General features: G+C 38.2%; 53 protein-coding genes and 1 tRNA gene (1 of these 54 running past the window's edge). 25 read left to right on the forward strand and 29 right to left on the reverse strand.

Annotated features, from left to right (window positions below):
- Window positions 1-240 (forward strand): hypothetical protein (locus EZ456_RS25425; RefSeq protein WP_205945117.1); only part of this gene is annotated, 240 nt, incomplete at its 5' end.
- A 445-nt stretch (window positions 241-685) separates the two neighbouring features.
- Here EZ456_RS25425 and EZ456_RS21455 read toward each other — a convergent pair.
- The gene (locus tag EZ456_RS21455) at window positions 686-3,937 is read right to left on the reverse strand and encodes a TonB-dependent receptor (RefSeq protein ID WP_131533716.1); all 3,252 of its coding nucleotides are present in this window, start codon (window positions 3,935-3,937) and stop codon (window positions 686-688) included.
- Window positions 3,938-4,350: 413 nt separating this feature from the next.
- On the opposite strand from EZ456_RS21455, the gene EZ456_RS21460 reads away from it, so the two are divergent.
- Complete coding sequence (locus tag EZ456_RS21460; RefSeq protein ID WP_131533717.1) at window positions 4,351-4,851, forward strand: GNAT family N-acetyltransferase; 501 nt, start codon at window positions 4,351-4,353, stop codon at window positions 4,849-4,851.
- Between the two features lie 8 nt (window positions 4,852-4,859).
- Here EZ456_RS21460 and EZ456_RS21465 read toward each other — a convergent pair whose 3' ends face one another.
- From EZ456_RS21465 to EZ456_RS21485, 5 genes are all read right to left on the reverse strand, one after another.
- Window positions 4,860-5,435, reverse strand: coding sequence for a DUF4256 domain-containing protein (locus EZ456_RS21465; RefSeq protein WP_131533718.1), 576 nt, complete (start codon window positions 5,433-5,435; stop codon window positions 4,860-4,862).
- A 694-nt stretch (window positions 5,436-6,129) separates the two neighbouring features.
- Window positions 6,130-6,714 (reverse strand): YdeI/OmpD-associated family protein, encoded by a 585-nt coding sequence (locus tag EZ456_RS21470; protein ID WP_131533719.1) that lies wholly within the window; start codon window positions 6,712-6,714, stop codon window positions 6,130-6,132.
- Window positions 6,711-7,154, reverse strand: coding sequence for a DoxX family protein (locus EZ456_RS21475; RefSeq protein ID WP_131533721.1), 444 nt, complete (start codon window positions 7,152-7,154; stop codon window positions 6,711-6,713). The genes EZ456_RS21470 and EZ456_RS21475 overlap by 4 nt, the downstream gene beginning before the upstream one ends.
- Window positions 7,155-7,160: 6 nt before the next feature.
- Entirely contained in the window at window positions 7,161-7,628 is a 468-nt protein-coding gene (locus EZ456_RS21480; protein ID WP_131533723.1) for an SRPBCC domain-containing protein, read from the reverse strand.
- 6 nt (window positions 7,629-7,634) lie between these two features.
- The gene (locus EZ456_RS21485) at window positions 7,635-7,958 is read right to left on the reverse strand and encodes an ArsR/SmtB family transcription factor (protein ID WP_057931288.1); all 324 of its coding nucleotides are present in this window, start codon (window positions 7,956-7,958) and stop codon (window positions 7,635-7,637) included.
- Between the two features lie 222 nt (window positions 7,959-8,180).
- Here EZ456_RS21485 and EZ456_RS21490 point away from each other — a divergent pair, with 222 nt between their 5' ends.
- Window positions 8,181-8,972: a PhzF family phenazine biosynthesis isomerase gene (locus tag EZ456_RS21490; protein WP_131533725.1), complete on the forward strand. Its 792-nt coding sequence runs from the start codon at window positions 8,181-8,183 to the stop codon at window positions 8,970-8,972.
- A gap of 412 nt (window positions 8,973-9,384) precedes the next feature.
- Here the strand turns inward: EZ456_RS21490 and EZ456_RS21495 are convergent, their stop codons facing one another.
- Window positions 9,385-9,567, reverse strand: coding sequence for a winged helix-turn-helix transcriptional regulator (locus tag EZ456_RS21495; RefSeq protein ID WP_317130011.1), 183 nt, complete (start codon window positions 9,565-9,567; stop codon window positions 9,385-9,387).
- 400 nt (window positions 9,568-9,967) lie between these two features.
- Here EZ456_RS21495 and EZ456_RS21500 point away from each other — a divergent pair, with 400 nt between their 5' ends.
- Together EZ456_RS21500 and EZ456_RS21505 are read left to right on the forward strand one after the other, a co-directional pair.
- Window positions 9,968-11,260, forward strand: a complete 1,293-nt coding sequence (locus EZ456_RS21500; RefSeq protein WP_131533727.1) for a hypothetical protein — start codon at window positions 9,968-9,970, stop codon at window positions 11,258-11,260.
- A gap of 2 nt (window positions 11,261-11,262) precedes the next feature.
- Window positions 11,263-11,751 carry a hypothetical protein gene (locus tag EZ456_RS21505; RefSeq protein WP_131533729.1) on the forward strand — a complete coding sequence of 163 codons (489 nt, stop codon included), beginning with the start codon at window positions 11,263-11,265 and terminating at the stop codon, window positions 11,749-11,751.
- A 288-nt stretch (window positions 11,752-12,039) separates the two neighbouring features.
- Here EZ456_RS21505 and EZ456_RS21510 read toward each other — a convergent pair.
- A tRNA-Asn gene (locus tag EZ456_RS21510) sits at window positions 12,040-12,116 on the reverse strand.
- A 144-nt stretch (window positions 12,117-12,260) separates the two neighbouring features.
- On the opposite strand from EZ456_RS21510, the gene EZ456_RS21515 reads away from it, so the two are divergent.
- The gene (locus EZ456_RS21515) at window positions 12,261-13,181 is read left to right on the forward strand and encodes a PfkB family carbohydrate kinase (RefSeq protein ID WP_131533731.1); all 921 of its coding nucleotides are present in this window, start codon (window positions 12,261-12,263) and stop codon (window positions 13,179-13,181) included.
- Window positions 13,182-13,321: 140 nt separating this feature from the next.
- Here EZ456_RS21515 and EZ456_RS21520 read toward each other — a convergent pair whose 3' ends face one another.
- From EZ456_RS21520 to EZ456_RS21530, 3 genes are all read right to left on the reverse strand, one after another.
- Entirely contained in the window at window positions 13,322-13,564 is a 243-nt protein-coding gene (locus EZ456_RS21520; protein ID WP_108197542.1) for a cytochrome b5 domain-containing protein, read from the reverse strand.
- Window positions 13,565-13,955: 391 nt separating this feature from the next.
- Window positions 13,956-14,645 (reverse strand): lycopene cyclase domain-containing protein, encoded by a 690-nt coding sequence (locus EZ456_RS21525; RefSeq protein ID WP_131533733.1) that lies wholly within the window; start codon window positions 14,643-14,645, stop codon window positions 13,956-13,958.
- A gap of 1 nt (window position 14,646) precedes the next feature.
- Entirely contained in the window at window positions 14,647-15,177 is a 531-nt protein-coding gene (locus tag EZ456_RS21530) for a hypothetical protein (protein ID WP_131533735.1), read from the reverse strand.
- Between the two features lie 240 nt (window positions 15,178-15,417).
- On the opposite strand from EZ456_RS21530, the gene EZ456_RS21535 reads away from it, so the two are divergent.
- Entirely contained in the window at window positions 15,418-16,899 is a 1,482-nt protein-coding gene (locus tag EZ456_RS21535) for a phytoene desaturase family protein (RefSeq protein ID WP_131533737.1), read from the forward strand.
- A 473-nt stretch (window positions 16,900-17,372) separates the two neighbouring features.
- Here EZ456_RS21535 and EZ456_RS21540 read toward each other — a convergent pair whose 3' ends face one another.
- From EZ456_RS21540 to EZ456_RS21555, 4 genes are all read right to left on the reverse strand, one after another.
- A complete protein-coding gene (locus tag EZ456_RS21540) occupies window positions 17,373-17,903 on the reverse strand; it encodes an RNA polymerase sigma factor (protein ID WP_131533739.1) in 531 nt (176 codons plus the stop codon).
- 129 nt (window positions 17,904-18,032) lie between these two features.
- On the reverse strand, window positions 18,033-19,049 hold the full coding sequence (gene murB / locus EZ456_RS21545) for a UDP-N-acetylmuramate dehydrogenase (RefSeq protein ID WP_131533741.1): 1,017 nt from the start codon (window positions 19,047-19,049) through the stop codon (window positions 18,033-18,035).
- 40 nt (window positions 19,050-19,089) lie between these two features.
- Window positions 19,090-19,536: a hypothetical protein gene (locus EZ456_RS21550; RefSeq protein ID WP_131533743.1), complete on the reverse strand. Its 447-nt coding sequence runs from the start codon at window positions 19,534-19,536 to the stop codon at window positions 19,090-19,092.
- 20 nt (window positions 19,537-19,556) lie between these two features.
- Window positions 19,557-20,000, reverse strand: a complete 444-nt coding sequence (locus EZ456_RS21555; protein ID WP_225876593.1) for a sterol desaturase family protein — start codon at window positions 19,998-20,000, stop codon at window positions 19,557-19,559.
- Window positions 20,001-20,166: 166 nt separating this feature from the next.
- Between EZ456_RS21555 and EZ456_RS21560 the strand changes: the two genes are divergently transcribed.
- The 5 genes from EZ456_RS21560 (at window position 20,167) to EZ456_RS21580 (ending at window position 27,595) form a co-directional block, all read left to right on the forward strand.
- Entirely contained in the window at window positions 20,167-20,778 is a 612-nt protein-coding gene (locus EZ456_RS21560; protein ID WP_131533744.1) for a TetR/AcrR family transcriptional regulator, read from the forward strand.
- 91 nt (window positions 20,779-20,869) lie between these two features.
- Entirely contained in the window at window positions 20,870-22,210 is a 1,341-nt protein-coding gene (locus tag EZ456_RS21565) for a TolC family protein (protein ID WP_131533746.1), read from the forward strand.
- Between the two features lie 2 nt (window positions 22,211-22,212).
- Window positions 22,213-23,280: an efflux RND transporter periplasmic adaptor subunit gene (locus EZ456_RS21570; RefSeq protein WP_131533748.1), complete on the forward strand. Its 1,068-nt coding sequence runs from the start codon at window positions 22,213-22,215 to the stop codon at window positions 23,278-23,280.
- 65 nt (window positions 23,281-23,345) lie between these two features.
- On the forward strand, window positions 23,346-26,540 hold the full coding sequence (locus EZ456_RS21575) for an efflux RND transporter permease subunit (protein WP_131533750.1): 3,195 nt from the start codon (window positions 23,346-23,348) through the stop codon (window positions 26,538-26,540).
- A 251-nt stretch (window positions 26,541-26,791) separates the two neighbouring features.
- Window positions 26,792-27,595: a hypothetical protein gene (locus tag EZ456_RS21580; protein WP_131533752.1), complete on the forward strand. Its 804-nt coding sequence runs from the start codon at window positions 26,792-26,794 to the stop codon at window positions 27,593-27,595.
- A 550-nt stretch (window positions 27,596-28,145) separates the two neighbouring features.
- Here the strand turns inward: EZ456_RS21580 and EZ456_RS21585 are convergent.
- The 7 genes from EZ456_RS21585 to EZ456_RS21615 form a co-directional block, all read right to left on the reverse strand.
- The gene (locus EZ456_RS21585) at window positions 28,146-29,351 is read right to left on the reverse strand and encodes an MFS transporter (protein ID WP_225876594.1); all 1,206 of its coding nucleotides are present in this window, start codon (window positions 29,349-29,351) and stop codon (window positions 28,146-28,148) included.
- A 110-nt stretch (window positions 29,352-29,461) separates the two neighbouring features.
- Complete coding sequence (locus EZ456_RS21590) at window positions 29,462-30,115, reverse strand: TenA family protein (RefSeq protein WP_131533753.1); 654 nt, start codon at window positions 30,113-30,115, stop codon at window positions 29,462-29,464.
- Window positions 30,112-30,945: a bifunctional hydroxymethylpyrimidine kinase/phosphomethylpyrimidine kinase gene (gene thiD, locus EZ456_RS21595; protein WP_225876595.1), complete on the reverse strand. Its 834-nt coding sequence runs from the start codon at window positions 30,943-30,945 to the stop codon at window positions 30,112-30,114. Before thiD ends, EZ456_RS21590 begins: the two co-directional genes overlap by 4 nt.
- Before the next feature lie 199 nt (window positions 30,946-31,144).
- Window positions 31,145-31,411 (reverse strand): hypothetical protein, encoded by a 267-nt coding sequence (locus EZ456_RS25430; RefSeq protein ID WP_131533755.1) that lies wholly within the window; start codon window positions 31,409-31,411, stop codon window positions 31,145-31,147.
- A 25-nt stretch (window positions 31,412-31,436) separates the two neighbouring features.
- Window positions 31,437-32,984 carry a choice-of-anchor I family protein gene (locus tag EZ456_RS21605; protein ID WP_131533757.1) on the reverse strand — a complete coding sequence of 516 codons (1,548 nt, stop codon included), beginning with the start codon at window positions 32,982-32,984 and terminating at the stop codon, window positions 31,437-31,439.
- A 291-nt stretch (window positions 32,985-33,275) separates the two neighbouring features.
- Window positions 33,276-34,682, reverse strand: coding sequence for a dihydrolipoyl dehydrogenase (gene lpdA / locus EZ456_RS21610; protein WP_131533759.1), 1,407 nt, complete (start codon window positions 34,680-34,682; stop codon window positions 33,276-33,278).
- Between the two features lie 344 nt (window positions 34,683-35,026).
- Window positions 35,027-35,425, reverse strand: a complete 399-nt coding sequence (locus EZ456_RS21615) for a hypothetical protein (RefSeq protein ID WP_131533761.1) — start codon at window positions 35,423-35,425, stop codon at window positions 35,027-35,029.
- Window positions 35,426-35,572: 147 nt separating this feature from the next.
- Here EZ456_RS21615 and EZ456_RS21620 point away from each other — a divergent pair, with 147 nt between their 5' ends.
- Both EZ456_RS21620 and EZ456_RS21625 read left to right on the forward strand, forming a co-directional pair.
- Window positions 35,573-37,588 (forward strand): ATP-binding protein, encoded by a 2,016-nt coding sequence (locus EZ456_RS21620; protein ID WP_131533763.1) that lies wholly within the window; start codon window positions 35,573-35,575, stop codon window positions 37,586-37,588.
- Window positions 37,581-38,213 carry a response regulator gene (locus EZ456_RS21625; protein WP_131533765.1) on the forward strand — a complete coding sequence of 211 codons (633 nt, stop codon included), beginning with the start codon at window positions 37,581-37,583 and terminating at the stop codon, window positions 38,211-38,213. The genes EZ456_RS21620 and EZ456_RS21625 overlap by 8 nt, the downstream gene beginning before the upstream one ends.
- A gap of 24 nt (window positions 38,214-38,237) precedes the next feature.
- On the opposite strand, the gene EZ456_RS21630 is transcribed toward EZ456_RS21625, so the two are convergent.
- From EZ456_RS21630 to EZ456_RS21650, 5 genes are all read right to left on the reverse strand, one after another.
- Window positions 38,238-38,594 carry a bleomycin resistance protein gene (locus tag EZ456_RS21630; protein ID WP_131533767.1) on the reverse strand — a complete coding sequence of 119 codons (357 nt, stop codon included), beginning with the start codon at window positions 38,592-38,594 and terminating at the stop codon, window positions 38,238-38,240.
- Between the two features lie 63 nt (window positions 38,595-38,657).
- Window positions 38,658-39,206, reverse strand: a complete 549-nt coding sequence (locus EZ456_RS21635) for a Crp/Fnr family transcriptional regulator (protein ID WP_131533769.1) — start codon at window positions 39,204-39,206, stop codon at window positions 38,658-38,660.
- A gap of 7 nt (window positions 39,207-39,213) precedes the next feature.
- Window positions 39,214-39,879, reverse strand: a complete 666-nt coding sequence (locus EZ456_RS21640) for an HAD family hydrolase (protein ID WP_131533771.1) — start codon at window positions 39,877-39,879, stop codon at window positions 39,214-39,216.
- A 25-nt stretch (window positions 39,880-39,904) separates the two neighbouring features.
- The gene (locus tag EZ456_RS21645) at window positions 39,905-41,065 is read right to left on the reverse strand and encodes an esterase-like activity of phytase family protein (protein ID WP_131533773.1); all 1,161 of its coding nucleotides are present in this window, start codon (window positions 41,063-41,065) and stop codon (window positions 39,905-39,907) included.
- An 855-nt stretch (window positions 41,066-41,920) separates the two neighbouring features.
- The gene (locus EZ456_RS21650) at window positions 41,921-42,757 is read right to left on the reverse strand and encodes a DUF6515 family protein (RefSeq protein ID WP_131533775.1); all 837 of its coding nucleotides are present in this window, start codon (window positions 42,755-42,757) and stop codon (window positions 41,921-41,923) included.
- A gap of 228 nt (window positions 42,758-42,985) precedes the next feature.
- On the opposite strand from EZ456_RS21650, the gene EZ456_RS21655 reads away from it, so the two are divergent.
- The 6 genes from EZ456_RS21655 to EZ456_RS21680 all read left to right on the forward strand — a co-directional run bounded on the left by EZ456_RS21655 (window position 42,986) and on the right by EZ456_RS21680 (window position 51,126).
- Window positions 42,986-44,857 carry a CocE/NonD family hydrolase gene (locus EZ456_RS21655; protein ID WP_131533777.1) on the forward strand — a complete coding sequence of 624 codons (1,872 nt, stop codon included), beginning with the start codon at window positions 42,986-42,988 and terminating at the stop codon, window positions 44,855-44,857.
- Between the two features lie 197 nt (window positions 44,858-45,054).
- Window positions 45,055-46,920: a CocE/NonD family hydrolase gene (locus tag EZ456_RS21660; RefSeq protein ID WP_131533779.1), complete on the forward strand. Its 1,866-nt coding sequence runs from the start codon at window positions 45,055-45,057 to the stop codon at window positions 46,918-46,920.
- A gap of 146 nt (window positions 46,921-47,066) precedes the next feature.
- A complete protein-coding gene (locus tag EZ456_RS21665; RefSeq protein ID WP_131533781.1) occupies window positions 47,067-48,719 on the forward strand; it encodes a M1 family metallopeptidase in 1,653 nt (550 codons plus the stop codon).
- Window positions 48,720-48,936: 217 nt separating this feature from the next.
- Window positions 48,937-49,668, forward strand: coding sequence for a head GIN domain-containing protein (locus EZ456_RS21670; RefSeq protein ID WP_131533783.1), 732 nt, complete (start codon window positions 48,937-48,939; stop codon window positions 49,666-49,668).
- Between the two features lie 132 nt (window positions 49,669-49,800).
- On the forward strand, window positions 49,801-50,247 hold the full coding sequence (locus EZ456_RS21675) for a DUF1572 family protein (protein ID WP_131533785.1): 447 nt from the start codon (window positions 49,801-49,803) through the stop codon (window positions 50,245-50,247).
- A 75-nt stretch (window positions 50,248-50,322) separates the two neighbouring features.
- Complete coding sequence (locus tag EZ456_RS21680; protein ID WP_205945151.1) at window positions 50,323-51,126, forward strand: aminoglycoside 6-adenylyltransferase; 804 nt, start codon at window positions 50,323-50,325, stop codon at window positions 51,124-51,126.
- A gap of 93 nt (window positions 51,127-51,219) precedes the next feature.
- Here EZ456_RS21680 and EZ456_RS21685 read toward each other — a convergent pair whose 3' ends face one another.
- Window positions 51,220-52,110, reverse strand: a complete 891-nt coding sequence (locus EZ456_RS21685; RefSeq protein ID WP_225876596.1) for a hypothetical protein — start codon at window positions 52,108-52,110, stop codon at window positions 51,220-51,222.
- 85 nt (window positions 52,111-52,195) lie between these two features.
- Window positions 52,196-52,903, reverse strand: a complete 708-nt coding sequence (locus EZ456_RS21690; protein WP_131533787.1) for a DUF2490 domain-containing protein — start codon at window positions 52,901-52,903, stop codon at window positions 52,196-52,198.
- 134 nt (window positions 52,904-53,037) lie between these two features.
- Here EZ456_RS21690 and EZ456_RS21695 point away from each other — a divergent pair, with 134 nt between their 5' ends.
- The 5 genes from EZ456_RS21695 to EZ456_RS21715 all read left to right on the forward strand — a co-directional run.
- A complete protein-coding gene (locus tag EZ456_RS21695) occupies window positions 53,038-54,363 on the forward strand; it encodes a hypothetical protein (RefSeq protein ID WP_131533789.1) in 1,326 nt (441 codons plus the stop codon).
- A 146-nt stretch (window positions 54,364-54,509) separates the two neighbouring features.
- The gene (fabV, locus tag EZ456_RS21700) at window positions 54,510-55,703 is read left to right on the forward strand and encodes an enoyl-ACP reductase FabV (RefSeq protein WP_131533791.1); all 1,194 of its coding nucleotides are present in this window, start codon (window positions 54,510-54,512) and stop codon (window positions 55,701-55,703) included.
- 115 nt (window positions 55,704-55,818) lie between these two features.
- Complete coding sequence (locus tag EZ456_RS21705; RefSeq protein ID WP_131533792.1) at window positions 55,819-56,352, forward strand: GNAT family N-acetyltransferase; 534 nt, start codon at window positions 55,819-55,821, stop codon at window positions 56,350-56,352.
- Window positions 56,353-56,523: 171 nt separating this feature from the next.
- Window positions 56,524-56,976 carry a cold-shock protein gene (locus tag EZ456_RS21710; RefSeq protein WP_131533794.1) on the forward strand — a complete coding sequence of 151 codons (453 nt, stop codon included), beginning with the start codon at window positions 56,524-56,526 and terminating at the stop codon, window positions 56,974-56,976.
- A 589-nt stretch (window positions 56,977-57,565) separates the two neighbouring features.
- On the forward strand, window positions 57,566-57,671 hold the start of the coding sequence (locus EZ456_RS21715; protein ID WP_108197503.1) for an SIMPL domain-containing protein. Its footprint extends 581 nt past the window's final position; only the first 106 of its 687 coding nucleotides appear in the window; the start codon lies at window positions 57,566-57,568; the stop codon falls past the right edge of the window.

Raw genomic sequence — 57,671 nt, forward strand, 5'->3', positions numbered from 1 at the left:
ATCGTGTGGACACATCTTTTACTATTGATTTTTTTAGGCATTTTGCTGACCAACTTTAATAAAGTACAGGCTTTACCGAAGAACGCCGTCAATCTCAAGTGGCAGCAGAATCAAAAAAACAGATGCAGAAAAGAACAAATAGCACTACCAAGCCTGAAACGCAGTGGTTTTGTGTTCGAAGTTTGTAAAAACTTTCACTTAGCAATACCAACACAAAACAAAGTGCCGCTGTTTTTTTGATGAGCGCGGGGCGGTGACAAGCCACATTGCTAGATTGACAAAGCGCTTTGGGTACTTTGACGCTCCAAAGTACCATGCCCTAGCGGCAAAGAGCGAAAAAAAATCAACATTTATCTTCAAAATATAGTTTTTAAGGAATCAGTGCTTGTTAATAGCAGGAAAGATGCTGACCACGAAGTAGCTATTAAGCCTTTAAAACGCTAATAAAGATGTGTCCACACGATAGGTGTAGGCGGGAACCACGAAGCTCAGCGAAGCTAATCTTAAAGCTTATGGCATTACGATTCCCAATCAAGTTGGGAATGACGATTCCTCACACCTTGTCATCATCGCTCCAATGCTTTTCTAAAAAGCTGAAACCCTCGAAATGACGAGCGAGCTAGCAGATAAACAAAAAACGGTCCAACCTTATTTTAGGTCAGACCGTTATATTATTTAAAAAAGATTAGAAACTATATCTCAATCCCAATTGCATTTGGTAACGCGAGGCAAAGAAATCTTTCGAATAAGAGGTTACATCTTTTTGTGCAAAGGTGTACACCGGATATGTTGTTGGTGTGCCTGCCGTTGCAACCTTTATACCTACGCTTGCCATTGAGTTATAGGTATTAGGAGAGAAATATTGAATTCCCCAATCTTTATTTACCAAATTGGTCAGGTTAATAATATCGTAAGTTAAAGTAAGTACATGTGGGTGTTTTCCTTTTGCCACTTGAATATCCTGAGAGAAACGGAAATCGGCCTGAACATTCCAAGGGGTACGTGCACCGTTACGTTCGGTAAAATCGCCACGACGTTTGCTTAGGTATTTGTCGCTATTGATATAGTCATCAAATGCTGCAGCCTGTGCAATTCCTGTTGCATTGTTCGCAAAGAATTTCTGTGTTTCGCCTACAGCCGGGATATACAATAAACTTACGGTTTGGCCGGTTCCGTTAATACGGGTATTAACTAAACCCAAAGAATATAGCGAACCTGATTGTCCGCTAAAGAATAACGAAAAGTTCGATACGTATTTACCGTTTTTAGCCCAATCTAATCTATAATTAATGGTCGAAATAATCCTGTTACGGATATCGAAGTTAGAATATGCCAATGCTGGGGTATTTGGATTAAGGGCTTGGTTTAACTGCCAGTTAGATTCCATTGAGTTACGGATACCATTGGCAATATCTTTCGATCTTCCGTAGGTATATGCCACCATCATATCTAAACCAATAGGAAGTGATTTACTTACCTGAGCGGTTAAGCTATATTTATATCCTTTATCAGTGTTCGATAATAGGTAAGCATTGGTATACAATGGGTTGATTTTGGTACCTGAATAAATAGGCTGTTGTTTTTGGGTATCATAAGCCATGTACGTAGGGTTATCAACATAGTTGATCTGCTGAAACTGCACGTCTTTGATCACCTGGCTAAAAATACCCTCGATGGTAAATTTCCACTGATCGTCTGTTTTATAATCGAAGGCCAAATTACTCCTCCATGCTTTTGGCATTTTAAAGTTGTTATCAACTAAATCTACCTGAGTAGCGCCGTTTGCATCTTTAACATTAATTCCTTGTTTAGTTACATAACCTGCTTCGCCACTACCTGTTAAGGCATCTTTGATTGGATCTGAACCTGCTGCAGGTGTTACTATTTTCGTAGGGTCTGCATTTGTATAAACATACGACTTATCAAAAGCACCGTAGTTTACACCATTATTGTAATATGCATAACCAATCCATGCAAAAGGAACACGACTGGTAAATAAGCCTGTACCACCACGCATAATTAAACTTTGGTTGCCCAATACATCGAAATTAAAGCCAACTCGTGGTGAGATCTGAATTTTATTCAGGAATTTCCCTGTAATAGATGATGGCTGGGTATAGGTATAAGTTGTTCCGTAATTTTTATCAACCGGAGAATTTGTTGTTTTTGTACTCAATGAAGGCATATCAGGCAGATTTGCCATATCGAAACGTAAACCTGGTGTTAATTTTAACCGGTCGCCTATACGAATTTCATCCTGACCGTAAACGCTATACATATTCACATTAAACTGTGCTGTTGGGTTAGCAATAATATTATCACGGCTATTATCAGCATAGTTATAACTGGTACGCACCCTGTTTGGCTGGTTGGCCAGGAAGTCTGCTACACTGCTATAGGCCACGCGGCCGTTCCATGAGTTAACGAAACCATAATTGATGTTGTAAAATTCATTGTGCGTACCAAAGGTGAAGGTATGGTTGCCTTTGCTAAAGGTATAGTTATCGGTAAACTCAAAAGTATTTTGTTTCATGTTAAAGATACTGGCCTCACGGTCGGTACCTAAAAACAATGTTCCACCGTTCGAAGCAATTTCAATCTGCGGTAAAGCTGGATTCGATAGCGGATCACGATAATCATGAACGGTAGAATAACCTACAATTAAGTTATTGGTAGCCGAATTTCCAAAACGTGTTTTCAGGTCAGCCACTGTAGAACTCTGATTATTGTTCTGTCTGAAGTCAATGCCGCCAAACCTGAAGTTAGACTGATCTCTTTCTAAGTTTGTGGCTTTCGAAATGATGGTATTGTTCCTGATCGTTAACTGGTTATTTTCGTTGATATTCCAGTCTAAACGGTTAAAAAACTTATTCGATTGCGAATAAATATTGTAATTTCCGAATGAACCGGCATCTATACCGTAAGCATTTTTCATGCGGTCTGAGATCTGCTGTGCCTCCGATAAGGTAAGCAATTTCATGTCTGACGATCCTGCACCTAAAATTACCGGATCCTGACGGCGTGTAATTTCCTCATTGGTAAAGAAGAACAATTTGTTTTTTATAATCGGAAAACCAACACGGAAACCAGTTTGGTAATCGTGAAAAGCGGAAGGCTCTTTGCTGTTATCGCCGATTTTATTTCTACCGATTAAAGAGGCATTACGGCCATAGCCATAAACCGAACCCACTACCTCATTGGTACCACCACGGGTAACGGCGTTAATGCTACCACCTAAAAAGTTACCCACTTTAACATCATACGGAGAAAGTAAAACGGTAACATCCTGAATGGCATCAAGCGAAACCGGATTGGTCCGTGTACTGCTGCCAGGCATACCCGAGCTTCCACTCTGGCCACCTAATGAAGGACTAAAACCAATGGCATCATTATTAATGGCTCCATCAATAGTCACGTTGTTGTATCTGAAGTTCGTTCCACCAAAGGTATTGTCTTTACTGCCTTGAGGAGTAACTCTGGTTACATCCTGCAAACTGCGGTTCATGGTTGGCAGGGTTTTAATCTGACCTTCGCCAATACTGGTACCTGCACCCGATTTTGCCCCCCCTTTTTGGCCTTTAACACTTACATCGGCCAATTGGTTACCTTGCTCCTGAAGATCAAGATCGAGTCTTACATCCGAACCTAAGGTTAAATAAATATGCTCTTTTACTACCGGGCTATAACCTACAAAAGTTACAGTAATTTTGTATGGCCCGCCTGGATTTAAGTTGCCAATGCGATAAAGCCCGTTCTCGTTTGATAAACCCTTAGATACAGTACCCGTTGGAACATGCACCATAACGATGGTTGCACCCGGGATTGTTCCCTTAGCATCTTTTATCTTTCCATTAATACTAGAAGTTGTAACCTGTGCCTGAGCAAATGCGACCAGGAGCATTAAGGCACTCGCTAGGAATAGTATGCGTGATTTCATTTTCTGTTGTTTTATTTTGATGCAAAACAACAGCCTTAATGTTAATTAAATATTAACAATAAATTAAGTTTAACACTATGTTAACAATTTGAAAATCAGAACAATACAATAGGAAAACAATTCCTTAACAACCAATATTTCAGGCCGGAATATAACGAAGAATAGAAAACTCAAAGGTGAAAATGAAAGATGAAGATTGGATGAAGTTTGGATTAGCCGAAGTCCTTAGTCAGGAGTCTGAATCTCGGTAACTAGCCATGCGTTTGGAACTGGGCGTTTGGAGTCGATTGACCGATTTAAACAATTAACAACTGAACAAGTTTGCGTGCCATGCTAACCAATACACCAATGACAACTATTGAACTAACGAACCGATGACTGAACCCATGAACACATCTATTATCTTTGCAGCCATGACAATTAGATTAGCCTTAACAGCAGATATTCCCAAAATAATGCACTTGATAAGCAAGGTTGTACCATTAATGCGTGCTGTAGGAAATTTCCAGTGGGGAGATGACTACCCGAACCCTGAGGTATTTGCCAACGATATTGCTATCGGCCAGTTGTGGGTGGCTGAGCTGGATGACAAACTCGTTGGTGTTTCTGCCATTACTACCGATCAAGATCCCGAGTATGCCGATGCAGGTTGGGATATTAACGAGAAAGCAATTGTTACACACCGTTTAGCAGTAGACCCCGACTGCCAGGGCATGGGTGTTGCCAAGGCTTTAATGAACCAGGCGGAAGCGGTAGCAAAAGCTTCGGGTATTTCTATTTTAAGAGTGGATACCAATAGCGAAAACATGGCCACCCAAGCACTTTTCCCGAAAATTGGTTATCAGTTTAGTGGTGAAATTAGCCTGGCTAAACGACCTGGGCTACGTTTCTTCTGCTACCAAAAGTTATTGTAATTACTTGCCTACACCCTTAACAAACCACGAAATGCTCTTGCAGCGTAATACGATTGTGCACCATTGTGGTAAACAAATACATGATCGTAACGGCGATCACCAAAAAGGGCGCCACCCAATCTTCTAATTTCCGGAGGGGTAACAATCCAGCTCGATGTTTTGGTATCGAACTTTCCGAGTTGCTGCAAAAAGCGGTACTGTTCTTCTTTTAAGAGTTCTACACCCATCAAAGCAGCCATATCAATAGCATTATTTTCTGGTTGATGCTCTTTTCTTGATTCTAGTCCTTCCAAATCATAACAAGTACTTCTTCGGCCTTTAGGGCTTTCTGCCGAACAATCGTAAAAAATGTATTCGCCTGTTTCTTTATCGTAATCAACAACATCAGGTTCTCCACCGGTTACTTCCATTTCATCAAGTACCCATAGTTTTTCGGCATTAGCTTCTAACTTCGCCTGCACCTTGGTCCATTCCAGTCCCTTATGGCGGTTCATATTCTTCTCGAAACGGACTTTTAAAGTATGGAGGAGTTCTTTGGCCTGTTCAGGCGATAACTCTTTTTTATTGTTATTTATTTTACTCATCAGTTTTATTTTTGGTTAAAAATCTTGCCGTCTATAATTCTATCCTAATCAAATATAAGGCTTACCCTGTCCATCAGTACCACTTTTTTTACTAAATAGGTTTGGAGCGCAGGGCCTGTACAAAATTATTAAGTTTCTTCCCGTTTTCTGCTTTTACGCTTCGCTTCCTCGTACCTCGTTGCTGCAGGGTAACGCTTCAACTGGGGCTAGGTGGCCAAAAACAGCATTTCATTTTTCGGGCTACAAGGTGCACAAACCCTTGTTCCTAAACCAGACAGCAGCGGTTCCGATTCTTCATCTGATTAGCGAATGGCGGGGCTAAAGATGCCAAGAACCACAAGCCGCTCATTTCCTAATTTGAAAAACACTAATTTCTACCTGGAGCACAGCGCCTTTACACTACATTAAAAGATCCTTCGACTACGATACTATTGACAGATTCCTATAGAAAGGTCGTCATTGCGAGGAACGAAGCAATCTTAATGCGCACGCTAGTAGCGATCGTTGTAAGATTGCTTCGTCGGCTGAAAAAGCCTTCTCGCAATGACGATTCTTCGCAGCCTATCACCGCAAAAAACACCTCTGTCATCTATTTTGATTTTTATACATAAATTATCCCTAAGGATGACAAACCAATGGTTAATTTACACACATCTCAAATGATAACATCTGACACCACGAAATAGGGAAACGACTAGTCATTCAATCCTTTTCCATTAAGAATTTGCGGCATAAATTTTTCAACTCTTGCCTCACGGGTCTTAGCTTGTTTGGGTGCAGTAAAATGAAGCAGATACCCTCTTTGCCGGCCAGGCGTTAATGCTTCGAATGCAGTTTTTAAAGCGGGAATATGATCTAACTTACTTTGAAACTCTACCGGGATGGCATATTCTGCGGTTTTCTTCAAATCTACTTTTAAACCAGCTTTTTCTACCTCAATGGCTTCATAAATATAAGTCTTCAGAATAGGTTTTAATTCCACTATTTCGAGGGCATTGATAAAGCGCACCTGTTTTGCCGATTGTACATTCTTCGTTTGTTGGATCAAGATCCCAGCGGCATCATTCAATAAAACGCCCTTAAAAAACAAAAATGCACAGTATTCTTTAAAATCATGTATTAAAACAATGTTGCTATCGTACAAGGTATAACAGGGCACTCCCCATTTTAATTCTTCATCTAGCCCACAATCCTGAGCAATTGTTCTCAACAACTCCAGCTCCTCCTGCCATTTTTTGGCTTTGTTAAAATAAAAATCAACTTTTGGATTCGTTTTCATATCAGTCGAATTTGTTTGTTCCTTTGCCCTGTTCCTTCCTTATGGTTTAAATTATTTAAATTAACTGAAATAATTTTCCTATCCGCAGGCCTAAAATACCACGACAGTACAGTTAGCACGAGTAATAACATTGGTCCAAAATATGCCGAAAAACTATTGTCCCTAACAGCCAAATGTGAGAAAACAGCACCAGACATGGCAAAGAAAAAACCTGCATAAGCCCATTCTTTCAGTAACGTAAATTTAGGAATTAGCAAAGCAATAACACCCAAAATTTTCCAAATCCCCAATATCGTCAGGAAATAGGTTGGATAACCCAGGTGGGTAAATAAGGCCACTTCCTCTTTCATTTTTAAAATCTGCACAATTCCAGTTGATAACATGCCAAGCGACAGCCAAACGGTGGCAATCCAATAGATAATTTTATTTCTCTTTGTCATGATGTATTATTTTATTTGTTTTAAAATGTCTTCTAAACGGTTGTGCGCCATGTTAATGCCTTGAGCAAAAGGTAAGACGAGTATTTGATCCCTTACCGCTACCGATCTGTAAACCACATGCATGGTGAGTTTACTCCTATCATCGGTTAGTTTTTCGAAGGTTAAAAACTCGAGCTGAACCCCAAAAGGTGTATGCTCCATTTCGAATGTCCGCGTAATTTTTTCTTCAGGAACAAACTCGTGTATCACTCCGGTGGCCACAAAAGCTACATTTCCTTTCGCATCAGCAGTTTCGAACTGGTAACTGCCATACTTTTTGTTTTCAAGTTTCAGCACTTTTGTCCCCATCCATTGTACTATAATTTCAGGCTCAACATAAGCCTTAAAAAGCAATGCTACAGGTAGATCAAATTCTCTGGTAATGATCATTTCCTGTTTGCCATTTTCGGCATCAATTTTTGTTTTCTGCTCCATGTTAGTCTATTTGCTTGGTTTATAGTTTTTCATGATATCTTCCAGTTTATTAAATCTGTCGTCCCACATTTTGCGGAATGGCTCAATAAAATCTGCAATTTCTTTCATTTTTTTTGCGTTCGTGTGGTAGTGGATTTCTCTGCCGTTTTGCTTTTGTTCTAATAATTCGCACTCGGTGAGGATTTGCAGGTGTTTTGAAACAGTTGGCCTAGCCGTGTCGAAATTGGTGGCTATTGCACCAGCCGTCATTGATTGTGAAGCAACTAAAAGCAATATAGCCCTTCTTGTAGGGTCGGCAATGGCCTGAAATACATCTCTTCTTAAATTCATTATGTAGCTATTTGACTACAAATATAACGTAGCCATTTAACTACGCAAATTTTTAGCAAAGTTTTTTTTAGCAAGGCTTTCTTCAACAGATCGTCATAAAGCTTGATTTCATCAGTCATGTCCATTAAAGCATCAAGATTTTGCTTGTAAAATTGAATATATTTGATCGGTGCGGTGCACGCAAAAAGAAAATTAATTAGCGGAGAAAAGCTCCTAACAATTATGAAAACATATAAAGTATATCAAATAGATGCTTTCACAAAAGAGAGATTTAGTGGAAATCCAGCGGGCGTAGTTGTAAATGCCGATGGGTTGACCGATGCTCAAATGCAACAGATTGCCAAAGAATTAAACAATTCTGAAACGGCTTTTCTCTTTTCTCCTGACGATAATGACTCTGATGGCTTAATCAGGTATTTTACACCAACATCGGAAGTTCCGATTTGTGGTCACGCTACAATTGCCGCCATGTACGCTAAAGCTATTGAACACAATTTAGACGCTTGTATTTTGAGATATAAAACTAAGATTGGCACTTTACCTTTTGAGATCGTTAAGAAAAATGAGGATTACCAAATTATAATGCCCCAAGGTAAATTTGAACTTAGCCCTAAATTTGATAACATAACAACCAAACAAATATTATCAGCACTTGGACTTGATTATGCTGATACTGACGAAAGATGCCCGGTTCAGATTGCTTCTACAGGTCATTCGAAAGTTATGATTGGTATAAAAAGTAGAGAAAAGCTAAACAATCTGAACCCAAATTACAATAGTTTGATTGACCTAAGTAAACAGATTAATTGCAATGGCTATTTTGTGTTCACATTTGACTCGGATGATAATGACGTATTAACATACGGGAGAATGTTTGCCCCAGCAATCGGAATAAATGAAGATCCGGTTACAGGTAATGCAAATAGACCATTAGGTGGATATCTAATACAACATAAAATCGTTGATTTTAAGGATAGCCTCTTCGAATTCAATGGTAAATGTGTATTTCAGTGAAAGTGACCCCTCTGTTCCGGGCCAAACTGGCCACCAATTTGGTTACCGGATGATGCGAATCTAGTTCCTTTCCCTCTGAACAAATATACACTTCGGATCCAAATCCATTTTCCTCAACACTTTTCGGTTTAATCCGTCTCCCTGCCCGATTTATCCTCAATTTAGACCTTTCTAAAGACCCAAAACCATTCCGGAGGCACTGTAACGCTTAAAAAACGCTGTAATCCCTTCAAAATAGCGAAGCGACCGTAGTCCACCCTGAATTGCTGATATGCTCCCAGGAGCGATTATTTTATGCAGAAACTAAAAGATTATTCCCAAAAGCAAGTCGTAAAAAAAGCTGATCGAAAGATCAGAACGGCCAGTTTGCCCCGGAACAGGTGGTCACTTTAAAGCGGAATGGGGTGACAGTTTAAACCCGGAACGGGCGGCCATTTTTGCCGAAATGCCCACAAATGCTCAATTGTGACCAAATATGGATTAATTCTTTTGCTACAACAGTCAATTCATAATCAACTCTTGGCGGAACTTCGGCATAAACGATGCGGTTCACTAACACATCCTTTTCAAACTCTCGCAAGTGTAACATCAACATCCGCTCTGTAACTCCTGTTATCAATTTCTTTATTTCACCAATAGTAGCCTGCCCTCTTTGAGTTTACATAGAATGTGCAACTTCGTTTTACCGCCGATTTTGGAGAAGGCGTATGTTAGATCGCAGCCTTCAGTTATGCATTTTTCATTCTGCATGCGCGTAGATTTTTTCTTTTTATCGCCATTAATTACAAATTTGTGAGCACTAAAAGCAACGATATTAGTGCCTTAATTTTAGGCTTCTGTAACGAAAAACCACCTACATACAACGTATTTTAGACTATTTATGTAAACAAAAGTGATGCTAGCTATTTTGACAACCGAAATGCATACATTTATAAATCAATACATTATTATGAAAATTGATATTATAATGTATTGGTTTATAAAACTAAATTCACATGATACATAAATTAACGCCTAAGCTCTTTCTTATTAGTCTGTGCCTTTTTCTTGGGTTCTTTACTATTTTTAATTCTTGCAAAAAAACTCAAAAAACAGAGGACCCCATTTCGAATGCTAGGGACTGGTATTCTAAGAGCAATTTAAACGGTACGCAACTTCTATCGAGCAAAGGCACGAGCCAACAAATCAAACAAGAGCTGGACTGGAGTAGCGCAAGTACATTCCAGCTTGAAAGTGGAAGCGACGTAGTAAGCGTTCCTGTAAAAATGGTTTTAGGCAAAGGGGCTCTTGGTGGGAGTTATATGCTATTAATTGACAAACTAAAAAATAACTATAGAGTACAGGTAGCTTACAGCCCCGAAAAAGAGTATTTTAAAGGGCTTACTACTGATGTTGGTATGAGAGATGTTTATAAACAGACGACCAGTAGTAATTTTATAAACGCACCACGTCTAAGCAACAAAGATAAACTGATGGCCATTACTTGCACAAGCTGGTATATGGTTACAACTTATTATACTTATGATGGAAACTTAGCAGGTACCTCATCAAGATATCTTTTTCAGAGTTGTAGTGGAGATTTGGGTGACTATCCGGAACCTGACTATGGTGGGCCGGTAGATTGTCAAGGAGTCGTTGCTGGAGGAGCTTATGCGACTGATTGTGGTTGCATTGGAGGAACTACTGGGATAACATCATGTCCGCTGAGAGAAATTGTAGACAGTGTCTCAAACACATGTTTAAAAGCCCAGCTAAATACAGCTAGAAATGCTCAGACAACTATTAGAAATATGCTGAACGAAACTTTCGGTGGACCTAGTGAATTTGAAAGCTTACATTTAAAGTTTAAGGATGTTACAACTTTAGCCGATAATGTTTCTGGAGATGCAGGAAGAGAAACTGCGACGTCAGTTTATTTCAATATTCGATTAAACCAGAATAAATTACCTGGCTATTCAAAAGAGTATATTTTGAGTACAATTTACCACGAGATTTTGCACGCATATCTGTTCAGCAAAATGGAAAAAGGTCCTGATGGAAGATTTCACATTTCAACCCAACACGATGATATGGCCAATAAATATCTTACACTAATGACCGGGGCTTTAAAAATTGCCTTTCCAAATATTAGTGATCAGGAAGCTTGGGCACTCAGCTGGGGAGGATTAGAAGAAACAGATCTATATACAAAAAAACTAACTCAGGCACAAAGGGATGCAATAACAGTTACGAACAGAAGGCATACAAATAAATTAGCAACTGACAAACAGGGAACATATTGTGATTAATTATGAGATATATATTATTTATTTTTGTTGCGTTATTAAGTAATGTAGCATTTGGTCAGAAAACGCCTCAGTTACCTGTGTTTATAAGCCAGTGTGTTGTAAAAGGTACTAAAGGAAATGCCTATGTAAATACAAAAAAGAATTTTGCACACTTTTTTGCAATAGCACTTTCTTTTGATTCAAAGGGAAAAATTGATACGCTGTACTACTCAAGTAAACTGAATCCAGAAACAAAAAAAATATTTGCTTTAGACACTTCTTTTTTGAAAAAAATTAAAACATACAATTTTAACTTTAAAGAATATGCCTCTAAGACTGTGCTTTTTTCTTATTATTGTTATAATGCAACAGATGATTCCGTTGAGTATAAAAACGGGTTTTTAAACAGCATTGGGGATTTTATTCCTGAGGCGATTCATGAAAAACCTGTAATCGTATTAAAACCCATAATTGACGCAGGTCTTCCGTCTGCTCATGGAAATATTAAGTAGCAATTTTTAGTCTTTACTATTGCTAGCTTTTGGCTTTCTATTATCTTAATTTATTGTGTATTTCAGCGAGCAATTGCCGGAATCCCCAACATTCATTAGGGGCGTTAATAGCATTAGAGAAAAACGTTGTTCTCTATATAATGCAAGCGATATTGTTGTGAACCCCAACAGGATCACAACAATATCAAAATAAGTGGTACTTCTTGTTTCAGATTACATACCTGATTAACAGCCAATTAGGGACGGAAAAAGAAAGGGCAAACGAGAATTTCTTCTGTTTGCCCTCTATGGCTCCCTCTGCTGGGCTCGAACCAGCGACCCTCTGATTAACAGTCAGATGCTCTAACCAGCTGAGCTAAGAAGGAGTACTGGTCGTTTCCTAAAACGAGGTTCGCTGTACTTTGCAGCACGCATAGCCTTGTTCGTTTTGGGAATGCAATATTAGGGCTTTTAAATTATTTATGCAATATTTGCAGTGAAAAATTTTAAAAAAAAATTAACACATAGATATGAGCCTGATAATCATAGGTACTGTAGCTTTTGATGCTATTGAAACTCCTTTCGGAAAAACGGATAAAATTGTTGGTGGAGCAGCAACTTACGCAAGTTTAGCGGCTTCTTACTTTTATAATAAAGCAAAAATTGTAGCAGTAGTAGGTGATGATTTTCATCAATCAGACATCGACACCTTCACCACACACGGTATTGATACCGAAGGATTACAGATTAAAGCAGGTGAAAAATCATTTTTCTGGTCAGGAAAATACCATAACGACATGAATAGCCGCGATACTTTAATTACAGAATTGAATGTATTGGAAAATTTCGACCCGATTATCCCAGAGCGCTATCAAGACTGCGAATTCCTAATGTTAGGCAACCTAACCCCGCAGGTGCAGCAAACGGTAATCAAACGCCTTAAAAACCGCCCGAAATTAATCGTAATGGACACCATGAACTTCTGGATGGATATTATGATGGATGATTTATTGGAAACCATTAAAATGGTAGATGTATTAACGATTAATGATGCAGAAGCGCGTCAGTTATCGGGTGAATACTCACTGGTTAAAGCAGCAAAGAAAATCCTTGCCATGGGCCCAAAATATTTGATCATTAAAAAAGGTGAACATGGTGCATTGTTATTCCACGAAGATCAGATTTTCTCAGCTCCGGCTTTGCCTTTGGCAGAAGTATTTGATCCAACGGGTGCTGGCGATACTTTTGCAGGAGGTTTTATCGGTTATTTGGCTAAAGTAGGCACAATCAACTTCAATAACATGAAAAACGCGATCATTTATGGCTCTGCACTGGCTTCTTTCTGTGTAGAGAAATTTGGAACGGAAAGGTTATTAAATTTAACCGATGAAGAAGTTGCGGCAAGAATTCAAGAATTTGTAAGCTTAAGTGCTTTTACGATAGAAGCTTAGTCAGTTAGCAATGGGCGATTTTCAGTTGCCAGTCTAATAGCATATAACTTTAGCCTCAGATTTTAAGATTAGTTTCTTATAAATCTGGGGCTTTATTATTGAGTAAAATCTTTGCACCGAACAATCTACCCTAACAAAAATCAATTTGGTGTAGCCAGTATAGCTATAGGTACAAATTTTTCAAAAACAGCTTCGGTGTGGGGTGCATCGGGCAGTTCGTCTGTCAAATCCTGTCCGGCCCAGTGCTCATAATGTTTACCGTTTCGCCACAGTCTGCTATCGGTCATATCGTAAATCAAACCTTTATAAGCCACCCATATTTGAGGTTTGTCCTGCCCATTGCGTAAGGCGAGTTGCTGTTTGGTGTAGCTGGGTAAATCCATTTAATTAATTTCGGGTTGAAGATAAACAAAAAGGTATTTAACCATGTAAGAAATGTAAGTGCCATATAGGCTTATATTTTCTTCAATGCCTTATATGGTTTAATTAGCTGTTCTTTTGAAGCACAAGGTCGCTACAAAACACCAAGTTCCTTCCCGTTTTCCGCTTTTACGCTTCGCTGCCTCGTACCTCGTTGCTGCAGGGTAACGCTTCAACCGCGGCTAGTTGGCCACGACAGCATTTCATTTTTGAGGATGCAGGGTGCAAAAGCCATTGTTTCTAAACCCGATTGTAATGAATCCCGACGTTAAGTCGGGAGTAATGGAAAGCGGGACTGAACCCGCCAAGAGCTACTGAACATTCGTTTTCCAAAAAAAAATAAACAATTTTATTTTACGTTTGGCTTTCACCACCCTTGCTTTTAAAAACTTCGTACAGGTAAATATTCATTAGCAAAAGCCCCATTAAATAAAAATGATCTTCGAAAGGAATAGTACCCACTCTAAAACCAAGGTTTTGCTTATCGTTATACATCACCACGGGGATAGAGGTTAAAAACCCATTTACAATATAAAAAGGAATAAGCGAAACCAGGTAGGCCCTATAGAATTTGTACATAAACCTGAACTCCACATTTAGATATTCTACATAAGCCAGCACCATAAATAAAAAGCCAAAATTGATCAGCGTATACCACCTGTTATAACCAAAAAATAAAATGGCCACACAAAGTCCGAGGAACAGATTACTCAAGGCCAAACTATACTTCTGCAGATCGTTTTTGGGGAAATAGGCGTTTAAACATTCGTAAATAAACACACAGGCATAAGGAACGGTTAAAAAGAAGAGGATCTCTTCTAAAGGTAGCCCCAAAAGATTCACGCCAATAATGTAATCGGGATTAAAAGACCATACATTGAGTTTGGTAAACAGGATATCCCAAATTAAAAACACCAGGCCTGTAATTAATATTGAAGGCAATACAAACTTCCATTTGCTAAAAAAATGAACCTTTTTATCGAATGATAAAACAAAGGGAAAGAAAATTACAGCAAAATTGATAATTAGGTAGGTATAATTCATTCTACAGGTGTTTTGTCAAAATTTTAACTTCAGCTGGGGTGCATTTTTTACTGTCGATCATAAATTTAGCTACGTTTTTAACCAGTTCGCGATCGGCAAGACCAAAATTTTCATTTTGATAATGTTTAACAATCTCTTTTTTATCCTGAGCTAAATCTTTACTGAAACCGAGAAAGGAAGGTGTATAAAATTCAATCGAAAACCGCATAAAGCGGATCTCCATATTTTCCTTATCCATATTAATTGCTTTTTGCATGGTTTTGAGCGATCGGCTCACATACTTGATCTTGTTGTAGGGATTCCACGAGTGCTTGGCTTTAAGCGCCTCCAACGTTCCCATGTAACCGGTTATTAGGGCGGTTTTATTGGGCAGTTTGTTTAGCTTGGCAAATAACGAGTCAGTTAGCTTTGAGTTTTCTACCGCCTTAACCATATTAGTTTTTAATATCGCAATTTCTTGGGTAGATAACTGGGCGTAAGTAATATGGCTTGCTGCAAATAGCAGAAAAAATATAATGCGTAGTTTAATCATGAGATGTGACAAAGGTAAGAAATCTATCAAGAGTTCTCTTGGCAGATATTCACTCTTCAACATTAAGAAATTAAGGACATTAAGACAATCCATCTTAACTTTCTTAACTCCTTAATGGTAAAACATATACTTTATTAAGCACCTATACTCTACAGGCTTTAAAAATTCTTCGCCATGCTCAGAATAATAGAATATTAGAATAACAAAAACAAAACGCAATAAAATTCCTTTATTTACACCATGGAGAAAAAACCCACAGTTACCATTATTGGTGCCGGCTTTGCAGGTTTGGCTGCTGCAGCTTTATTGGCTAAAGATGGTTGTGATGTTACAGTTATCGAAAAAAACGAAATGGCCGGTGGCAGGGCACGGAGCTGGCAAAAAGACGGCTTTCTTTTCGATATGGGTCCGAGTTGGTACTGGATGCCAGATGTTTTCGAAAACTATTACAACTTATTCGGCAAAACTGCTTCTGATTTTTACACGCTAGAAAGATTAAATCCTTCTTATCGTATTTATTTTGGCAAACAGGATACGATTGATGTTCCAGCAACATTGGAAGATTTATATGCTTTATTTGAGAAGCTAGAACCAGGAAGCAGCAAAAACTTAAAACATTTTCTCGATCAGGCCAAATACAAATATGATGTGGGCATGAACGAGTATGTTTTTAAACCTTCGCATAGCGTAATGGAATATTTCGATCCGAGATTAGCCATTAGCGGCATTAAGCTACAACTTTTGGGGAATATGCGGAAACATGTGCACCATTTGTTCAAAAACGATTGGTTGAGGAAACTTTTAGAATTCCCGGTCTTATTTTTAGGAGCCACGCCACAAAACACCCCTGCCTTATACAGTTTGATGAACTATGCTGACCTTGTTTTAGGCACATGGTATCCTATGGGCGGTATGCACAAAATTGTGACGGCCATGCAGCACATAGCTGAAAGCGAGGGCGTGAAATTTATTTTCAATACGGAGGTAACCAAAATTGAAGTAAAAAACAACCTGGCAGAGTATGTAGTTACGAATAGGGGCAGCTTTAAAAGCGACTTTGTGGTGGGCAATGCCGATTATCACCATATAGATCAACACCTTTTTGATAAACCTTACCGTAATTACAGTGAAAAGTATTGGAATGAAAGGACCATGGCTCCATCCTGCCTTTTATTCTATGTTGGATTAAATAAAAAGCTAAACAACATATTACACCATAACTTATTCTTTGATGAAGATTTTGATCAACATGCCGAAGAAATCTATACCAATCCACAATGGCCATCAAAACCACTCTTTTATGCCTGTTGCCCATCGGTTACCGATCCAGGTGTTGCACCAGAAGGCTGCGAGAACCTTTTCTTTTTAATTCCAGTTGCTCCCGATTTAGCAGATAACGAAAGCAAAAGAGAAGAATACTTTAATTTACTGATCGAGCGCTTTAAAGATTTAACCGGAAACGATATTGCCGATAACATTTTGTTTAAACGCAGTTATGCCATGAACGATTTTGTAGCAGATTACCATGCTTTTAAAGGAAATGCGTATGGATTAGCAAACACTTTGAAACAGACGGCTTTTTTAAAACCGAAGATGAAAAGTAAGGTAACAAATTTTTTATATACCGGACAATTAACCGTTCCGGGGCCTGGTGTACCACCTGCAATCATCTCAGGGCAAGTGGTAGCAAAAGAAATAAAAAAAAAGTTAAAAAAAGCTTGACAAATTTAAAATTTCCCTTATCTTTATAACCACAAAACAAAAACACTGCATTAAAGCTTTAAAACACACAATCGTTCGGGCTTTGCATTTGTTTCGAAATAAGAGAGAAGGCGAATTGTTGAAAGAAAAAATAAGAATCAACTAACCAAATATATGATAAGCAAAAAGGCCTGAATTTTTCAGGCCTTTTGCTTTTTACGGTACTTTGTAAATAACTAGTTTCAAATCTGGCCTTCATTTCAGAATCCTTATCGAAAAGATGCTGAAATAAATCCGATAGCTATCGGATCAGTATGACGATCAATTTGAAAAATCAGCATGATCGGAATGGGGACTTGGTGGTTCGTCATCCCGGATTAATTCGGGATCGTAATAGAATATGCTTTAAGATTCCCACCTGCGTGGGAATGAAGTAGCTATAAACAAAAAAGGCCCAGATAAATCTGAGCCTCTAGTTTTTCGATGGATGTATCTTAAGCCACTTCTGATGTGGCAATTTCTTTCGAGTAAGTTTTCAAATATTTCTTAAGGATTCCTCTTGCTACGTGGATACGCGTTTTTACTGTCCCAATCGGAATAGCTAACATATCTGCAATTTCATGGTACTTATACCCCTCAAAATAACGGATAAAAGGAACATAATACTCCTCTGGTAATTGTGAAAGGGCTTTATCAATATCGCCCAGTACAAATTTACTCTCAGCCTGATTTTTAGTTGCGCTAAATGAAAGATTTGCAGAAGAAATATCCTCACTCTGCGTAATTAATGTATTAGTTTTCACCAATCGGCGATAGTTATTAATGAAAGTATTTTTCATGATGGTAAACAACCAACCTTTTAAATTCGTACCCTCTTTAAACTTATTGTAATAAGTGATCGCTTTCAGCATGGTATCCTGAACTAAATCATTTGCGTCTTCTGCGTCTTTAGTAAAATTTAAAGCATAAGATCTAAGCGATACCGAGTGATGATTAACCAGATGATTGAATTCAAATTTTGTCATGATATTTAGCTTTAGGTAGTAAAAAAAACAAATGAATTATTATCAATTCACTTAAACCTAAACAAACTTAGTACCAAAATTTTCTGGCACGGTGCCAAAAGCGTACAACCATGCAAGAGCAAGCTTTCGTCACAGAATATTTACTTCTCTTTCTAAAGTGACTCCAAAAGTAGACTTTACACTGTCTATAATCTGTTCAGAAAAATTATACACTTCTGTGCCAGTTGCATGTCCGTGGTTAACTAAAACCAAAGCCTGGTTTTTCCAGGTACCTGTTTGGCCGAGCACTTTACCCTTCCAGCCACATTGCTCAATTAACCAGCCTGCTGCCAATTTAATTTTATCATCAGCTGTAGGATAGTGTACCACATCAGGGTGTTTTGCCACAATATTGGCAAATTCATATTTTTCGATCACTGGATTTTTAAAGAAACTACCTGCGTTACCAATAGTAGACGGATCGGGCAATTTGCTTACACGGATATGCGATACAGCGGCAGAAACATCGGCAATATTCGGCTTTTCGATTCCCCTGTTCAACAACTCGGTTTCAATAGCACCATAGGAAGTATTAATTTTTGCTTCTGCCGACAAACGAAAAGTAACAGCCGTAATAATATACTGACCTTTCAGCTCACCTTTAAAAATACTTTCGCGGTAACCGAAGTGGCAATCATCATAACTAAAGGTTTTAATTTTTCCTCTTTTGATTTCAAATGCGGTACAACTTTCGAAAACGTCTTTAAGCTCTACACCATAAGCACCGATATTCTGTATGGGCGATGCACCAACCGTACCGGGGATCAGGCTTAAGTTTTCTACACCTGCAAAATGATGCCCAACACAGTAGTTTACAAAATCGTTCCATACTTCGCCAGCACCGGCAGTTACCAAAACTTTACCATCAATAATTTCGGATTGAATGCCTTTGATGCTGATTTTAACGACTAATCCGTTATAATCCTGAGTAAACAACACATTACTTCCCCCACCAATAACCAGGAGCTTTTGAGATTTTACGATCTCGTTTTTAAACAGCCTGGCCAAATCTGCTTCAGAAAATACCTCAGCAAAGTAGCTTGCCTTAACATCGATACCAAACGAATTATATGGTTTTAACGAAATATTTTCCTGGATTTGAAGCATGTTGATTTTGTGTTATGCTGCAAATTAAAATAAAAAATAGTTAAGGAACGATTTTGGTAATCCCCTTATCAAAATTAAAACTTAAAACTTCAGGTTTCTCTCCCTCAACAGCTACACCAGAAAGTTTCCAGCCAATAAAAGCGGGTTTCATTTTTGCAAGGTCTAAAAGGCGATATCTTTCTTCAGTGAGTTTAGCACTAATTAACCCTACGCTATCCGATTCTGCCTGACTCAAGTGCTCGATTTGACTTTCCAGTGCAGCTAAGGTAACATCCAACTCATTTCCTTTTTTTAGGCTATCGGCATAAGCCCGAGGAGAAATATTGTAAAGGCTATCTAATCTTGAACCGTTAAAATTCAGTTCCTGATTACTGTTTTCGTATTTAGACTCTACAAGTGCAATAGCGCGGTCTTTATCCGTCTTTTTGCCGCATGATGTGATTACAACTAGTGATAAAAGCACAAAAGCATAGTAAATTTTTCTCATGGCAGAGGTTAAAAAATATTTTAATCAATTTGTATTAAGTTTTTCCGCACAAACAACAGCCCAAAGGCCTTTCCTTTTTCCTTCCCTCTATTTTTATGGTGAATTTTATGCGCTTTCCGTACAGCCTGCAAATAGGTGTTATTACTTTTGAAAGTTTTAAAACGCCTATGCACAAACCAATCATGCACTACAAAATAAATCATGCCATATAAGCTAATGCCTAAACCAACAAAAAATCGATAATTTAAACTATCTCGATCTACATACATTAAAAATAAGGATACCGTAGCAAAAAGAACAGCGAACAAATCGTTCCATTCGAAAAATGATTTTGCCTTTTGGTGGTGACTTTTATGCATAAACCATAGTGGCCCATGGAATAAATACTTGTGTATAAACCAAGACAAACACTCCATTGAAATAATGGTAAAGAGTACAATAATGATGTTGATTAATACTGACAAGTTTCTAAATGATTGGTTTGTAAAGATATATAAACAGACCGAGAATCAAAATTGTGTCATAAAACTGTAAGCTTAACGCGCTTTTTAATAAACCTTTCATGACAAATCATTTTTTAGCACTATTTTTGACTAAAATATTAAAAAAGTCAGAAAGTAGAAAAGTAAAATGATTGTAGCCGATAAAAAGAGAGAGCAAATTATTGATGGTGCTATAAAACGCTTTATCCATTTTGGTATTGGTAAAACCACAATGAATGATATAGCAGAAGACCTTTCTGTTTCCAAACCATCGCTTTATTATTATTTCCCAGATAAGAAGCATTTAATTATTGGAGTGATAGAAAGGGTATTTAACGACTTCTTTGAGTTGATCAAAAAGAAATACAATCCCGATCAGCCTTTAGAAGACATCCTTTTCAGTACGATAGAAGTGAGGAACACTTTCTTCCAAAAATATTACATGTTAAGGATTACCGAAGGTATTCCTGATCTGTTAAACGATGATATAATAAAAGGCAAGTTACAAGCCCTTAAAGGCTCTGAGAAAGAATTCTTTGCAGAAATTTTTACTCAGGCCAAAACAAAAGGAGAAATAGAGCACGATGATACTGCCCACGTTGCAGAACTTTATCTGGAAAGTTTGATGGGCCTTTGCACGATGTGCATTATGGAAACAGGCAAAGATCTTTTCCCGGATAAAAAAGCATTTAACAGAATGACGCTGAAACAAAAAAACCTCACTACCATATTTGTAAGAGGTTTAAGATGTTCAGAATGAAATACTACGGCCGAAACATTGATAAAACCAATTGTAAACGGGCCACAAATTTTAAATAGATAAGAACCCAAAAACAAAAAAACAATACATTATGCTTAGAGTAAAAATGGTAAAATTAATGCTCATACTTATTATCGGCTCGGCTTTACCGCAGTTGGTAGTTGCTCAGCAGCAAGTTACCTTAAAAGATGCGCTAACCTATGCGCTCCAAAACAACACCAAGATTCGAAACTCGAAACTGGATATTGAAGGCGGAAGATACAAGGTAGAGGAAGTTAGGGCGCAGGCCTTACCTCAATTAACAGGAAATGTTGGTTTAACATACAACCCTATTATTGGCCAATTGGTTGCTAATTTCGGCGGACAGACACAGGCGATCAAATTAGGCCAGAACTGGAATTCGACAGCAGGTGTTCAGCTTTCGCAACAATTGTTTAACCAACAGGTTTTTACAGGCTTGCAAGCGGCAAGATCCAGTGAGGAATATTACAACCTTACTTCGAAATTAACAGAAGAGCAGATTATCGAACTGGTTGCCAACAACTATTACCAAGTATTGGTAAATAGGCAGCAGTTAAATGTAATCGATACCAACATCAAAAATGTGAATATTGTAGAAAAAATTGTCTCAAACCAGTTTAAAAATGGTTTGGCCAGGAAAATCGATGTTGACCGTATTACTGTAAATTTAACTAACCTGAATACACAACGCGAGCAGGTGATCAATGCCATTACCCAATTGGAGAATCAGTTAAAATTCTCGATGGGTATGCCGGTTTCTACGCCGATCAGCTTACCTTTTACCGAATTAACAGAGGTAACTACCTTACCTGTATTTACAGATTCTATCGATCTGGCAAACAGAACAGAGGTTAAACTTTTGGATAATCAGGATAAACTTCTATCACTGCAAAGAAAGGCATACGTTGCTGAATATTATCCATCTCTGGCTTTAACAGGTAATTATACCTACTCGAGCCAAAGTGATGGCTTCGATTTCTTAAAATCTAATGCTGCTGCAATTGGATATGGTGCATCGGCGGTTGGTTTAACTTTAAAAGTGCCAATTTTTAATGGCTTTTTAACACGTTCAAAAATTCGCCAGGCAGATGTGGATATTAAAAAAGCAAGAGAGAGCAGAAAAGAATCTGTAAACTCGTTAAACCTGGCTTATGAGAACGCGAAAATCCAATTGCGGAACAACATCAACACTATTAAATCGCAACGTAAAAATGCGGATTTAGCCCAGGAAATTTACAAAAGCACACAAAACAATTATAACAATGGCTTAGCTTCTTTAACCGATCTTCTGGATACAGAAAATGCACTTACTGAGGCACAGAACAGCTATACACAGGCTTTATTGAATTACAAAATAGCCGAAATACAATTAATAAAATCAAACGGAAATATTAAATCGCTAGTACAATAGAAATGAAAAGAGTAATTACCATAATTATCGTAATTGTTATTGCCCTTGGTGCAATAGCTTATGTTTTAAGCAACAATAAAAAGAAGAACGAAGAAAAAACTGCTTTCATTGCTAAAGGTGGTGGTGCTGTTGCCGTTCGTGTTGCAGAAGTAGAAAGAAAAGCTGTGAATTTAGATTTCAGTGCAAACGGAAACTTTATTCCTAAACAAGAACTTAACTTCTTATCAGAAAATGCAGGTCGTGTTACTGCTATTTATGTTGATGAAGGTGACCGCGTAAGTAAAGGGCAGGTTTTAGCCCGTGTTGATGCCGAAATTATCAATACAGATAGAGAAACTGCTGAGGCTACCTACCAAAATGCGGTAAGGGATGAGGCCAGATACCAAAGCTCATTCTCAACTGGCGGGGTTACCCAACAGCAGTTAGATCAGGCTAAGTTGGCGACAAGAAATGCAAAGTTTCGCTTACAGGCTTCACAAAGGAGATTAAGTGATGCCAACATTAAATCGCCTATTAGCGGTATCGTAAACAAAAGATACATCGAAGTTGGTGCTTTTGTTAATACTCAGGGTACGCAATTGTTCGAGTTGGTTGATGTTTCTAAATTAAAACTAAAAGTAAACGTTAACGAATCGCAGGTTGCTAATCTTAAAATCGGCGATCAGATCGAGATTAAATCTTCGGTTTTCCCAACTGATAATTTCTCCGGAAAAGTAACTTTCATCGCTGCTAAAGCCGATGCAACCTTAAACTTCCCGATTGAAATTGAAGTAGAGAACAGTCACAAAAACACTTTAAAAGCGGGTATGTACGGTACTGCGGTATTTAAGTTCCCTAAACAGGCGCCAAGCATCCTTATTCCACGTACATCGTTTGTGGGTAGTGTGAGCAGCAACCAGGTTTTTGTATTGGATAAAGCTAACAATACCTCTAAAACACGTAATGTGGTAGCTGGTCGTATTTTAGGAGACAATGTGGAGATTCTTGATGGCTTAAAAGAAGGTGAGACTGTAATTATCAGTGGTCAGATTAATTTAGCTGAAGGTACTGCAGTAAGTATCGTAAAATAAGTTAGAAAGATTTATTCGGCTTTAAAAACGCGATACGCCAATCGCAAAACGCAATACTAATTAAAATGAAGATAACAGATATATCTATAAAAAGGCCTTCGCTGGTGATTGTGGTGTTTACCGCATTAACCTTGCTTGGGCTACTAAGTTACTTTTCGTTGGGTTATGAATTACTTCCAAAATTCTCTAACAACGTAGTATCTATTTCGACCATCTACCCTGGTGCTTCACCAAATGAGGTTGAAAATACCGTAACCAAAAAGATTGAGGATGCGGTATCATCGATGGAAAACATTAAAAAGATCAACTCTGTATCGTTCGAGAGTTTATCAACGGTTACCATTACCTTAACAGATAAGGCCAACATCGATATTTCATTGAATGATGCGCAACGTAAAGTAAATGCCATTCTTTCTAATTTACCTGAAGATGTAAAAACACCATCTTTAAGTAAATTCTCTTTAGATGATTTACCGGTTATTACGATGACTGCATCTGCAAACATGGATGATATAACCTTTTACGATTTAATTGATAAACGTATTGCTCCGGTTATTTCAAGGGTTACGGGTGTTGCTCAGGTTAACTTAATTGGTGGTTCAGAACGTGAAATCCAGGTTTCGCTAGATGCTGACAAGTTACAAGGTTACAATCTTTCTGTACCTCAGGTGCAGCAACTAATTTTAAGTTCTAACTTAGATTTCCCTACCGGAAGTGTTAAAACACAAAATCAGGATGTTTTAATTCGTTTATCGGGTAAATACAGAAGTATTGAAGAATTAAGAAATCTGGTTTTAACCACTTCGAAAGATGGTGCGCAGATCCGTTTGGGTGATATAGCCGATGTTCAGGATTCGAAAAAAGAAACCGAAAAACTGGCACGTGTTGATCGTAAAGCATCCATCGCAATCCAGATTATCAAACAAAGTGATGCAAATGCAGTAGAGGTAAGTAAAGGTACACATGCCATTATTGCTAAACTTAAAGATGAATATAAAGCCAATAATCTCGACATTAAAATTGTAAACGACAGTTCGATTTTCACACTAGAATCTGCAGATGCCGTTATCCACGATTTAATCCTTGCGGTTGTTTTGGTGGCTTTCGTAATGCTTTTCTTCCTGCACAGTTTACGTAATGCGTTAATTGTAATGGTATCCATCCCAGCATCATTAATTGCTACGTTTATTGGGATCAGCTTATTTGGTTTCACCTTAAACCTAATGTCATTACTAGGACTGTCCCTGGTGGTAGGTATCCTGGTGGATGATGCCATTGTGGTATTGGAGAATATCCAGCGACACATGGAGATGGGTAAAAACAAAGTAAGGGCTGCCTCTGATGCAACACGTGAAATTGGATTTACGGTAGTATCTATTACCTTGGTAATTGTGGTGGTATTCTTCCCTATCGCAATCAGCTCGGGCTTGGTATCTAATATTCTACGTCAGTTCTGTGTGGTGGTAATTATTGCAACATTACTTTCATTGGTGGCTTCATTCACTATTGTTCCGTTACTTTTCTCACGTTTTGGAAAGTTAGAGCATATAGAAGGCAAAAACATGTTTGGGCGATTTATTTTATGGTTCGAAAAACAGCTTAAAAAATTCACGATTTGGATTACCAGCATTTTAACATGGTCTTTAAACCATAAAAGACGTACCATTTTAGCAGTAGTCGTATTATTCGTTGCTGCAATGTGGTTAGCCGGAGCAGGTTTTATTGGATCGGAGTTTTTCCCTAAATCTGATAAAGGCGAGTTCTTAATCCAAATAGAATTACCTAAGGATGCTCCGTTAGAGCAAACCAACTTCTTTACCCAAAGAGCAGAGGCTTACTTAAGTAAACAACCTGAAATTATCCAGTTAATTACTACAGTAGGTCAGGCGAGTGGCGATTTCGGTGGAACCCAGGCAACAGCATACAAATCAGAGATTAATGTGAAACTGGTTGAGCGGGATAAACGCGAAGGCATGTCTTCAGATATTTTTGCCACAAAAATGAGTCGTGCTTTGGCAAAAGAATTAGTTGGAGCTAAAGTTAAAACCGTTCCGATCAGTATTTTGGGCATTGCTGAAAATGCGCCTATCAGCTTGGTGGTAATGGGTTCTAACTTGGATAGTGCTCTAAAATATGCCGAAGGTGCTCAAAAGGTGCTTAGAACAATTCCTGGAGCTACGGAGATTAAATTATCGGTAGAAAAAGGAACACCTGAGATTAATGTTCAGGTAGACCGCGATAAGATGTCGGCAGTTGGCTTAACGCTACAAACTGTTGGTTCTACCATGCAAACTGCATTTGCGGGTAATACCGATGGTAAATATAGAAAAGGCGAGTACGAATACGACATTAATATTCAATATCAGGATTTTAACAGAAAAAATATTGATGATGTGCGCAACCTGATTTTTGTAAACGCTGAAGGCAAACAGATTAAGTTATCGCAATTTGCAAATATTACCGAAGGTTCAGGCCCGAGTCAGTTGGAACGCTTAAACAAATCGACATCTGTATCCGTTCAAGCACAATCAATCGGTAGACCAACAGGAACCGTGGTTGCTGAGTTCCAGGCGAAACTGGAAGAAATGCAAAAAAATGGTAAACTAAAAGCGCCAATCGGCGTAAGCTATACCTGGGCTGGAGATCAGGAAAACCAAAGTGAAGGTTTTGGTACTTTAGGTATTGCTTTATTGGCTTCAATTATTTTGGTATACCTGATTATGGTAGCACTTTATGATAGTTTTGTTTACCCTTTTGTGGTGATGTTCTCGTTACCGCTGGCTTTAATCGGAGCTTTCTTAGCATTGGCCTTAACCAATAACTCAATCGGTATTTTTACCATTTTAGGTTTTATTATGCTAATGGGTTTAGTAGCCAAGAATGCGATCATTTTGGTCGATTTCACCAACCATATGAAAGCTGAAGGAAAATCTACCATAGAAGCGCTAATTCTGGCTAACCATGCACGTTTACGCCCGATTTTGATGACCACTATTGCCATGATATTTGGTATGCTTCCAATTGCATTAGCAAGTGGTGCAGGTGCCGAATGGAAAAATGGTTTGGCATGGGTTATCGTAGGTGGATTAACCAGTTCATTATTCTTAACCCTGATCGTTGTACCGGTAGTTTACTTAATTTTCGATATTATGTTGGATAAGTTAGGTTTCAACAAAAAAGTTAAAACAATCGATGAGCTGATGGTAGAACCATACGACCACAAAGATGTGCTCGAATATGATGTGGATCTAAAACATTAATAAATATCCAGATTAACAATCAATTAGCCCCGACCCCAAATCGGGGCTTTTTTGTTGAGTTCCAAACGTAACACGCCGCCATGGTTCGTGTCCCCACGAACCACCACTATTTATATGAAGTTTTATCCAAGAAGTCTAGTTTAAACGGACAAAGTGCTAGTGGAAACTTGACTTCTTTTTAAATGCTGCGCAGATAATTATACAATGTTGTCTTCAAACAAATTATGTTACAACATTGTATATTAGGCATTATGTTTAAATTCATTTTTAGCCTATTCCTGATCTGCTCTTCCCTTTTGGTTAATGCTCAACACCCTCCTGTTTTTCCGGCGATGACTACAGATTCGAGCTCTATTAAGCTCTATAACCTAGACATCACCCTGGTAAAATACAGTTACAAACCTAATGGCATTAAATTTTTAGTCGTACATGATAATGAAGATACCGGTGTAAAAGCAGGCTTTGATTATATTCGTTGGAGCGGCGGCGAACTCATCGACAGTCAATATGGTGGTGTAAGAGATTATTATTTCACCTATATGGATGATCAATATCGTATAGATCCTAACGCCATTTATACCGAAGTAGGTGTAAAAACACGGTTAAAAAAAGATTTTTTCAGCTCTAATGAAGTTGAAAAAGCGATACTTAATGCGGGCAAACAAATAGTGGATTTTTACGACCCAAAAGCTACAGGTTATTTTTTAACGCTGCATAACAATGCTGATGGTGGTTTTGGTATTTCTTCTTATTTGCCAGGATATGATTTAGCCAGCACGGCCGATTCGGTTTATATTAACTTCCAGATGGATGGCGATGATCTTGTTTACGTAACCGAGCCCAGGTTATTCAAGAGCCTAAAAAAAGCGAATGTGAATGTAATTCTCCAATCTAAATTTGTTTCCAACGATGGCTCTCTTTCGGTTTACGCCATGCAGAATAATATTCCTTATATTAATGTTGAAGTACAACATGGGCATCAGGAAGAAAATTTAAGGTTAATCGAACTGGCTATTGCAGCCCTAAAAGAACATGGATTGGTGAAGAAAGAATAGGACAAAAGTAGTAATCGTTACCCTGTAGCTACGACTGCACTCGAAATGAAAATGATTGTTTTAAAATTAGGAAATGATTGGCCTGTGGTTCTTGGAGGGCACCAGTCCCGCTTTATGCTTTATCCCGATCAAAAAATCGGGATGTTCGCTCCAATCGGGTTTACGAACAAGGGTTTGTGCACCCTGCAACCCCAAAAATGAAATACTGTTTAGGCCCATTAGCCCCGGTTGAAGCGTTACCCAATGTTATTAAGTTAAGCATACGAGTTGTCAGTCTGAGCCTGTCGAAGACCTTTGCTAGTCGAAAACAAAAAAATATTTGTCCTTCGACAGGCTCAGGATGACAATATTTTTTGCTTTCTCTTTAACTTAATGACATTGAGCATTACCCTGCAGCAACGAGTTACGAGGAAGCGAAGCGTAAAACGGAAAGGAACTTTCCGCTATGCACAAGCGGCGCGCTCCAAATATTGAATACATTTTTATTTAAAAATGAAAGCCCTGCTATACCTCTCTGTTAATCAATTCAAATCGTTAAGCCGATCCCAGTCTAGTTTATCGCTTTTATTTTTGTGATCAGGAAAGTAATCAGCAAACCAAAAACAGAAATTATCCCGAAAGAATAACGCAGGCTTGATAGTTGCGAAACATAACCTATTAATGGCGGGCCAAACAAAAATGCAAAATAACCGATACTCGAAACCATGGTTATGGCTTTACCAGCAGGTACTTTTTTATTGTTACCGGCAATGCTATATACCATTGGTACAATACTCGAAACACCCAGACCAATAAGCATAAAGCCAAAAATGGCAACAATTACGTTTGGAAATATTACGGCAAGCGCCATGCCTATCGATATAATGGCGCCACTGATTTGCAGGAGATTTTTCCGCCCGAATTTACCGATTAAAAACACCCCTAAAAATCTTCCGCTTGCCATCATAAACATGAATGATGCATAACCAATAATTGCCTTATTATGAGGTAATTTCACAACATCTTCAAAATAAATAGCACTCCAATCGAACATTGTCCCTTCGGTGGCCATACTACAAAATGCGATAACGCCTAACAATACTAAAATACCCTGCGGCATGGTAAAAAACTTTGTTTTCTCTACTACAGCATCTGGTTTATTATAGTTTAGCAACTTTTTCCAGTTAAGTGCAACATTGCTTAAGGATATCAGCGCAATAATCCAGAAATGGGTATACATGCCTAATTTTAGGTTAACCAATCCAAGGGCAATTAAAGCCCCGGCTAAATTACCAATACTCCAAGCCCCATGGAAAGAACTCATAATGGGTTTACCGTAATAATTTTCACCTGCGACACCTTGTGTGTTTAATGCAATATTACAAAGGTTACCGGTTATACCAAACAGTACCAAAAAAGCAGCCAACTGCCAACCAGTGGTGGCTAATGCTAAAAAAGTTAATGCAATTGCATAAAGTGGCGCAGTCGCCACAAGCATTTTCTTACTGCCAAAATGAGTGGTTAATTTTGCCGAAAAAAACATTGTAATAATCTGCCCTGCAGGCAATGCAAATAGAATAGATCCTAATTCTGCATCATTTAAACCCATCGAAGCTTTAAAAGTGGGTATCCTGCTGGCCCAACTTGCAAAACAGACTCCTTGCATAAAGTAAAAGGCAGATATGGCAAAACGTACTTGTTTTGGAGAGCTTTGTGCTAATACAGGTTTATCTTCTTGTTTTCTTAATATCCCCTGTTCTTGCGTACTGTCTTCCAAAATGATGTGTTAAATTATAGATCGAACTGCAAAGTTCCTTAAATCAATTGGAAATACCGACAATTTTTTAACATTTTATCAAAATATTTACAGCCAACCGGGTTAAAATCTTAGATTTTCCATTTTTCCAGTTCATAAGCACTATCCCAAAACATCCATTCTAAACGGGTTGCCATTTTAAAAACAGACAGCATTTTTTGTTGAGTTGCTGCATTACACTGCGCTGCCAGTTGATCGGCAATATTGATCGCTTTTTCTACTGCTAAAGCAAATTCGACGCCCGCATACATATCGATCCACCTTTTATAAGGATTCTGATCGCCATTTTGCTGCGCAAAAATATGATCGCCCACTGCCTTATAGATCCAGAAGCATGGCAAAACAGCGGCTACTGCAACTTCTACATTGGCATACGCGGCCTGACTGAGGATATAATTGGTATACAAAAGTGTAGATGGGGTGGGTTGCACTTCGTTAGCTAAACCAAATTCTACAAAATAACTTTCGTGCAAACTACGTTCGGCAAAAATTGCACCAGTAGAAAATCCGGCAAAAGCCATCACCAAATCTGCATCTTGCATTCGGCTACTAATCGTACTTAAAGTTCTGCCAAACTCCAAAAGGTAGTAAGCATCTTGAGCCAAATAAAAGATAAACTTTTCTGCGGGTAAGGTGCCATTACTTAATTCGGTATTGAAAGGCATTTCTAAAATTTTGGCATAAATTGGTTTTACGCTGTCCCATGCCTGTTCGCTCCACTTCATTGAATGATTAATTTTAAAGGTTCGAAAAAGTGGTTTAATGGGCCGTTGCCCTTGCCGGTTTTTACTTCGCTACCAGTTTTTAACGCTTCACTGATATAGTTTTTTGCATTTTTAATTGCGACTAGTAAAGCATTACCCTTAGCCATTTCGGCAGCAATGGCAGAAGAAAGCGTACAACCTGTTCCATGTAGATTTTCAGAAGCAATAAAGGCACTTTCTAATATAACGGGAGCATCGTTTTCAGCAATAAAGACGTCGTAAATGATTGGCCCGATTAAATGCCCTCCTTTTATTAAAACGGCTTTCGCCCCTTTTCCTATAATTTTTCTACCCGCAGCAATCATGTCATCGAGGTTATGAATCTCTTGCCCCGAAAGGATAATCGCCTCATCTATATTTGGGGTAACCAGTGTTACCAGCGGGAATAATTTTTCAACCAATTGGGTAACCGTATCAGCTTCGATCAACCTATCGCCGCTGGTGGCTACCATAACAGGATCTAAAATAATGGGGACGTATTGATTATAAATTTTTAATTCCTTTTCAATTACCTGCACCACTTGGGCACGATTAATCATTCCGATTTTAATAGCTACGGGCACTATATCTTCTAATACAGCTTGTAACTGATCTTTAATAATTTCGGCTGGAATGCCATGCACCGACCGCACGCCCATTGTATTTTGTGCTGTTACTGCCGTAATTACCGAGGTACCAAAGCAACCCAAAGCAGAAAAGGTTTTTAAATCGGCCTGAATGCCTGCACCGCCTCCACTATCTGAACCCGCTATTGTTAATACATTAATATAATTCATTGCTAAAGACTTCATTTTGTTATACAACTTCAGGAGTCTTCAAATGCAGGATGCATTATACGCAATTTTTGCAGACAAACTAATTTCCTACGCCGGCATTATCCGGATCAGGTTCATTTATATGGCATAGGGTGTAAGGTTTAGGGCATAGGATTTCACCTTCCGCCTTTTACCTTTTACTTTAACCTATAAAATGGGTATGTTCTCAGCCAACTTATTTTGAAGGCACCCCTAAAGTTTTATTTTGTATCGCAATATAGGACTTAATTTTTAGAGCCTGTTTAAAAATGATATAGTTTTTTACTTGGCAAAAATATAGTGCAGTCCCGAATTTTCGGGAGAGAGATCTTTTAAAGAAGATTGATGTATCGCCTTTCGTAGATTTCTCAATTTCGCCACCGATGAAAAACCGGCGGGCTTCAGTCGAAATGACGACAAGAGAAAAAACAAAAAACCCCGATTTCGCATCGGGGTTAAACATAATAATTAATAAAGGGATAGAGAGACTATATTTTATCGGGCTGAAAGAACTTCACTGTTCCGTCTGCTTCGTTTGAAACAATTAACAAACTTCTTCCATTTGGGCTATCTTTTGGCTTAACAAATAGCAAACCTTCAGGGGCGTCGCCTGTAGCGAACAATTGCACAAATTTTGGTGCTGTTGGAATGGTTAAATCATAAATAGCAATCATATCTGCACGTTCCATACCAATAAAAGCTAAGGTTTGCCCATTTACCTGGGCAACGACTACACTTTCTACCTCTACACCTTTATTATCAGAACGGTCATCATCATATTTACCTGCATCAATTACATGTTGCTCTAAGTCTTTACCGATGTTAGCTACCAAAGCGCCGGTATTTGCATTAATAATGCTTACACTTCTTCCCCCTGTTGAGTATAATTCCTGATATACTTTGTTGGCTCCAACTAAAGTATAACCAACGGTATTTGTTACTGTAAGCCTACCTAAATTGGCATCTAACTGTAGCGTTGCAGCGTTAGGGAATTTAATCGGGTCTAAAACAAGATCTTTTACACGTACTTCTTCTTTTGCATCTTTTGGTGTATAATCTTGCCTGGTATCGCCTTCGTTGGCTAAAGCCAGGTAGGCAGTACCGCCAGCAGTAAAATACGAAATTGCATCTGGCAGATAAAAAGCTTTGATTGGCCAAGTGCCTAAAACTTTTTTACTGTCTTTATCGCTTACATCAAAAGCATTGTCGGCTAGACTGATATCTCTAGTGCCTAACGGATTTATTTTAGTAATTGTTCCTGCAACAATATCTACCTCGGCAACGCCGTTGTTTTCTTGTAAGGTAACGTATGCTTTTTTAGAATCAGCGCTTACTGCAATATATTCGGGTTCGATATCTTGTGTAAAACTCGCATTTAAACCATAAATCCTGAATCCACCCGAAAGCAAAGTTGCTTTTTGTGTTTCAAAAGCGGCGAAATCTAATGTTTTAACCGAATAATTATCTTTTATATTGATGATGGAGATGGTTCCTTTTGGATCAACCGTATAAGCAAGACTTGGTTCACCTTCGTTAGCTGATAAAATGTAATTTCCATCTGGACTGAAAGTAACCATATCGGGCATGGCACCTACGGTGATTTTTTTAACTTCTTCTAAAGTTGACGTTTTTAATACTACTACATCGCCATTCCCTTGTTTATCTGAACCATCTAAAGCGATTGCCAATAAACCATTACTTACCGCTACGCTATTAATACCAGCATTACTTGCAAAGGTTAAGGTCTGCAATTTTGTAACAGTTGGATATTTGCTCATATCAACTACATCAACTTTGGTGCCTCCATCATTGCTTACTACAAATAATCTTTTTGTTAATGGGTCGTATGCAGAAATTTCTGAAGCAAATTCTCCACCTAAATCAATGGAAGCAGTTTCTTTAAAGCTGTCGATTTTTTCAGGAACGATAGCTTCTACTGGAGGATCTACAATCGGATCATCAGTTGGATCTTTTTTGCAGGCAGTAAATGCCAACGACGCAATAAGGATTGCACCAAATAGTTTTTTACAGTTCATGGTTTATTTAATATCTGAACCGCAAAAATAGAGGCGCATAACGTTAATTTTTAGGCGTTGTTTGTTATCATTTTATTAAGAAAATATAAAGACCAATGCAAAAAGATTAAAGCTACCAGACTAAAGTAAAAAAGCCGACAATTTCTTATCGGCTTTAGGTTTTTGCATGAGGGATAGGAGTGTAAATCTCCCGATTTATCGGGAATTAACGTATAGCCCGACCCTTGCGCAGCTTGGGGCATGCCCAAAATATTAAACTTTAATTAATCGACCTTAACACCGACCTATCGATTAAATATGTATCGCTCTATTATCAGTTGCGGCAAGTGCAGCTTCTTTTAAGGCTTCGGTATAAGTTGGATGCGCATGGCAAGTACGTGCAATATCTTCGGCAGATGCACGGAATTCCATGGCAATAACCGCTTCTGCAATCATATCAGCAGCACGCGGGCCGATCATGTGTACACCTAAAACTTCATCGGTAGCGGCATCGGCTAATACCTTAATGAAGCCATCGGTATCCATACTCGCTTTTGCACGTCCGCTGGCTTTGAAAGGGAATGAACCAGTTTTATACTTAACACCTTTTTCTTTTAGCTGTTCTTCTGTTAAACCTACAGAAGCAACCTCTGGCCAGGTGTATACCACACCAGGGACTAAGTTATAATTGATATGTGGTTTCTGACCTGCAATAGTTTCGGCAACGTATGTACCTTCATCTTCTGCTTTGTGCGCCAACATAGCACCAGTAATTACATCACCAATAGCATAAACACCTTTCACCGAAGTTTCTAAATGCTCATTAACCGGAATTTTCTTACCTCTTTCTTCTACCGTGATTCCGATTTTATCTAAACCTAAACCTTCGCTATATGCTGTACGGCCAACAGCAACGATACAATAATCGGCTTCTAAAGAAATGGTTTCGCCTTTTGGTGTTTCGGCATTAACCGTTACGGTTTTACCTTTAGTGGTAGCACCGGTAACTTTATGGCCCATGTAAAACTCCATGCCTAATGTTTTCTTTAACACTCGTTGAAGTTCTTTACCCAAACCAGCATCCATCGTACCGATAATAGATGGCAAAAACTCAACAACAGAAACCTTTGTGCCTAAACGGGCATATACCGAACCTAACTCTAAACCGATTACACCACCACCGATTACCACCATGGTTTTTGGCACTTCTTTAATGTTTAAAGCCTCAGTTGAAGTAATGATGCGTTTTTTATCAATGGGTAAAAACGGTAAAGCTGTTGGTTTAGAACCTGTAGCAATGATTACATTTTTAGCTGATAATGTTTCTGTAGAACCATCGGCTTTAGTTACCAGGATAGTATTTTTATCTACAAAAGAACCAACGCCTTCGAAAGAATCGATTTTATTTTTCTTGAACAAATAAGTGATACCGGCTGTATTTTGAGCAACAACATCGTCTTTACGGGCGATCATTTGTTTCATATCAACCTTTAAATCTTTTAAGTTGATACCATGGGTAGTGAACGTATGAGCAGCGTTATGAAAATGCTCTGAAGAATCTAATAAAGCCTTAGACGGGATACAGCCTACATTTAAGCAGGTACCACCAAAAGTTTTATATTTTTCAACAACTGCAGTTTTTAAACCTAACTGAGCACAACGGATTGCGCCTACATAACCGCCCGGCCCTGAACCGATAACAACGACATCGTATTGCATAATTTTATGAGAATTTTGATTAGCCAAATGTAGGGAAAAAAGGCGGAATGCTGAAAGTCGATTAGGCAATAGAAATCGGTTTCTTAGTCATTGGTTTATCAGTTGTTGGTTCTTCGCCGATACCTGATGCCCCAATAGATCAAATATTGAAGATCAATAAGATAATGCAATAAAAGTTCAAAAGCCCATAGGTTGATGAGCGTATGAAAACATTTTACTTTAAGACTATAAAATGTTTTACCTAACCCAAACAAACCCAATGGACTAATGAACGAGACTCAATTAAGCGTTATCAGTTTGTAGTTGGCAATTTTCAACTATGAATTACCCACCAATGAACCAACCTACAAACTTAACGATGCTGATGCACTTAAGATTGCGCCGCTAGATGTGCCCTCTCTTTTTAATTCTCCATCTACATAAATTTGCACTTTTAACGTAGAATTAGCATTGGCGCCTGTTGCATTTGCAGCAATGTTTAAAGAAATGGTTCCTGCTGGCACCGTAATCTCCTGACTTGTCCAGGTAGTTCCGCTAAGGCTCGTTGCGGTGGTAATTTGTGAATCGTAGCCATAAACTACAGCACTAATGTTGCTACCTGCCGATGCTTCGAGTTTAAAAACTACCTTGTGTGAAGATTTTGATGGCGATTCTCCCCCATCTTTTTTACACGACATTAAACCTGTAAATAACACTAAGGCAAAAAAAGAAAGTACAAATGTTTTAATTTTGATGTTTTTCATAATTATATTTAAAAAAATAGAACTACAAATAAACAAATGAGCACTTTGCTTTACAATAACCATATAATACCATTTTTTTCTACCTGATTTCAGGTATATTCTGGGTTTAATTTCTGATTGAGAAATAAACCGTGCATTTTTAGATTAATGAGAAATTATATCATCTTTCTGGCACTCCTTATTTTCTATTCGTTGAATAGCCGGGCCCAGCTGCAACCAGCCGACCAGCAATATACCGACAGTCTAAGCCGCATCGTAAGTGGAAACTTCCGCGATAGCCTTAAAGCCGAGGCTGGTTTTAAACTAACCGATTTCTGGGTAGATCATGATAGTTCCAAAGCAGTATTATACTTGAACAAGGCAAGAACCTGGAGCAAAAAGTATCCTTTACTGCTAGCCAGGTCTTATTGGTACGAATCTTTAATTTACCAAGGCCGGAATTACACAAAAGCCGAAAAGTTACTCATCCATGCCGATTCGTTATTAAGCAAGTTTAATACAAAAGCTATTTACCGGCTGCGATCGATGGTTTGGCACAACTATGGTTTGATACAACAGCACAAAGACGATCTTAAAGCAACACTCGATATACTGATCAACCGCGTTTTACCACTTTCTAAAAAGGCTGGCGACAAAAACTTTTTAGGCACAGAATACGTCTCTATCGGAACGATTTTTACAAACCTTGGCCAATACGAAAAAGCTGCACCTTACTTGCAGCAAGGTTTAAATGCCTTAAAAGATACTTCTCCTGATAAGTATTATCTACTCATTAATGCGCACCTAACTACTGCAGGAAACTATTATCATCTAAAAAACTATAGTCTCACCAAAAAACACCTCGATCTGGCCAAAACAATACTGGATAAATCAGACCATGTGGCTATAGGCTACCCGATGGCAATATTTTGGCTCGACTACTACAAAAGCACCACACGCTATTTAATTAACACCAAACAATACACCCTTGCTTTGTTAGATGCAGATAAAGCCATTAAACTGGCCGAAAAGCTAACCGACAATTATTCTTTACAGGAAGTAATATTTGAGAAATACAGAATCCTTTTTAAACAGAAAAATTTTGTTCTGGCTAAAAAAACGTTGCTGCAAATTATCGATCAGCCAGAAATAAATACATTGGCAACAAATAAGCTCAAATTAGCAGAAGCGCTTGCAGAAGTAAATTACGCCAGCGGCAATATTAAAGAGGCTTATAACTGGATAAAAAAGAGCAAATTATTAAACGACAGCCTAAATGAAAGTAAACTAAAAGAAGATATTAATGCGTTAGAAATTAAATATAAAAATGCAGAAAACCAGAAAAAAATAGCCAGTTTAAATGCAGAAAAGAAACAAAATGCATTAATTATAAAGAACAATAAAACAACAACCTTTCTATTAATTGCAGCATCTTTCTTTCTGCTAATCATCGTTATCCTTTTGTATTTTTACTTTAGGGGCTATAAAAAGCTTGCGGAGCAAAGGAGTATAAACTATAAACAGAAAGTGGCCGAATTACAACAAAAACAGCAATTGGAAATTAGCAGGGCCATGCTAAATGCCGAAGAAAAAGAAAGAAACAGGGTAGCGCAGGATTTACATGATGGACTTGGCGGAATGTTATCAGGTTTAAAAATTAACTTATCCAATTGGGCAAAACACAGGGAAATGCAGCTGCCTGATGCAGAGCTACAAAGAATTGTTAATCAACTGGATAATTCTGTAACAGAATTAAGGCACATTGCCCGGAATATGATGCCACAAACATTATTAAAATTCGGATTAGAAACGGCCTTAAAAGACCTGGCAGAATCGGCGATGAGCAATCATATGCATATCGATTTTCAAGCACTCAATATCCCTAAACATATTGCCCTTGAAGAACAGATAATTATTTACAGGATTGTACAGGAAATACTCACCAACACACTAAAGCATGCTCAGGCATCTGAAGTAGTTTTACAGTGCAGCGAAAACAAAAACTGGTTTTATATCACAGTTGAGGACAATGGAATTGGCTTTGATGCCTTAACCTATAAAAAGGGATTAGGAGTAGAAAACATTAAAAATAGGGTAGCCTATCTTAAGGGCACTTTCGAAATCGATTCGCACCCTGGCAATGGTACAACTATAAATATCGAAATCCCCATCAGTTATGAATAATATGATTAAACTAGCTGTTGTTGATGACCATCCAATTGTTATACAAGGAATCGTTTCCTTAATCAACAACCTTGAAAACATGCAGGTAGTAGGCAGTTTTCAATCAGGCAGCGCATTAATTTCCTTTTTAAATACCCACGAAATAGATATTGTGCTGCTCGATGTTATGTTGCCAGATGTAAATGGAATTGAACTATGTGCGCAGGTTAAAAAGTTATCGCCTAAAACGATCGTTATTGCCATTAGCAATCATACCGAAAGAAGCATCATTATGCAGATTTTACAAAATGGGGCGAGTGGTTACATTTTAAAAAATGCTTCGGTAGAGGAGCTAAAAAACGGTATCGAAACTGCGCTTAGAGGAGAACTGGCCTTTAGCAAAGAAGTTATTGAAATTATTGCTAAACCTTCGGTAAATGATTTAAAAGGACGACCAAAATTCACCAAACGCGAAAAACAGATCCTTCAATTAATCGCACAGGGAAAAACAACCGCCAGCATCGCAGAAGAGCTTTTTCTAAGTCCATTAACCATCGAAACCCATCGCCGCAACATGATGCAAAAACTCGATGTTAAAAACGCGATAGAACTGATAAACATTGCTACAGAGCAGTTATTAATTTGATGGATTCAACCCAAAACTAGTGCCTTAAACGCTTTGTCCAAAAGTGAGTAAATTGCTATCTGGATCAAGCATTGCAAATTCTTTTTGCCCCCATGGTTTGGTTTGCAGGCTCCCATTCGGATGAATGCTTTGTTTAGTATCAAGCATAGATTTGTACAGCCCTTCTATATCATTAGTGCGGATATAAACCTGCCCATAGTTTTCTTTCGGATCAAGTGTTTCGAATAGGAAAAAGTGAATCTGAATATTGTCTTTTTGCACCATCAGGTAATCCTTAAAATCGGCGCTCCCAATGTCTTTAAAGCCTAATTTATTTACATAAAAATCTCTGGTGATTTCTTTATCACGCATTGGAAGTTTTGGGTTAATCTCTGTTAGCATATTTTTTTTATTTCAAAAATCGGTATTTTTCTGAAAAGCTGAACTTGATCCAGATCAGGAAATTTAATGATTTGCCCTCACCCTACTCAATGTTTCAGGGGCGATCTTAAGATATGAAGCGATCATTTTGACCGGAAAAACCTGCACGATGAGCGGCTTAGCATTTTTGATGTAATTGTATTTTTGGATAGGATTTAACGCATTGTCAAAAAGATAAGTTCTATTGTTTGTCTGGTCAAAAATCTTAGCCAAGCTTAAAAAAGATTGCGACCTGGCAATCAGACCATGCAGATTAATTAAACTCAATTCTAGCACATCCGACTTCTCAAATGCTTTGATCGTGGTATCTGATGGCACTTGATTGATCAGACTAGGATGATTGAACATCCACTCCTGGGGCAAATGCAGGTCGATGATGGTTTCTGTCATGTTGTTAAACTGGAATTGAAAAAAAGATCCAGATAAAATGAAATAAACAGATTGACAGATTTCACCCAGATGCAAGAGCACGTCATTTTTATGGAACGACTTTCGGATAGTATGCTCTTCAAAAAGAAGCACATCGTTAGCAGAAAATTGCCCAACACTGTTTAAAATCTCCTGAGTTGACATATTAACATTAGATCAATCCTTTTTCCAGTATAAATGCTTTGGCATTTGCAAAGCTGAGGAACAATTCATCAGCGATCTTCAGTTTTTGGTGTGCACGCACATTACTTTGGATAGCATAACAGATAATGCCCGCCGCTAAAGCCGATTTAACACCATTTAGGGTATCTTCAAAAACAATGCACTCTTCTTTTTTTACACCCAATCGTTCCACACAAAGATTATAACTTTCAGGATCGGGCTTAGATTTGCTTACATCTGTTCTGGTAATAAACAAACTGAAATACTTGGCCAAACCGTTCCGCTCAAAAACAGCTTCAACATCAATTTTAGGACTGGCGGTAACCACTGCAAGCGTAAGTCCTTTTTCATAAACAAATTGGATAAATTCTAATGCATAAGGCATTAAAGCAATATCAGTTGTTCTGAAACCATCAAAAGTTATTTTTTCTCTCCTGTTGATAAAGCCTTCCAATTCTTCCTCAATTTTGTATCGGTCTATTATGGTCTTTGCATTTTTCGGCAGGGGAATTCCAGCGTAATTTGTTAACCAGTCACTAAAATCAAGCGCCACTTCATACTCACGTAAAAACTTGTTCCAACAATCGAAATGAAATCGCTCAGAATCAATTAATGTACCATCTAAATCAAATAGTAACGCTTTTATTTTACTCATTATATATTTTTAACAGGAATTAGTTTTATGGAATTACCTCAAACAATAAAAATTGCTGCACCTGCGATTTTCCAAAGTTATTGTCTACACAGAAAATTAAAGAGTTATGTCCATTAGGCAATTTTGGACCAAAGGTAACACCTTCAAAATTATCGATATGTATATTTAAAGCATCAAAATCGAAAAGCAATTTCTTGGTTAGCGGCCTTGGTGGATTTTGCACAAAAGAGCTATTATCGATTTCATTTTCAGCACCAAGCAAATCAACCAGGTAAAGTTTTAAAAAGGTATGATCATCGTGCCCTTTTGCCCAGGCCCTTTCCATTACCAAAAGGGTATGATTGTTAACCGCTAATATTTCGGAGATTCCGTTTACATTCCAATCGTTTTCAACCGTAGGTTTAACCGGCATTGCGCCAAGGTTATAAGCATATTGGGCGATATTCTTTTTGGTAGCAACATCGAATTTTAAAATCCGCGTTAAGGCTTTATCATATTCAAAAGTGGCCTGAGGGCCATCTTGGTAAAGTGGCTCTTCTAAGCTGGCATATAATATTTTGTACTGATCGGCATAAGTTAAACCTTCAAATAAGGCATTTTTGCGCGGTCCACTTTCGGTTTTTGTAAAGTAAAAACCTTTAGGCATTGGGATGGTATCTAAGAACTTTCCTGCTGTAGAAATAAAGGTTAAACCAGGCTGAACAATCGTTGTATCTCCGTTCTTAAACAACCGTTCCCCCTCACTGCTCCAAAGCAATTGTTTGGTTAACGGGTTATAACGAATCGATTCGCCATCAGGTTTTACACTTTTATCAGTACCGTACTGAGGATATTGTTTCCCATTTTCTTGCAGCATATAAGTAACACCAGTTACACGAATGGTATCTATCTTATTTTCTTTAATATCAATCTGTGCAGTATAAATTCTTGCCGGACTGCGCTGCGACGGATCATCACTGATCATGTAATATTGGTTCTGCTTTACATCGTAATCAATCCCCGATAAACCACCAACAACCGTATTTTGGAAAATTGGATTTAACGGCATAATATATTCATCCAAAAACTTTACAGACGAAATACTGGCCTCATTTTGCTTAACCACAGCATACTTTGTTGCAGAACAAGATGAGAGCACAATAGCAAGAACTGAATACACAAAGAAGAGCTGGGATACAGGTTTCAAATCGAAATGTTTAGACCGTAAAAATATGGATTTTTGGTCGCTCGAGATATGTCATCCTGAATTTATTTTACTGTGCCTTTCCGCTGCGCTATAGGTCAGGGTCATGGTTGTGGTGTCAGATATTACCATCTGACATGGAGTGCATTTAATAACCCGATGAATCAATTTTCAATAAAATTAAACAAAAACAGCCGGATGGGAACATCCGACTGCACATTATACCAAAACAGATACTCAAGATTTGTCGTCATTCCCGCGCAGGCCTATCGTGTAGACACATCTTTTGGTTTGGGTTTTTTATGCATTTTGCTAACCAACTTTAATAAAACACAGATTTTGCCGAAGAACGCCGTCAATCCCAAGTGGCAGGAAAATCAAAAAAACAATTGCAGAATAGAACAAATATTACTACCAAACCTTAAACGCAGTGGTTTTGTGTTCATAAGCGCTGAGTGAAAACTTTCGTGAGAATTGAACACAAAACAAAGTGCTACTGTTTTTTTGATGAGCGTGGGTGGTGAGGAGCCACATTGCCGGATTGACAAAGCGCTTTGGGTACTTTGGCGCTCCAAAGTACCATGCCTCCGCGGCAAAGAGCGGAAAAAAAATCAACTTTGTGTTTAAACTATAGTTTTTGAGGAATCAGTATTATTTGATAGCAGGAAAGATGCTGAAATAAATCCGATAGCTATCGGATCAGCATGACGACCGCTTTAGGAATATACGCCTAAACCAAACACGGGCTAACAAAGATGTGTCCACACGATAGGCGCAGGCGGGAATCTTAAAGTGTGCGGTATTAAGATTCCCGTACGTGGTGTCAGATGTTACCATCTAACACCGATAAAATAAAGATTAAAACAATTTACCTATTACGCGATAAGTAATATTTGTTCCATCTACTATTTCTTCATAATAAACATCATCGGGCGAAACAAAATACTTTTCGTTTTTAATAGTTACCTCTCTGCAACCTTCTGGCAGTTGATTAATGATATCACCTATATTATGTGTATCAACCGGGCCATCAGTTGTGTTTAAAATACCGTCTTTTCCAGCAACCACATATACGGTTTTACCATCAGCATTTTCTTTCTGAGTATAATAAACGCCTTTATATTCGTAATAATCAACACCGTTAATGGTAACCAGATTGGCATCCGACGGTAAATTCGGAACCTCAGCACCAACCGGTGGGGTTACCACTTCGTATTGACTATTGTTTTGCTGATAGAACAATCCACCAGAGTAATAAAACTGGTTAGCACCATAATAAAACGGATAATATCCATAAGGCAAAACCCCAATCCTGAAGCCTAAAAACGGTCTGTAAAAATTATAATAGCTATAATATGGCCTGTAATAAGATCTTCCATATCCCGGGCGATAACCATAACCTGGCCTACCATAACCTGCACCTGGACGATAACCTGGCCTGTTATAACTGTAATTGGGTCTTGGAGGGCGACCTCCGTTGCTAGGCGCATAACTACCTCTACTTGGCGCATGCATAGATGGTTGTCTGGAAATAGAACCACCACCCCTAGATGGGCTTATCGAACCAGATCTACCACCTCCAGAAGAACCTCCACTCCTACTTGGTCGCTGTGCCGAAACAGTCTCAATACTCAAAGTTGCTATCATCGCTGCTGCAGCGAAAACAACCAATCCTTTATTTAATAACCTATTCATTATTTTGTGTTTATTTCGATTATATATATGACGGTGAAAACGCTTAAAAGATTATCCCTTAACAATATTTAACCAAATTTTGATAAAGTGATGACGAACAGAGGATTTAATGGCAAAGCACATCATGCTTCCATGATTACCTCTATACTAACAAACCTTTTACGGGCTATTTTTTCTAATCAATCGTTAATCACCTATATTTAAATTTTATTCCTAAAACTAGCTTAAATGAACCTTATAAGAATTTTCAGTCTTTTATTTTGTCTGTTTGTTTCTAATGAATTAATAGCCCAGCAAATCGATTCGGCATATGTTAGAGAAAATTACACCAAAATCGAACGCCAAATCCCTATGCGCGACGGGGTTAAACTATTCACTTCCATTTATGTACCCAAAAATCAAACCAAAAAATATCCGTTTTTAATTAACCGTACGCCTTATACCGTTGCGCCTTATGGAGAAGATAAATATAAACTAAGCTTAGGTAATTTTCCGGCGATGATGCGCGAAGGATTTATTTTTGTATATCAAGATGTAAGGGGCCGATGGATGAGCGAGGGCACTTTTGCCGATATCCGTCCCCAACTGGTTGGAAAAAAGTCTAAAACCGCTATTGATGAGAGCACCGATACCTACGATACCATCGATTGGTTGGTTAAAAATGTAAAAGGCAACAATGGAAATGCCGGTATTTATGGCATTTCGTACCCTGGTTTTTATTCTACCACTTCATTGCCAAATGCACATCCCGCTTTAAAAGCCGTTTCGCCTCAGGCACCCGTTACCGACTGGTTTATGGGCGATGATTTCCATCATCGTGGTACATTGTTCCTAATGGATGCATTCAGTTTTATGGGCAGCTTTGGTGTTCCAAGGCCTAAACCGATTACACCAGATAAAGGACCTAAAGGTTTTCAGTTCCCTATTCAGGATAATTACCGCTTCTATTTAGAGGCTGGATCGGTTAAAAATTTAAAGGACAGGTATTTTGCCGACAGCATTAAATTTTGGAATGATTTATTTAAACATCCGAATTTAGATACCTTCTGGAAAGCACGTTTAATTACCCCACATTTAACCAATGTAAAACCTGCGGTGATGGTGGTGGGTGGCTTTTTTGATGCAGAAGATGCCTATGGAACTTTTGATACTTACAAAGCAATTGAGCAACAGAATCCTGGTGCCAATAATATCCTGGTTGCAGGTCCTTGGTTTCATGGCGGCTGGGTACGCAGTGATGGTTCTTATTTTGGTGATATTCCCTTCGGCAAAACCACCAGTATTGATTACCAACAACAATACGAGCTTCCTTTCTTTAAACATTATTTAAAAGGTGAAGGAGATTTTAATGCTGCAGAAGCCAATATTTTTGTTACTGGAAGCAACGAATGGAAAAAGTTCAAAACATGGCCGCCACAAGAAGTAGAAAACAAAAACCTGTATTTACAACCCAATGGAAAACTCAGTTTCGAAAAAGTGGGCAGAACCGATAGCTGGGATGAATATGTGAGCGACCCGAATAATCCGGTTCCTTACCAGGATGGCATCCAAGCCAAACGTACACGCGAATATATGATCGATGATCAGCGTTTTGCTGCCCGCCGTCCGGATGTAAAAACTTATCAAACTGATGCTTTAACAGAAGACATTACCCTAACTGGCCCTGTTTTAGCCAACTTAGTGGTTTCTACTACCGGAACAGATGCCGATTATGTAGTTAAACTGATTGATGTTTATCCTGAAGATGCACCCAATCCAGAACCTAACCCTAAAAACCTACTAATGGGTGGTTACGAAATGCTGGTGCGAGGAGAAATTATGCGTGGAAAATACCGCAACAGTTTCGAAAAACCCGAGCCCTTTGTTCCTGGCGCCATTACCAAAGTAAATTACCCATTGCCAGATGTAGCGCATACCTTCAAAAAAGGACATAAAATTATGATCCAGATTCAAAACTCATGGTTCCCCTTAGCCGATCGCAATCCGCAGAAATTTATGGATATCTATCAGGCAGAACCGCAGGATTTCCAGAAAGCTACGCATAAGATTTATCATGATGTAAACAACAGCTCGTTTATTACGGTATCAGTGTTGAAGTAAAATATTGGGCTCTTAATCCCGCGGTTCGTCATTCCCAATCAACCCGATAGCTATCGGGTTGATTGGGAATCTTAAAGCATTACGATTCTCGCCTGCGCGGGAATGACGACTGAGTTTAAAATAAATGGCAAATAACTGCAGCCTTGGTTCGTGTCACCACAAACCAAACACATGAATAACTAACTTACTATAATAAAATGAAATACTTTAAACTCATCATCATCCTGCTTTCAGCATCCTCTGCCTTTGCGCAAAGCGATTCAGGATATCCAAAAGCCAATTACACCAAAAAAGAAGTTTATATCCCTATGCGCGATGGCACTAAACTCTTTACTGCCATTTACACTCCAAAAGACGCAACCAAGGATAAAAAGTATCCGATGATGATGCAGCGTACCTGTTATAGCGTTGCCCCCTATGGCGAAGATAAATTCCCTGCAAAATTAGGCCCGTCAGAATTGATGATGAAAGAGGGTTATATCATGGTGTATCAGGATGTACGTGGCCGATGGAAAAGCGAAGGTACCTGGACCAACATGACGCCAGTTATCGACAATAAAAAAAGCAAGAAAGATGTTGATGAAGGTTCCGATACTTATGATACCATCGATTGGTTGGTTAAAAACGTGACCAATAACAATGGCAAAGTTGGCCAGTGGGGAATTTCTTATCCGGGCTTTTATACTGCTGCAGGAATTTTAAGCAATCACCCTGCTTTAAAAGCCTCATCGCCACAAGCGCCAATTTCAGATTTCTTTTTTGATGATTTCCACCACAACGGATCATTTTTACAGAGTTATTTCATGACTTTTCCGGTATTTGGCGTGCAGAAAACCGATACTACCGCTAAAGCTTGGTACAACAACCAGTTAATCCTTCCAAAAACGAAAGATGGTTATCAGTTTGCTTTAGATTTAGGTCCTTTAAGCAATGCCGACAAATATTACAAGGACAATTTCTTCTGGCAAGAAACCGTTAACCACCCAAACTACGATGAGTTTTGGCAAAAACGTGGATTATTAAAACATTATAATACTGTTAAACCCGCAGTGATGGTGGTTGGTGGATGGTATGATGCTGAAGATCTATCGGGCCCGTTAAACATTTATAAAACCATCGAAAAGAAAAACCCTAATGCTTACAACACGATTGTGATGGGACCATTTGGGCATGGAAGATGGAGCCGCGAAACTGGCCATACCATGCATAGCAACGTGTATTTCGGAGATAGCATTGCTACCTTCTACCAGAAAGAAATTGAAGCTAAATTCTTTAATCACTTTTTAAAAGGCAATGGCGATAAAAACTCTGGCTTGCCTGAAGCCTATATGTTCGATACCGGTAAAAAACAATGGGAAACTTTTGCTAACTGGCCAACAGAAAAGGCGACTAAACAAAAATTATATCTGGGTGCCGATGGTAAACTCAGCATGACTGCGCCTGGTGCAGCAGGTTCTGTAAACTATATCAGCGATCCGGCAAAACCAGTTCCATATACCGAAGATTTAACCACAACATTGGGCTTTACGCCACACAATTATATGAGCGAAGACCAACGCTTTGCGGGTAGAAGACCAGATGTGTTGGTGTATCAAACCGATGTATTGGATAACGATATTACCTTAGGTGGAGAAATAATGTCGCATCTTAAAATTTCAACTACGGGTACCGATGCAGATTTTATCGTAAAACTGATCGATGTTTATCCGGCCGATGAGCCTAACAACCCTTACATGCCAAACAAGAATATCATTTTGAGCAATTACTGGCAAATGGTACGTTCGGAAGTTATGCCGGCCCGTTTCCGAAACAGCTTTGAAAAACCAGAGGCTTTGGTGGCAAATCAAAAAACGGACGTGAACTTTCAATTGCAGGATATATTACACACTTTTAAAAAAGGACACCGGATTATGATCCAGGTGCAGAGCACAGCATTCCCTCTATTTGCGCGTAACCCACAAAAATTTGTAGAGAATCCTTATAAAGCAACGGAAGCTGATTATATTAAAGCTACACAAACTGTATTTAACGATAGTTTTATCGAAGTTGATTTGATAAAATAATTTGATAAGCTCACGCTTGTTTCTAACGAGTGTGCAATTGTCAATCGTTTTTAACGATTCACAAAAACATAACAAATGAAAAAATTACTATCTGCCTCGGTCCGTGTCCTCACGAACCGAAAGCAATGGTTAAACAATAAAAATAAATGAAAAAGTTACTATTCATTCTTGCTACTACCCTCAGCATTTCAGCTACACAGGCACAAATGCTCGGCAAAAACCAGGTAAACTCAAGAGCCGATAGCCTCCGGGGCACACTTACCCCATTACGTACTTGTTACGATATCAATTATTACCACTTGGATGTGAAAATAGATATCGACCAAAAATCTGTTAGCGGAAGTAATGAATTTGCTTTCACAGCCACACAAGATTTCACTAAACTCCAGTTCGATCTTTTTGATAACCTTAAAGTAGAAAAGGTGGTATATAAAGGTGTCGATTTACCTTTTACCCGAGAATATAATGCTGTTTTTATAACCTTTCCTAAAGCAGTTAAAAAAGGAAGCAAAGATAAATTCACTGTTTTCTATTCAGGCAATCCTACGGTGGCTAAAACACCACCTTGGGATGGTGGTTTTATCTTCAAAAAAGATGAAGCAGGTAATCCATTTGTGTCGGTGGCTTGCCAAGGACTTGGAGCAAGTGTATGGTGGCCAAATAAAGATCACCAAAGCGATGAGGTAGATAGTATGTTAATCAGCATCACTATACCCAAAACATTGCAGGAAATATCTAACGGAAGATTGAGAAATACGGTTGATAAAGCTGATGGTTACAAACAATACAATTGGTTTGTAGGCAATCCCATTAATAATTATGATGTAACCTTTTACATCGGCAAATATGCGCATTGGCAAGATAGCTATGATGGCGAAGACGGAAAACTGAGTATCGATTATTGGGCATTACAAACCGATAGTGCCAAAGCCCGCCCACATTGGGATGCCGATGTTAAGCCCATGCTAAAATGTTTCGAATATTGGTTTGGCCCCTACCCATGGTACAAAGATGGCTACAAACTGGTTCAGGCGCCACATTTAGGCATGGAACACCAGAGTGCCGTAGCCTATGGCAATCAGTTTAAGCCAGGTTATTTAGGTAAAGATTTGAGCGGTACCGGCCATGGCTTAAAATGGGATTTCATCACCATCCACGAGAGCGGCCACGAATGGTTCGGCAACAGCATCACCTCAAAAGATATTGCCGATATGTGGATCCATGAAGCCTTTACCAATTATTCTGAAGTATTGTTTACCGAATGTACAGAGAATAAAGCGGCCGCAGATGAATATGTAATCGGATTACAGAAAATTATCCAAAACGATATACCGGTAATTGGCCCTTACGGTGTAAACAAAGAAGGCTCCGGCGATATGTATCCAAAAGGGGCAAACCTGATCAGCACCATCCGCCAGCTGATCAATAACGATGAAAAATTCAGACAGATCTTGCGCGGATTGGGTAAAACATTCTATCACAAAACCGTAACCACCGCCGAAATCGAAAATTACATAGCCAAACAAAGCGGACTTAAATTGAATAAAGTTTTCGATCAGTATTTACGTTATACCAAAATTCCTGTTTTAGAATATAAAATCAACAATGGTACTTTATCTTACCGTTGGGTAACCGATGTTAAGGGTTTTGACATGCCTGTACGTGTAATATTAAAAACAGATGCTTACACCTTGATTAAACCTACAAACGATTGGAAAACCATCAAGGTAGATACCAGCATAAATGCAGATAACTTTAAACACGATCCGTTGTTTTATGTTAACCTTAAAAAAGGATAATTTGATCTGCAGAGAAGTCAAGTTTCAAAAACTTGACTTCTCTTAATTGCCCAAAAAGGCCATCAGTAATGCCAAATTTGCAAGTCGCTATAGAGGGGAATTCTTGTCATCCTGAGAAGAGTGTATATATAAATTTTCACTTTATGCAACTTTTCGGTAAAACGATCGTCTTATAAGAAAAGCTCATTATTCATCTAAAAAAATAAAATCTATACCCATGAAAAAAGTATTTGCCATATTATTAGCATCCCTAACATTAACCTCTAGTATTAATGTAATTGCAAAAGATCAAACACACATCAAGTCATCAAAATACAATAGTGATGAAAGAGATGTAGCCAACTTTACCTCAGTTGCGGGTGCAGGCCCAATCAATATTGTAATCACATTAGGTTCAAAAGCAAGTTGCCGTTTAGAAGGCGATGCTGATGCCATTGCTTCCATTGTAACCGAAGTAAAAGGAAATGCACTCATTATCCGCCCGGAAACTAGTATTACCAGCTGGTCTAGAAAATACGAAGACAAAAAAATAACCGCTTACGTTACTGTACTTTCGCTAAAAAGCTTAACCATGAATGGATCTGGAGCAATGACGGTAAATGGCAAAGTTAGTGCAGGCGATTTCGCAACCGTTTTAAGCGGCTCTGGTAGCATAAAAGTAAATGCCGATGTTGACGATTTTAGCGGCGTAATTAGCGGATCAGGATCAATCAACATCAATGGCAATGCAGATCATGCTAAAGTAGTGATCAGCAGTTCGGGTACTTTCGGTGGAAAATCTTTTGCAGTAAAAACCTTATCTACAACCATCAGCGGATCGGGAACAGTAAACATTGCGGTAGATGAAAGCATTAGAGCAGTAATCAGTGGATCAGGAAGTGTAAATTACTCTGGTAACGCATCTGTAGAGAAAACCATTGTTGGCTCAGGAAGAGTAAGGAAAATATAGTAAATCAATATTTATTAAATGAAACGTCTCGGAGAAATTCGGGGCGTTTTTTGTTTATTGTTATCTGGCTTTTCAGCTTTAAACATTTATATTCGTTTATAAACATTTTAAATAATTCCTTAAAATTTATCTATGCTTACCGAAACCTTAAAAACACTTTTCAACCGAGATTTAAGCAAGTTGAAATCAGAAATCGGGTCGTATGAAAACGAAGCGAGCCTATGGGTTATAAATAAAAGCATAGCAAACTCAGCAGGTAATCTCTGCCTGCATTTAATCGGAAACTTAAACACTTACATTGGCGCAACTTTGTGCGACAGTAATTATACCCGAAACCGCGAATTGGAGTTTTCATTAAAAGGCATCCCAAAGCAGGAGCTCATCAAAATGATCGAAGAAACCACCACTACCGTTAGCGAAACGCTCGATAAAATAACCGATGAACAACTCAATAGCGAATACCCTATGCTGGTATTTCAGGAGAAAACATCAACCGAATTTTTCTTGGTTCACCTTACTACACATTTAACTTACCATTTAGGGCAGATCAACTACCATAGAAGACTATTGGATGCTTAATTTATTCTCGTCATTGCGAACAGAAGCATGGGACTGTGCGCAAGAGTGAAGCAATCTTTTTAGTAAAATACATGAATGAAAAATCACCACATGATACAACAACCCTTTGCCCAACACGCAACCGAAATATTAAAAAACGATGAATCTGTTATCGGCTTAGCCGTTGGTGGCTCGTGGCTCAGCAACGAGATCGATGAATTTTCAGATCTCGATCTGATCCTCATTACCAGAGAAAAAGTATCAGCCGATAAATCGAAAATGCTGCAATATGCGAATCGCCTTGGCGAAATGATCTCTGCTTTTACAGGTGAACATGTCGGCGAACCTCGCCTATTGATCTGCCTTTACGACAACCCACTATTACATGTCGATATTAAGTTTTTAACCTTGGATGAATTTGCCTCAAGAGTTGAAAACCCAATACTATTAATTGATAGAGACTGTCAATTACAGAAAATCCTCGATCAAACTGAGGCTAAATTTCCCTACCCCGATTATCAATGGATTGAAGACCGTTTTTGGACCTGGATGCATTACGCCCTCTTAAAAATCGGCAGAGGTGAATATCTGGAAGCCTTAGATTTCTTTGGCTTTTTAAGAATGGTGGTATTTGGTCCTTTGCTGCACATCAAAAACAACAACCTACCACGGGGTGTGCGTAAAGTAGAAACGCAGCTCCCGGCGGAAGATTTTAATCGGCTAAAGAGCACCATCGCCGAATACAATAAAGCATCTTTAATTACTTCGCTAGAAAATGCGATAGCGCTTTATAAAAACCTGAGAGTTAATTTGTATGCTGAAAACATTAAACAGAATGAAAAGGCAGAAAGTGTGGTAATACAATATTTAGCCAAGATAAAAGACAGTCGCTTAGAATGATAAATTAGATAATATAACATTCCCCGTGTTTCCGTGGCAATTTTAAATTGCACCTAAAACAAAAAAGGAGGCTTAAACCTCTTTCCATATCTTTTAAAACTGAAATCCAATCAGCCACATATTTTCAATGTAGTTAATTTTCTGACTGGCTTTATCTAGCTCATCCCAACCAGTGGTATGTACATTTGTTAAATTGGTAGCGCCAAACTTGGTGGTATTCTGTAGATAAACGTTTTTCCAAACATAAAACTTAAGACCAACTTTCGCCGAAACACCATAACCAGAAATACTAAAATGGTTATTTCTGCCTTGGCCAAAAAGACGTACATCAGAACGTGGTACCATTAAGCCGCCGCCCAACCCGGTTTCTAAAGTTAAAGAAGTATTTCCACCCGGTGCTACCCAGATATCGTCGTAACGCTCAATCTCTATATTTGCATAGTTAAAGCCATCGGTATGCTCATAAGTAAGCATACTTTCCTTCACATTAATGTTTTGTCCATTATAATCGCCAGCTAAAGCACCTGTAGGTGCATTTTCATGCGAAATATTTGCACCGATGTGACCAGTAATCGCAACCGTTTGTGGGATATCCATCACATATTTCATGTGGTCCCAACCGATAGAGATGCTATAATTATCTTTGATAAAATATCCGGCTCGGATGTTATACTGTGGTACAGTGATTAGCCCAGGATTTAAATAAGCCCAGCTTAATTTCGATTGTCTATCGTGTGCAACTACATCTTTCAAGGTAAAATCGTAGTTAGGTCCTTGAAACCTGATATCGCTTTTACCATACCAGGAACTATTATATCCCCAGTGAAAATAAAAATCACCTTTACGGGAAAATTTCCTTTTGTGCTCAGGATTGAATAAACTTTTTGATGTTGGCGTATTATTGGTTGAAGAGGTTTTAATCTCTTGTGCCTGCATCCGCTTGCCAAACAAGAGTGCTAAAAATAGAATGGTAAATCTTTTCACGCGGCAAATTGAGCAAAAAGACCAATCAATTACAACAGCTTTAACATTTTGTAAGAGTTGCTCTACAAAAAATGACTTTAAAACATTAAAACCTAGTGTAAACGGCCAACTGAATAATGTTATTAACCGTATTGTTCGAAACGCCATGAGTAGCCTGGTTCATATACCCAGCTTCCAGATCAAACTGCTTCGAAAAACGATAACCTGCAGCGAGGTATAACCTGTTCTGATCAAAAACACTATTGTTAATTTTATCCTTATTCTGAATATTTAAAAACACCTCGTTCTGCAAAGCCACAAATGGCCCTTTGGTAAACGTTGGTTGGGTTTTCTGTAACGGTTGGATCAACCTGAAGAAATAGCGGAAACGCTGTGAAAATACATCTTCACCCGTACGCCTGATAAAACGTTGTTCTACCCTAAACCTGTGACTGGCAAAAACCGATTTTATTTTGTGGCTGTAGATGTACTGCTCAAAAATACGGTGCTCATGCAAGGTAAGATCAGGAGTTCCTTCAAGCTCGGTGTGTGTAGTTTGCCATAAATACCCTAAAGCTACATTATGTTTATTGTTAATAAAATATTGTAATGCCGGACGCACTAATGTATTCCTCAAATAACCCCAATCATCGGCCGAGCGTAATTGAACATCGAATTGAAGGCCCCATTTATCATTAAACTTGGTGTTGTTCAAGAACATAAACCAACCCGAGTTTTGATGTTGGGTTTGTGCAGAAAGCTCTCCAGATACCATGATGACGAACACCAGGGCAGACAATACTATTTTTTTCATAAAGTGATAAACCGGTTTTATCTGTGTGGCGCTAAATTAATAGAAAATGGACAAAGCAAATAATTTAACTTTAAATTAATCCTCAAAAAAGATGTTATACTCCTATCTTTAAGATTTAATTCATTGAAAATCATATGCGTTTTCTTTTAGGAATTTTGTTACTCCTGATTTTGACCGGAGCAAAAGCTCAGAACTTTACGGGTACCTGGAATTTTAAGTATCGTCCTTATCCCACGGCTTTACCAATTAATATGCAAATGAATATTGGCAAAGCAACTGAAAAGATGCTTTATCCAGCCAACTTAAAAATTACAAATGGAGATTTTATATTTAGTTATGAGCTCTTGCTTGTTAAAAAAAACAGCACCCAACTGGGCATTGGTCGAAATAAATACCCGATAATAGAAACCCCTTTTAAAATTAAACAGTGGATGCCCTACCTAAATGGCGTACTTACGCTGGGTAAATCCAAAACCGGACAAGCACAATTGAGTTTGCAACGGATGTGGATCGATAACTTTGGGCTTTTTATGCGGGGTTTAGATGAGGGCGATGAAATTTACGAAAGCTCAAAAGTAAATATGAGGGATCTTTTATATCGCGAAAAGATTACCTTAATAAAAACAAATTCAACGCCCTGGACAGATCCTCATATTCCCAGGATAGTGGCTCCTACCAAAAAAAATAACATTTATTATGGCATTTACGATCCAATTACCACAAAAGATAGCGTTGTTACCCTGGCCATACAGGATGAAGAGCTTATAGATGCAGACACCATAACACTGATTCAGAATGGCAGGATGATTTTAAACAAACATGCCATTGATGAGAAAAAATTTAGCCATGAGCTACACTTAGATACAGGAATGAATACGCTTGCACTTTTTGCAGATAATTATGGCCGCAAGCCGCCAAATACCGGAAATTTGATTGTTAAAACAAGCGAAAACATGTATAGTTTTGATTTTTCAAACCGCTCAAATGCTTTTGCAACTTTTCTGGTGGCTAAGTTTTACAGCGCATATTCAAAACCTACGTTATCAGATAATCAACCCATAAGCAATGAGCCTGTAGAAATACAAAAGAAAAAAATTGCTCCAGAAAAAACCCTAGACAGAAACACCGATGTTATTGCAAAAATGCAAGTTGAAAACAAGCAAATAGAACTTGAAATTTGGGACGGCCAGGTAGAAGATGGAGATACTGTATCTTTAAAACTTAATAACGAATGGGTCCATCAAAAAATTGCAGTTAAAAAAACATCCAAGCGGTTTTATCTAACATTGCAACCAGGCAAAAACACTTTATTGTTTCGAGCAGATAATTTAGGAAGTGTCCCACCAAATACAGCTGTGCTTTGCATTTACTATGGCGATAAAACACGGACAGTTTACCTGGATACCGATATGAAAAGAGATAATATTCTAAATATAGAATTTAGATCTAAAACGAATTAAACAAATGTAAAAGCTTATTATTTAAAATTCATTTAACGTTAAACGATTAAAAATTTATCTTCGTTAAAGATTTGGGCATTATGGTATTTTCAATATCCTTAAAATTGCGCTTATTTTAACATTACAAAACGTAAAATAGAACAAAAATGATTATCGAACCTAGAATGAGGGGCTTTATCTGTTTAACCGCACACCCTGATGGTTGCGCACAAAACGTGAAGAATCAAATTGAATATGTAAAATCTAAAGGAGCTATAGATGGTCCTAAAAAAGTATTGGTAATTGGCGCTTCAACCGGTTTTGGTTTAGCTTCGCGTATTGCTGCTGCTTATGGATCTGGCGCTTCTACAATTGGCGTATTTTTCGAAAAAGCACCTTCTGAAGGCAAAACTGCATCACCAGGTTGGTACAATAGTGCAGCTTTTGAAAAAGAAGCCCATGCTGCTGGTTTATATGCAAAAAGCATTAATGGCGACGCATTCTCTAAAGAAATTAAAGAAAAAACGATTGAATTGATCAAAGCTGATCTTGGTCAGGTTGATTTAATAATTTATAGCCTGGCATCTCCAGTTCGGAAACATCCTGATACCGAAGTGCTCCATCGCTCTACCTTAAAACCTATCGGTGGAACTTATACCAATAAAACTGTCGATTTCCATACCGGTAATGTTACCGAAATTTCTATCGAAGCCGCTACAGAAGAAGATATTGCCAATACCGTTGCTGTAATGGGTGGCGAAGATTGGGCCATGTGGATTGATGCCTTAAAAGCAGAAAACCTGCTTGCAGATGGTGCAACAACAGTAGCTTATTCGTATATCGGCCCTGCTTTAACCGAACCAGTATACCGCAAAGGAACTATTGGAAGAGCCAAAGATGACTTAGAAGCAACTGCTTTTAAAATCAGTGATAAATTAAAAGATATTGATGGCAAGGCTTATGTATCGGTTAATAAAGCATTAGTAACACAGGCAAGTTCTGCTATCCCTGTAATTCCATTATATATTTCATTGTTGTACAAAGTAATGAAAGCAGAAGGTATCCACGAAGGCACAATTGAGCAGATCCAACGTTTATATGCTGATCGTTTATATAGTGGCAGCCCTGTTCCTGTTGATGAAAAAGGAAGAATTAGAATCGACGATTGGGAAATGCGTGAAGATATCCAGGCTAAAGTTGCCGAACTTTGGAAAGAAGCAACAACCGAAACTTTGCCAGCAATAGGTGATTTACCAGGTTACAGATCTGATTTCTTAAGCTTATTTGGTTTCGAAATTGATAAAGTTGATTATCAAAAAGATGCCCAGGAAGTGGTAGAGATTGAAGGTTTAGTAGATTAATAGGATCGTCATTTCGACTGAAGTGCAACGGAATGGAGAAATCTATAACTTTGCCTAAAATACGATTACAATAAACGGCTGGCCCTATAGCCAGCCATTTTTATACCCAACCTATATGAACTTCGAATTACAACCCACCTTAGAAAACGATTTAATTACAATAGTTCCCTTAAAGGAAGAAGATTTTGAAGCCCTTTTTGCAGTAGCATCCGATCCATTACTCTGGGAGCAGCATCCCAACAAAGACCGCTATAAAAGAGAGGTTTTCGAAAACTTCTTTAAAGGTGCAATAGAATCGAAGGGTGCTTTTATCGTTTATGAAAAAGAAACCAACAAAGTTGTGGGCAGTTCCAGGTACTACGAACTAGATGAAACAAACCATTCAGTTGCCGTTGGTTATACTTTTATTGGAAGAGATTTTTGGGGAAAAGGCCACAACGCCGCATTAAAAAAATTAATGCTCGATTACGCCTTTCAGTTTGTAGATAAAATAATATTACACATCGGCGCAACAAATTTCCGTTCGCAAAAAGCTACAGAAAAATTAGGTGCATCAAAAATTGGTGAGCTTGAGGTAGCCTATTATGGTGAAGACATAAAACTGAATTTTATTTATCAGGTAGATAAAACAAACTGGAACAAGAGCTAAATACATCTTTTTGCGAACTTAACTTGCTGTATATATAAAAGTTATGGCACTCGTTTGACCAATTCTAACGCATCACCTTCTGGAATAAAATCGTGTTTCTGCTTTAGTATTGTTATATTTGTATAATTCTGACATTCTCGTCACGCATAAAACAAAACAATTAAATAAAATATGGCTAAATCTCAAGCAACTTACAGTAAAAAAGAGAACGAAAAAAAACGATTAAAAAAACAAAAAGACAAACAAGAGAAAAAAGAAGAGCGTCAATCTAATGCAAAAAAAGGTTTAGCTCTTGAAGAAATGTTTGCATACGTTGATGAAAATGGTAACATTTCGTCTACTCCACCAGATCCAAAAAAGAAGAAAGTATTCAACATTGAGGATGTACAAATTGGTATTACAAGACAAGAAGATATAATCGATGAAAACCCTATTAAAAAAGGAACAGTTACTTTCTTTAACGATAGCAAAGGTTACGGTTTTATTAAAAACACAGAAACTCAAGATAGTATTTTTGTTCACGCTAACGGTTTGGTAACTCAAATTAAAGAAGGCGATAAAGTAACTTTTGAAGTGGAAATGGGACAAAAAGGTCCAACTGCTGTTAAAGTATCGAAGGTTTAATAACCTAACAATTCTCTTTTTGCAATCTCAATTGCAAAACATGATTAAAATTCTGCAGAAAATTTGTTCTGCTGCGCTAGGTTTTATAACCATTTATAATTCCGTCTATTTAAGCATAAAACCTTGCGCATAATTTTACTCTTATTCTATTTATTTTAGAAAATCAGGTTTCAATGTGCATTGGCCAATTCGGTCCCGCCATCGCTATTAGTCCTCATTTCGCTGCGCTTTCATTCCGGGCTATTCGCTTTGTCGGGTTTAGGTGGCTAGAACAATAGCTTTTTTTAATGGATAAAATACCTGAATGAATATTTGCATGATAAAAAGAACAATATTTTTCAGGTTAAAAATTATTGCAGTCGCAATTGCTTACGCCTGATAGATTTTTTCGATAGTAGCATAATCCTTTGTTAATAAACCCGATAACAACGGTAGCCCCCGATTTTTCTTCGGGGCTAAAGTGTATAGCGGGACAGGTTTTGCCCTGAAATACTGACGCTCATTTCCAAAAAAATAAAAAAATGATAATCTCGGTGTGGAATTTGTGCATGGCTTACATCATTACAGTACACACAAAGAAAAATATAATATGAAAAAGTTAATAGCACTTGCACTGGTTGCATTTTTAGGATTATCATCAGCGATGGCTCAACAAGTAGATTTACGCAGAAAAATTAATGTTAGCGGAACTGCAG

The sequence above is a fragment of the Pedobacter psychrodurus genome (assembly GCF_004331735.1).
GTDB lineage: Bacteria > Bacteroidota > Bacteroidia > Sphingobacteriales > Sphingobacteriaceae > Pedobacter > Pedobacter psychrodurus.

What these genes read in the sequence shown, in the direction of transcription:
- EZ456_RS21515 (WP_131533731.1), top strand. Translation starts at nt 12,261, where the DNA reads ATGAGCCTGATAATCATAGGTACTGTAGCTTTTGATGCTATTGAAACT.
- EZ456_RS21580 (WP_131533752.1), top strand. Translation starts at nt 26,792, where the DNA reads ATGTTTAAATTCATTTTTAGCCTATTCCTGATCTGCTCTTCCCTTTTG.
- EZ456_RS21605 (WP_131533757.1), bottom strand. Translation starts at nt 32,984, where the DNA reads ATGAACTGTAAAAAACTATTTGGTGCAATCCTTATTGCGTCGTTGGCA.
- EZ456_RS21655 (WP_131533777.1), top strand. Translation starts at nt 42,986, where the DNA reads ATGAACCTTATAAGAATTTTCAGTCTTTTATTTTGTCTGTTTGTTTCT.
- EZ456_RS21710 (WP_131533794.1), top strand. Translation starts at nt 56,524, where the DNA reads ATGGCTAAATCTCAAGCAACTTACAGTAAAAAAGAGAACGAAAAAAAA.
- EZ456_RS21500 (WP_131533727.1), top strand. Translation starts at nt 9,968, where the DNA reads ATGATACATAAATTAACGCCTAAGCTCTTTCTTATTAGTCTGTGCCTT.
- EZ456_RS21485 (WP_057931288.1), bottom strand. Translation starts at nt 7,958, where the DNA reads ATGAATTTAAGAAGAGATGTATTTCAGGCCATTGCCGACCCTACAAGA.
- EZ456_RS21455 (WP_131533716.1), bottom strand. Translation starts at nt 3,937, where the DNA reads ATGAAATCACGCATACTATTCCTAGCGAGTGCCTTAATGCTCCTGGTC.
- EZ456_RS21665 (WP_131533781.1), top strand. Translation starts at nt 47,067, where the DNA reads ATGAAAAAGTTACTATTCATTCTTGCTACTACCCTCAGCATTTCAGCT.
- EZ456_RS21505 (WP_131533729.1), top strand. Translation starts at nt 11,263, where the DNA reads ATGAGATATATATTATTTATTTTTGTTGCGTTATTAAGTAATGTAGCA.
- EZ456_RS25430 (WP_131533755.1), bottom strand. Translation starts at nt 31,411, where the DNA reads ATGTTTAACCCCGATGCGAAATCGGGGTTTTTTGTTTTTTCTCTTGTC.
- EZ456_RS21520 (WP_108197542.1), bottom strand. Translation starts at nt 13,564, where the DNA reads ATGGATTTACCCAGCTACACCAAACAGCAACTCGCCTTACGCAATGGG.
- EZ456_RS21705 (WP_131533792.1), top strand. Translation starts at nt 55,819, where the DNA reads ATGAACTTCGAATTACAACCCACCTTAGAAAACGATTTAATTACAATA.
- EZ456_RS21620 (WP_131533763.1), top strand. Translation starts at nt 35,573, where the DNA reads ATGAGAAATTATATCATCTTTCTGGCACTCCTTATTTTCTATTCGTTG.
- EZ456_RS21660 (WP_131533779.1), top strand. Translation starts at nt 45,055, where the DNA reads ATGAAATACTTTAAACTCATCATCATCCTGCTTTCAGCATCCTCTGCC.
- lpdA (WP_131533759.1), bottom strand. Translation starts at nt 34,682, where the DNA reads ATGCAATACGATGTCGTTGTTATCGGTTCAGGGCCGGGCGGTTATGTA.
- EZ456_RS21550 (WP_131533743.1), bottom strand. Translation starts at nt 19,536, where the DNA reads ATGAGAAAAATTTACTATGCTTTTGTGCTTTTATCACTAGTTGTAATC.
- EZ456_RS21480 (WP_131533723.1), bottom strand. Translation starts at nt 7,628, where the DNA reads ATGGAGCAGAAAACAAAAATTGATGCCGAAAATGGCAAACAGGAAATG.
- murB (WP_131533741.1), bottom strand. Translation starts at nt 19,049, where the DNA reads ATGCTTCAAATCCAGGAAAATATTTCGTTAAAACCATATAATTCGTTT.
- EZ456_RS21560 (WP_131533744.1), top strand. Translation starts at nt 20,167, where the DNA reads ATGATTGTAGCCGATAAAAAGAGAGAGCAAATTATTGATGGTGCTATA.
- EZ456_RS21495 (WP_317130011.1), bottom strand. Translation starts at nt 9,567, where the DNA reads ATGTTGATGTTACACTTGCGAGAGTTTGAAAAGGATGTGTTAGTGAAC.
- fabV (WP_131533791.1), top strand. Translation starts at nt 54,510, where the DNA reads ATGATTATCGAACCTAGAATGAGGGGCTTTATCTGTTTAACCGCACAC.
- EZ456_RS21540 (WP_131533739.1), bottom strand. Translation starts at nt 17,903, where the DNA reads ATGACAAAATTTGAATTCAATCATCTGGTTAATCATCACTCGGTATCG.
- EZ456_RS21565 (WP_131533746.1), top strand. Translation starts at nt 20,870, where the DNA reads ATGCTTAGAGTAAAAATGGTAAAATTAATGCTCATACTTATTATCGGC.
- EZ456_RS21680 (WP_205945151.1), top strand. Translation starts at nt 50,323, where the DNA reads ATGAAAAATCACCACATGATACAACAACCCTTTGCCCAACACGCAACC.
- thiD (WP_225876595.1), bottom strand. Translation starts at nt 30,945, where the DNA reads ATGAAGTCTTTAGCAATGAATTATATTAATGTATTAACAATAGCGGGT.
- EZ456_RS21630 (WP_131533767.1), bottom strand. Translation starts at nt 38,594, where the DNA reads ATGCTAACAGAGATTAACCCAAAACTTCCAATGCGTGATAAAGAAATC.
- EZ456_RS21575 (WP_131533750.1), top strand. Translation starts at nt 23,346, where the DNA reads ATGAAGATAACAGATATATCTATAAAAAGGCCTTCGCTGGTGATTGTG.
- EZ456_RS21615 (WP_131533761.1), bottom strand. Translation starts at nt 35,425, where the DNA reads ATGAAAAACATCAAAATTAAAACATTTGTACTTTCTTTTTTTGCCTTA.
- EZ456_RS21460 (WP_131533717.1), top strand. Translation starts at nt 4,351, where the DNA reads ATGACAATTAGATTAGCCTTAACAGCAGATATTCCCAAAATAATGCAC.
- EZ456_RS21475 (WP_131533721.1), bottom strand. Translation starts at nt 7,154, where the DNA reads ATGACAAAGAGAAATAAAATTATCTATTGGATTGCCACCGTTTGGCTG.
- EZ456_RS21635 (WP_131533769.1), bottom strand. Translation starts at nt 39,206, where the DNA reads ATGTCAACTCAGGAGATTTTAAACAGTGTTGGGCAATTTTCTGCTAAC.
- EZ456_RS21590 (WP_131533753.1), bottom strand. Translation starts at nt 30,115, where the DNA reads ATGAAGTGGAGCGAACAGGCATGGGACAGCGTAAAACCAATTTATGCC.
- EZ456_RS21470 (WP_131533719.1), bottom strand. Translation starts at nt 6,714, where the DNA reads ATGAAAACGAATCCAAAAGTTGATTTTTATTTTAACAAAGCCAAAAAA.
- EZ456_RS21695 (WP_131533789.1), top strand. Translation starts at nt 53,038, where the DNA reads ATGCGTTTTCTTTTAGGAATTTTGTTACTCCTGATTTTGACCGGAGCA.
- EZ456_RS21530 (WP_131533735.1), bottom strand. Translation starts at nt 15,177, where the DNA reads ATGATTAAACTACGCATTATATTTTTTCTGCTATTTGCAGCAAGCCAT.
- EZ456_RS21675 (WP_131533785.1), top strand. Translation starts at nt 49,801, where the DNA reads ATGCTTACCGAAACCTTAAAAACACTTTTCAACCGAGATTTAAGCAAG.
- EZ456_RS21690 (WP_131533787.1), bottom strand. Translation starts at nt 52,903, where the DNA reads ATGAAAAAAATAGTATTGTCTGCCCTGGTGTTCGTCATCATGGTATCT.
- EZ456_RS21490 (WP_131533725.1), top strand. Translation starts at nt 8,181, where the DNA reads ATGAAAACATATAAAGTATATCAAATAGATGCTTTCACAAAAGAGAGA.
- EZ456_RS21640 (WP_131533771.1), bottom strand. Translation starts at nt 39,879, where the DNA reads ATGAGTAAAATAAAAGCGTTACTATTTGATTTAGATGGTACATTAATT.
- EZ456_RS21535 (WP_131533737.1), top strand. Translation starts at nt 15,418, where the DNA reads ATGGAGAAAAAACCCACAGTTACCATTATTGGTGCCGGCTTTGCAGGT.
- EZ456_RS21650 (WP_131533775.1), bottom strand. Translation starts at nt 42,757, where the DNA reads ATGAATAGGTTATTAAATAAAGGATTGGTTGTTTTCGCTGCAGCAGCG.
- EZ456_RS21670 (WP_131533783.1), top strand. Translation starts at nt 48,937, where the DNA reads ATGAAAAAAGTATTTGCCATATTATTAGCATCCCTAACATTAACCTCT.
- EZ456_RS21465 (WP_131533718.1), bottom strand. Translation starts at nt 5,435, where the DNA reads ATGAGTAAAATAAATAACAATAAAAAAGAGTTATCGCCTGAACAGGCC.
- EZ456_RS21570 (WP_131533748.1), top strand. Translation starts at nt 22,213, where the DNA reads ATGAAAAGAGTAATTACCATAATTATCGTAATTGTTATTGCCCTTGGT.
- EZ456_RS21625 (WP_131533765.1), top strand. Translation starts at nt 37,581, where the DNA reads ATGAATAATATGATTAAACTAGCTGTTGTTGATGACCATCCAATTGTT.
- EZ456_RS21525 (WP_131533733.1), bottom strand. Translation starts at nt 14,645, where the DNA reads ATGAATTATACCTACCTAATTATCAATTTTGCTGTAATTTTCTTTCCC.